Origin of the sequence: Sporomusa rhizae, assembly GCF_041428845.1 — a bacterium.
Classification (GTDB): Bacteria; Bacillota; Negativicutes; order Sporomusales; family Sporomusaceae; genus Sporomusa; species Sporomusa rhizae.
The window spans coordinates 845,032-902,702 of record NZ_CP156925.1 but is presented as its reverse complement, the minus strand read 5'-3'; the positions used below and the strand labels follow the sequence as shown (position 1 = coordinate 902,702).

49 protein-coding genes, 1 pseudogene and 1 riboswitch (2 of these 51 only partly in view) are annotated in these 57,671 nt (G+C 45.2%); of the genes and pseudogenes, 13 read left to right on the top strand and 37 right to left on the bottom strand.

All coding sequences use genetic code 11. The annotated features are described in order from the left end of the window. A protein-coding gene (locus SRRS_RS04100; RefSeq protein WP_371366474.1) for a hypothetical protein crosses the window boundary here: on the top strand, positions 1 to 470 show its 3' portion. Its footprint begins 37 nt before the window's first position; 470 of the gene's 507 nt are visible here — the last part of the coding sequence; the start codon falls outside the window, past its left edge; the stop codon is at positions 468 to 470. Between the two features lie 142 nt (positions 471 to 612). Here SRRS_RS04100 and SRRS_RS04095 read toward each other — a convergent pair whose 3' ends face one another. The 3 genes from SRRS_RS04095 to SRRS_RS04085 all read right to left on the bottom strand — a co-directional run bounded on the left by SRRS_RS04095 (position 613) and on the right by SRRS_RS04085 (position 2,458). After that, positions 613 to 960: an ASCH domain-containing protein gene (locus SRRS_RS04095; protein WP_371366473.1), complete on the bottom strand. Its 348-nt coding sequence runs from the start codon at positions 958 to 960 to the stop codon at positions 613 to 615. A 342-nt stretch (positions 961 to 1,302) separates the two neighbouring features. After that, complete coding sequence (locus SRRS_RS04090) at positions 1,303 to 1,833, bottom strand: ferredoxin domain-containing protein (RefSeq protein WP_371366471.1); 531 nt, start codon at positions 1,831 to 1,833, stop codon at positions 1,303 to 1,305. Between the two features lie 46 nt (positions 1,834 to 1,879). Further along, positions 1,880 to 2,458, bottom strand: a complete 579-nt coding sequence (locus SRRS_RS04085) for a flavodoxin family protein (RefSeq protein ID WP_371366469.1) — start codon at positions 2,456 to 2,458, stop codon at positions 1,880 to 1,882. 204 nt (positions 2,459 to 2,662) lie between these two features. Between SRRS_RS04085 and SRRS_RS04080 the strand changes: the two genes are divergently transcribed. Next, positions 2,663 to 3,016: a winged helix-turn-helix transcriptional regulator gene (locus SRRS_RS04080; RefSeq protein ID WP_371366467.1), complete on the top strand. Its 354-nt coding sequence runs from the start codon at positions 2,663 to 2,665 to the stop codon at positions 3,014 to 3,016. Between the two features lie 89 nt (positions 3,017 to 3,105). On the opposite strand, the gene SRRS_RS04075 is transcribed toward SRRS_RS04080, so the two are convergent. From SRRS_RS04075 to SRRS_RS04015, 13 genes are all read right to left on the bottom strand, one after another. Further along, complete coding sequence (locus SRRS_RS04075) at positions 3,106 to 4,176, bottom strand: ABC transporter ATP-binding protein (RefSeq protein WP_371366466.1); 1,071 nt, start codon at positions 4,174 to 4,176, stop codon at positions 3,106 to 3,108. Between the two features lie 7 nt (positions 4,177 to 4,183). After that, complete coding sequence (locus tag SRRS_RS04070; RefSeq protein WP_371366464.1) at positions 4,184 to 5,875, bottom strand: ABC transporter permease; 1,692 nt, start codon at positions 5,873 to 5,875, stop codon at positions 4,184 to 4,186. Next, the gene (locus tag SRRS_RS04065; protein WP_371366462.1) at positions 5,872 to 6,963 is read right to left on the bottom strand and encodes an ABC transporter ATP-binding protein; all 1,092 of its coding nucleotides are present in this window, start codon (positions 6,961 to 6,963) and stop codon (positions 5,872 to 5,874) included. Before SRRS_RS04065 ends, SRRS_RS04070 begins: the two co-directional genes overlap by 4 nt. Positions 6,964 to 7,037: 74 nt before the next feature. Further along, complete coding sequence (locus tag SRRS_RS04060) at positions 7,038 to 8,063, bottom strand: ABC transporter substrate-binding protein (protein ID WP_371366461.1); 1,026 nt, start codon at positions 8,061 to 8,063, stop codon at positions 7,038 to 7,040. Positions 8,064 to 8,244: 181 nt separating this feature from the next. Then, the gene (locus SRRS_RS04055) at positions 8,245 to 8,907 is read right to left on the bottom strand and encodes a response regulator (protein WP_371366459.1); all 663 of its coding nucleotides are present in this window, start codon (positions 8,905 to 8,907) and stop codon (positions 8,245 to 8,247) included. Further along, the gene (locus SRRS_RS04050) at positions 8,904 to 10,331 is read right to left on the bottom strand and encodes an ATP-binding protein (RefSeq protein WP_371366457.1); all 1,428 of its coding nucleotides are present in this window, start codon (positions 10,329 to 10,331) and stop codon (positions 8,904 to 8,906) included. The genes SRRS_RS04055 and SRRS_RS04050 overlap by 4 nt, the downstream gene beginning before the upstream one ends. Beyond that, positions 10,328 to 11,260, bottom strand: coding sequence for a phosphate/phosphite/phosphonate ABC transporter substrate-binding protein (phnD, locus tag SRRS_RS04045; RefSeq protein WP_371366456.1), 933 nt, complete (start codon positions 11,258 to 11,260; stop codon positions 10,328 to 10,330). Before phnD ends, SRRS_RS04050 begins: the two co-directional genes overlap by 4 nt. Before the next feature lie 198 nt (positions 11,261 to 11,458). Then, on the bottom strand, positions 11,459 to 13,009 hold the full coding sequence (hutH, locus tag SRRS_RS04040) for a histidine ammonia-lyase (protein WP_371366455.1): 1,551 nt from the start codon (positions 13,007 to 13,009) through the stop codon (positions 11,459 to 11,461). Positions 13,010 to 13,156: 147 nt separating this feature from the next. Then, positions 13,157 to 13,699 (bottom strand): hypothetical protein, encoded by a 543-nt coding sequence (locus SRRS_RS04035; protein ID WP_371366454.1) that lies wholly within the window; start codon positions 13,697 to 13,699, stop codon positions 13,157 to 13,159. Positions 13,700 to 13,702: 3 nt separating this feature from the next. Continuing rightward, the gene (locus SRRS_RS04030) at positions 13,703 to 13,960 is read right to left on the bottom strand and encodes a hypothetical protein (RefSeq protein ID WP_371366452.1); all 258 of its coding nucleotides are present in this window, start codon (positions 13,958 to 13,960) and stop codon (positions 13,703 to 13,705) included. Then, positions 13,961 to 15,355 carry a sodium:solute symporter family protein gene (locus tag SRRS_RS04025; RefSeq protein WP_371366451.1) on the bottom strand — a complete coding sequence of 465 codons (1,395 nt, stop codon included), beginning with the start codon at positions 15,353 to 15,355 and terminating at the stop codon, positions 13,961 to 13,963. It lies immediately after the preceding gene. 295 nt (positions 15,356 to 15,650) lie between these two features. After that, the gene (locus SRRS_RS04020; RefSeq protein ID WP_371366450.1) at positions 15,651 to 17,318 is read right to left on the bottom strand and encodes a sigma-54 interaction domain-containing protein; all 1,668 of its coding nucleotides are present in this window, start codon (positions 17,316 to 17,318) and stop codon (positions 15,651 to 15,653) included. 291 nt (positions 17,319 to 17,609) lie between these two features. After that, complete coding sequence (locus tag SRRS_RS04015) at positions 17,610 to 17,789, bottom strand: hypothetical protein (protein WP_371366448.1); 180 nt, start codon at positions 17,787 to 17,789, stop codon at positions 17,610 to 17,612. Positions 17,790 to 17,971: 182 nt separating this feature from the next. On the opposite strand from SRRS_RS04015, the gene SRRS_RS04010 reads away from it, so the two are divergent. The 3 genes from SRRS_RS04010 to SRRS_RS04000 all read left to right on the top strand — a co-directional run bounded on the left by SRRS_RS04010 (position 17,972) and on the right by SRRS_RS04000 (position 20,156). Beyond that, complete coding sequence (locus SRRS_RS04010; protein WP_371366447.1) at positions 17,972 to 18,145, top strand: hypothetical protein; 174 nt, start codon at positions 17,972 to 17,974, stop codon at positions 18,143 to 18,145. A 227-nt stretch (positions 18,146 to 18,372) separates the two neighbouring features. After that, positions 18,373 to 19,236, top strand: a complete 864-nt coding sequence (locus SRRS_RS04005; RefSeq protein ID WP_371366445.1) for an AraC family transcriptional regulator — start codon at positions 18,373 to 18,375, stop codon at positions 19,234 to 19,236. A gap of 242 nt (positions 19,237 to 19,478) precedes the next feature. Then, a complete protein-coding gene (locus SRRS_RS04000; RefSeq protein WP_371366444.1) occupies positions 19,479 to 20,156 on the top strand; it encodes a flavodoxin family protein in 678 nt (225 codons plus the stop codon). Between the two features lie 69 nt (positions 20,157 to 20,225). Here the strand turns inward: SRRS_RS04000 and SRRS_RS03995 are convergent, their stop codons facing one another. The 6 genes and pseudogenes from SRRS_RS03995 to SRRS_RS03970 all read right to left on the bottom strand — a co-directional run bounded on the left by SRRS_RS03995 (position 20,226) and on the right by SRRS_RS03970 (position 26,932). Further along, the gene (locus tag SRRS_RS03995) at positions 20,226 to 22,343 is read right to left on the bottom strand and encodes a histidine kinase dimerization/phospho-acceptor domain-containing protein (RefSeq protein WP_371366442.1); all 2,118 of its coding nucleotides are present in this window, start codon (positions 22,341 to 22,343) and stop codon (positions 20,226 to 20,228) included. Then, positions 22,318 to 23,016: a response regulator transcription factor gene (locus SRRS_RS03990; RefSeq protein WP_371366441.1), complete on the bottom strand. Its 699-nt coding sequence runs from the start codon at positions 23,014 to 23,016 to the stop codon at positions 22,318 to 22,320. Before SRRS_RS03990 ends, SRRS_RS03995 begins: the two co-directional genes overlap by 26 nt. A 366-nt stretch (positions 23,017 to 23,382) precedes the next feature. Next, a complete protein-coding gene (locus tag SRRS_RS03985) occupies positions 23,383 to 24,630 on the bottom strand; it encodes an agmatine/peptidylarginine deiminase (RefSeq protein WP_371366439.1) in 1,248 nt (415 codons plus the stop codon). Positions 24,631 to 24,959: 329 nt separating this feature from the next. Continuing rightward, positions 24,960 to 25,799 carry a pirin family protein gene (locus SRRS_RS03980; protein ID WP_371366438.1) on the bottom strand — a complete coding sequence of 280 codons (840 nt, stop codon included), beginning with the start codon at positions 25,797 to 25,799 and terminating at the stop codon, positions 24,960 to 24,962. 95 nt (positions 25,800 to 25,894) lie between these two features. Beyond that, positions 25,895 to 26,086, bottom strand: a pseudogene (locus tag SRRS_RS03975) (cupin domain-containing protein); the annotation flags it as partial. A gap of 27 nt (positions 26,087 to 26,113) precedes the next feature. After that, entirely contained in the window at positions 26,114 to 26,932 is an 819-nt protein-coding gene (locus SRRS_RS03970) for a ZIP family metal transporter (protein WP_371366436.1), read from the bottom strand. Positions 26,933 to 27,247: 315 nt separating this feature from the next. Here SRRS_RS03970 and SRRS_RS03965 point away from each other — a divergent pair, with 315 nt between their 5' ends. Both SRRS_RS03965 and SRRS_RS03960 read left to right on the top strand, forming a co-directional pair. After that, the gene (locus SRRS_RS03965; RefSeq protein ID WP_371366434.1) at positions 27,248 to 30,280 is read left to right on the top strand and encodes an insulinase family protein; all 3,033 of its coding nucleotides are present in this window, start codon (positions 27,248 to 27,250) and stop codon (positions 30,278 to 30,280) included. 298 nt (positions 30,281 to 30,578) lie between these two features. Continuing rightward, the gene (locus SRRS_RS03960) at positions 30,579 to 31,052 is read left to right on the top strand and encodes a peroxiredoxin (RefSeq protein ID WP_371366432.1); all 474 of its coding nucleotides are present in this window, start codon (positions 30,579 to 30,581) and stop codon (positions 31,050 to 31,052) included. A gap of 276 nt (positions 31,053 to 31,328) precedes the next feature. On the opposite strand, the gene SRRS_RS03955 is transcribed toward SRRS_RS03960, so the two are convergent. Then, entirely contained in the window at positions 31,329 to 33,713 is a 2,385-nt protein-coding gene (locus SRRS_RS03955) for an EAL domain-containing protein (protein ID WP_371366430.1), read from the bottom strand. A gap of 323 nt (positions 33,714 to 34,036) precedes the next feature. Next, entirely contained in the window at positions 34,037 to 35,092 is a 1,056-nt protein-coding gene (locus SRRS_RS03950; protein WP_371366429.1) for an NAD(P)-dependent alcohol dehydrogenase, read from the bottom strand. Positions 35,093 to 35,851: 759 nt separating this feature from the next. Between SRRS_RS03950 and SRRS_RS03945 the strand changes: the two genes are divergently transcribed. Further along, positions 35,852 to 36,730 carry a class I SAM-dependent methyltransferase gene (locus tag SRRS_RS03945; protein ID WP_371366427.1) on the top strand — a complete coding sequence of 293 codons (879 nt, stop codon included), beginning with the start codon at positions 35,852 to 35,854 and terminating at the stop codon, positions 36,728 to 36,730. Between the two features lie 129 nt (positions 36,731 to 36,859). On the opposite strand, the gene SRRS_RS03940 is transcribed toward SRRS_RS03945, so the two are convergent. From SRRS_RS03940 to SRRS_RS03910, 7 genes are all read right to left on the bottom strand, one after another. Next, on the bottom strand, positions 36,860 to 37,786 hold the full coding sequence (locus SRRS_RS03940; protein WP_371366425.1) for a phosphotransferase: 927 nt from the start codon (positions 37,784 to 37,786) through the stop codon (positions 36,860 to 36,862). A 418-nt stretch (positions 37,787 to 38,204) separates the two neighbouring features. Further along, on the bottom strand, positions 38,205 to 38,387 hold the full coding sequence (locus tag SRRS_RS03935) for a hypothetical protein (RefSeq protein ID WP_371366423.1): 183 nt from the start codon (positions 38,385 to 38,387) through the stop codon (positions 38,205 to 38,207). Between the two features lie 53 nt (positions 38,388 to 38,440). Further along, positions 38,441 to 39,784, bottom strand: a complete 1,344-nt coding sequence (locus SRRS_RS03930; protein WP_371366421.1) for a gluconate:H+ symporter — start codon at positions 39,782 to 39,784, stop codon at positions 38,441 to 38,443. 39 nt (positions 39,785 to 39,823) lie between these two features. Then, entirely contained in the window at positions 39,824 to 41,104 is a 1,281-nt protein-coding gene (larA, locus tag SRRS_RS03925) for a nickel-dependent lactate racemase (protein WP_371366419.1), read from the bottom strand. A 48-nt stretch (positions 41,105 to 41,152) separates the two neighbouring features. Then, positions 41,153 to 42,172, bottom strand: coding sequence for a 4-hydroxythreonine-4-phosphate dehydrogenase PdxA (gene pdxA, locus SRRS_RS03920; RefSeq protein ID WP_371366417.1), 1,020 nt, complete (start codon positions 42,170 to 42,172; stop codon positions 41,153 to 41,155). Positions 42,173 to 42,189: 17 nt separating this feature from the next. Beyond that, positions 42,190 to 43,476 carry a four-carbon acid sugar kinase family protein gene (locus SRRS_RS03915; protein ID WP_371366415.1) on the bottom strand — a complete coding sequence of 429 codons (1,287 nt, stop codon included), beginning with the start codon at positions 43,474 to 43,476 and terminating at the stop codon, positions 42,190 to 42,192. 16 nt (positions 43,477 to 43,492) lie between these two features. Then, the gene (locus SRRS_RS03910; protein ID WP_371366413.1) at positions 43,493 to 44,344 is read right to left on the bottom strand and encodes a MurR/RpiR family transcriptional regulator; all 852 of its coding nucleotides are present in this window, start codon (positions 44,342 to 44,344) and stop codon (positions 43,493 to 43,495) included. Between the two features lie 478 nt (positions 44,345 to 44,822). Between SRRS_RS03910 and SRRS_RS03905 the strand changes: the two genes are divergently transcribed. Then, positions 44,823 to 45,458, top strand: coding sequence for a class I SAM-dependent methyltransferase (locus SRRS_RS03905; RefSeq protein WP_371366411.1), 636 nt, complete (start codon positions 44,823 to 44,825; stop codon positions 45,456 to 45,458). A gap of 34 nt (positions 45,459 to 45,492) precedes the next feature. Here the strand turns inward: SRRS_RS03905 and SRRS_RS03900 are convergent, their stop codons facing one another. The 6 genes from SRRS_RS03900 to SRRS_RS03875 form a co-directional block, all read right to left on the bottom strand. After that, positions 45,493 to 46,992 (bottom strand): methyl-accepting chemotaxis protein, encoded by a 1,500-nt coding sequence (locus SRRS_RS03900; RefSeq protein WP_371366409.1) that lies wholly within the window; start codon positions 46,990 to 46,992, stop codon positions 45,493 to 45,495. A gap of 152 nt (positions 46,993 to 47,144) precedes the next feature. Next, on the bottom strand, positions 47,145 to 47,321 hold the full coding sequence (locus SRRS_RS03895) for a hypothetical protein (RefSeq protein ID WP_371366407.1): 177 nt from the start codon (positions 47,319 to 47,321) through the stop codon (positions 47,145 to 47,147). Positions 47,322 to 47,342: 21 nt separating this feature from the next. Further along, a complete protein-coding gene (locus tag SRRS_RS03890; RefSeq protein ID WP_371366405.1) occupies positions 47,343 to 47,480 on the bottom strand; it encodes a hypothetical protein in 138 nt (45 codons plus the stop codon). A gap of 485 nt (positions 47,481 to 47,965) precedes the next feature. Next, the gene (locus tag SRRS_RS03885) at positions 47,966 to 49,369 is read right to left on the bottom strand and encodes a hypothetical protein (protein WP_371366403.1); all 1,404 of its coding nucleotides are present in this window, start codon (positions 49,367 to 49,369) and stop codon (positions 47,966 to 47,968) included. 186 nt (positions 49,370 to 49,555) lie between these two features. Next, complete coding sequence (locus SRRS_RS03880) at positions 49,556 to 53,929, bottom strand: TonB-dependent receptor domain-containing protein (RefSeq protein WP_371366401.1); 4,374 nt, start codon at positions 53,927 to 53,929, stop codon at positions 49,556 to 49,558. A 177-nt stretch (positions 53,930 to 54,106) separates the two neighbouring features. Continuing rightward, positions 54,107 to 54,291: riboswitch (cobalamin riboswitch) on the bottom strand. 394 nt (positions 54,292 to 54,685) lie between these two features. Next, positions 54,686 to 54,919, bottom strand: a complete 234-nt coding sequence (locus SRRS_RS03875) for a hypothetical protein (protein ID WP_371366400.1) — start codon at positions 54,917 to 54,919, stop codon at positions 54,686 to 54,688. A 126-nt stretch (positions 54,920 to 55,045) separates the two neighbouring features. Between SRRS_RS03875 and SRRS_RS03870 the strand changes: the two genes are divergently transcribed. The 4 genes from SRRS_RS03870 to SRRS_RS03855 form a co-directional block, all read left to right on the top strand. After that, the gene (locus SRRS_RS03870; protein ID WP_371366398.1) at positions 55,046 to 55,228 is read left to right on the top strand and encodes a TraY domain-containing protein; all 183 of its coding nucleotides are present in this window, start codon (positions 55,046 to 55,048) and stop codon (positions 55,226 to 55,228) included. Positions 55,229 to 55,399: 171 nt separating this feature from the next. Then, positions 55,400 to 55,855, top strand: coding sequence for a GNAT family N-acetyltransferase (locus SRRS_RS03865; RefSeq protein WP_371366396.1), 456 nt, complete (start codon positions 55,400 to 55,402; stop codon positions 55,853 to 55,855). A gap of 598 nt (positions 55,856 to 56,453) precedes the next feature. Beyond that, positions 56,454 to 56,678 (top strand): helix-turn-helix domain-containing protein, encoded by a 225-nt coding sequence (locus SRRS_RS03860; RefSeq protein ID WP_371366394.1) that lies wholly within the window; start codon positions 56,454 to 56,456, stop codon positions 56,676 to 56,678. A 323-nt stretch (positions 56,679 to 57,001) separates the two neighbouring features. Then, positions 57,002 to 57,671: the 5' portion of a hypothetical protein gene (locus SRRS_RS03855; RefSeq protein ID WP_371366393.1), read on the top strand. The gene runs 401 nt beyond the window's last position; 670 of the gene's 1,071 nt are visible here — the first part of the coding sequence; it begins with the start codon at positions 57,002 to 57,004; its stop codon lies beyond the right edge, outside the window.

Genomic DNA, 57,671 nt, shown 5'->3' with positions numbered 1-57,671 from the left:
ACTTTAAAAAAACTTCTAACGCACAGATAACTGCAAAACCGGTCAGTCAAAAAACTGATTTCGATAGTTATATTAAATCAGAAACAACGAAGTCAACAGCTCCAGATGTGTACTCCAATCAATCAAAGGAATCCATTGACTCTGATGATAAGAAAGAAGACACAAAGCAGAAAAAACAATTTGTTTTACAAGTCGAAGGAAATTATTACTGTACTTATCTCGTTGACTCAAAAGGAAATAAAATATTAATTAATAGAGTTCCTATAAGCCAATTAGATGCATCAGCGACTGATTTTGAAAAAGCAAAACAGAAAGCTTGCCTAGCCGGGGAAAATAATAATCTGAACCTTAAGCAGCAATTAAACTCGGAAGCTGCTCATAAAGTTAATGTACAAAGTATGATGGAAATATTAAAATCTTGTGTTGGTATTCCTAATCAAATCGATTGCAAACAACAGTTAAAAAAATAATCGGGAAAAAAGACAAAAGCAAAGTTCAATTGCAGCGGAATAAACAAAAAACGAGGGCGACATTGCAGAGCGAAGATACCTCATTTGCTGAGATACTATCCCTCTCGTCACACCCTCGTTTATATTTTATTAGTCCCTATTTCTATTCTTCTATTTCGGAAAAGTGAATTACCGTTACCGTATCATCAATATGAATTTGTTTTTCATAGATATCTTCAAAGATTTTAATGAGCTCTTCGACATTTTTAATCTCCGGATTTTGGTGCTCCAATTCTTTTGTCGTCAAATCTCTGTATTTTTTTGTGAGTACTCGGTCAATGATGGCTGTGAATAGTCTTTTTTTCTGACCATATCGTTTGCCAACAGTTACCCAAACGATCGAGTTTTCAGGATAAACATCCCTCAAATCTCCCGGACGAATAGTAGCGCTTTTCTGGCGTGACAGTAATAACTTTTCATTGTGCTCTGAAATAAAGTTAAGTGCAAACATGGCAATCCCTCCATAACTATATTAACCTCTAATCACATTGGACGTTTGTACATAATTTTGCGACATAGGATAAACCATTGTTACTAATTGTTATTTAATTCTGCATTTACGTATAAAATCCTGTAAAGTTTTTTTAAAAATCTCTGTTGATTTACCAATGAATTCTAATATTATCAATCTATGAACTCTTTATAGAAAATAGAAGGCGCTTGGCCAAAAATCGCATAGTAATCGCAAAATAAATAAACTTACTATAATTAAAATAACCGTCTAAAGCACCATTAACACCAGATGCTTTAGACGGTTATTTTTAATTGAGATTACTTCGGCGTAAACAAAAATTTATCCCCGATCAAAGAAGGGGCTCTTGCCGGATATACTCAGCGGTATTCCATACGCGATTTTGACATCTTTGTCAAAAAGGCCAATGTTGATAGCTGCTTTGCCCACGCTAAACATTACTCTATTGTCGGCATGATGCAAAGCAGCAGCGTTAACGGCGGATCCCAGGGCTATCCCAAGATCACCGGTGCTGACGGCACAGATTCCTGTACCTTGTGCACACTCAGCACAATCAGCATAACCACAAAAGCCACATGGCGTTACTCCGAGAGGCTTCACTTTTTGGCCTAACAGCACAACTAAGGCTGCCTTATCAATACAATCGCCATCCCGTCCGAAAAATTGTGTACCTGACTCTTGAGCAATGCGTCGCATTTCTGCTGAAAGTTGACCTTTTTCCTGCCCATCGACAATTAAAGTCACCAGATTATCAATGCCCTTAGCTTTGGGAGCTGTTCTCGCCGCCGCACACATCAGGTCGGCGATTTGCGCTACCGCTCGTTGCTCCGCTTCCTTGCTGCTAATAATCATCAGAATTCCTCCATTCTCAACGTTCCAACATGGATTTACAATAAAATTAACCTTTCATCTGCTTTAATAGCTGCGCCATATTTTTGCCCAGAGTTTGGAATGTCTGTATCCCTTCCGCATCCTTTTGCACATCGCCCGGATCAAGAGATAAGGTCATATTCCAGTAACTGGAGGAAGGTATAACCATCTCGGCAATGCCAAAAAAGAAATTAATTGCCGAATAAGTAAAAGTTGCTCCTGCCCTGCGCACAGAAACTACTGCCGCTCCCACTTTTCCCCGCAGCATATTGCCACCGTTAGCCTTAGCGACAAAGCCACAGCGATCAATAAGCGCCTTTACTTCTGTAGATACGTTACTAAAATAAGTGGGAGAACCGATAATAATTCCATCCGCCTCAATCATCTTCTGGATAAAGGTATTCATTTCATCATCCTGGCGAATACACCGGTTATCTTTTGTTTCCCAACATTTGCCACAGGCAAGACACCCGTATACTTTACGCCCTCCCAGTTGGATCAGTTCCGTCTCGATGCCTTCCTTTTCCAGTTCATCCAAAACAAATTTCAGGCTTTGCGCTGTATTTCCATTAACTCTTGGACTTCCGTTAAATGCGATCACTTTCATACCAATCACTCTCTTCCTCTCAAAATTTCATGCCTCCCACGTAACGAGCAGCCGGCATATTTTAATAAATGTCTTACCAACTATCCAACTACAACGATAAATGATATAATATATTTTAGCAAGTACGCACTTTATTGTGCTATAGTATCCATTTATATACCTAAAACATCAATTTTATTTTTAAAGCTATTGGAGTGAACACCTATGATTACATTCAAAAATATCCAATATAATTGCTCAATGGAATTAACGCTGGATCTTATTGGCGGCAAGTGGAAATCCCTGATTCTCTGGCATTTAGGCGACAATGCCCTGCGCTTTAGTGAATTAAAAAAATCATTACCAAAGATAACCCAGAAGATGTTGACACAACAACTGCGGGAACTGGAAGCCAGCGGATTGGTGAATCGACATATATATACACAAATTCCACCAAAAGTAGAATACTCTCTTACACCGGACGGCAAAAGTCTTTTACCTGTTTTAGAAACTTTATGTCAATGGGGACTTAATTATGCCAATACCATGGAACCAATGGATGAAAAAAATGTTAAGTGACGGGGTTCATTGAACCAACACGTAAAATTGCAAAAGGCTCAACAAGCAGTAACCTACTGCTGTTGAGCCTTTTTTTGCTATGCAAAACTCTATTGCTCTCCGTTATACCAGAAGGGGCGCAATAAACGCAGACAACAGGCTTCACCGACTTCAGGTCCTGGGGCGCGGCGTCCTTTTTGGACGCGAATCTCCTGACCGCCGATTTTCACCTGATAGTCAATAATTTCGCCCAGGAAGGCTTTGCGACTGACAATACCGCGCAGTCCACCCTCGTCACTGTCACTCACAAAATCTATCTCCGAGGGACGGCTTGCCAAGGAAAGCATACCTTTGCCATGCATGTTTTCCGGTGGAGTCAGGCTCTCCGGCAGCGCTGTATTCTCGCCGCGCACGAACGCCTGGCCATCCTCCCAGACAATATCCAGGAAGTTAGAGAGACCAATAAAACTGAAGACGAACTTATTGGCCGGCTGGTTGTAGACATTGAGTGGCGTATCGATCTGCTGCACAACACCTGATTTCATGACCAGTATGCGGTCGGAAAGGGCCATGGCCTCGGACTGGTCGTGGGTTACATAGATGATGGAAAAGCCGTACTTTCTCTGTAAGTCCTTTATTTCAAAGCGCATCTCCTCGCGCAAATGCGGGTCCAAACTTGACAGCGGCTCATCCAGGAGCATGACATCAGGATTGATAGCCAGCGCCCGTGCCAGCGCCACCCGTTGCTTGCCGCCGCCCGAGAGGTCTGCCGGACTGCCATCTGCCACCTTCAACAGATTGGTGGAGCGCAGCGCATCTTTCGTACGTTTCTCGATCTCAGCGGCAGAAACTTTGCGGATACGCAGCGGAAAAGCGACATTTTCATACACCGACAGATGTGGCCAGACGGCAAACGCCTGAAAAACCATGCCGAAGTTACGCTTTTCCGGCGGCAGGTAATAATTTTTCTTAGGGGAGGAGATCAGACGATCCCCGACATATATCTCCCCTTCGCTCAAATCCTCGAAACCGGCTACCATACGGAGGGTCGTGGTCTTGCCGCAGCCGGACGGCCCCAGCATCGAGAAGCACTCTCCCTTGCCAATCTCCAGGTTTAGTGAATTAACGGCAGTAACGTCGCCGAACTTCTTTGTAACATTCAATAAGCGCACATGAGACATGATCCTCTTACGCACCTGCCTTTCTTGTGAAACGGTTGATCAGCGTCTGCCCCACAATAATTATGATCAGGGCAATGCCGGCCAAGGCCGCCGAAGCTACAGTTTCTCCATCCTCATTCAGGGTGTATATCGCAACCCCGATGGTACGGGTGGTAGGCGAGTACAGCATGATGGACACAGTCAGTTCCCGCAGCGAGGGGAGAAAAATCAGGAAGAAAGCCGCCAGCATTCCGGGGCGTACAAGCGGCAATACGATATCCTTGAGGGATTGCCACATGGTCGCCCCACAAGCCCGGGATGCCTCTACCAGGGAATCATGCACCTGCTCCAAAGCCGCCGAGTTGGCTTTGAGGGAGAAGGCCATATAACGCGCAATATAGGCGACCAAGATGATCCAGACCGTGTTATAGAGGTTTATGCCAAATTGACCGCTCCAGGCAAGTATCACGCCAAGGGCGATTACCGAACCGGGAACCGAGAAGGGCAGCATCCCCAGAAACTCTAAGATGCGTTTGCCCCGTACCCTCATCTTGACAATGACGTAGGAGATCATAACGCCGGCGAACATGGTAATAAGCGCCGCGCTCAAGCCCAGCGTAACGCTGTTCCAGATGGCATCTTTGGTTACCTTGTAGTCAAAGAGGATGAATTTATAGTTACTAATCGAGAGATTCTCCCAAGTGAAGGGCAATCCGTAAGTCTTCAGTCCGCCGACCAGGAAAATAACCACCGTAGGCAGGACAATGGTAACAGCAATATATACAAGGCAAAGGATCAGAAGCGGCATACGCAAAGCACGCAGTTTCAATTCCATCGGCCGGAAGCTTTTTCCACCGATAATCTGATAATGCCCCTTACTCAGGATCTTACCTTGCAGCCAAATGATTAAGGCCGCTGTTATAACCAGCACAGTGGCCAGCACTGTACCTGTCCGTATCGCGTCAAAACTGCCGCCGCTCTGGTGTATGCGCTGATAAATGAGGGTTGGGATATTGAATATCCCATTTTCAATACCAAGCACAGCCACCGTGCCGAAGTGCGCCATCGAGTAAAGCATGATAAGCAGCGAACCGGAAAGGATACTTGGCATTACCAACGGAATGGTAATTTTTCTGGTAATGGTGAACAGTCCCGCCCCTGATATACGGGCTGACTCCTCCAGGGTCGGGTCCATACGTTCCAGCGCACCGCACACCTGGATGAAGACAAAGGGAAACAAATACATGATCTCTACCAGACAAATGCCGAGATAACTGTAGATATTAAATATCGGGCCATCAAAACCAAAATTATTCATAAAAAATTTATTAATGAACCCGGCATTGGGGGATAGCAGCATCTTCCAGGCCAGAGCACCGATAAAGGACGGGAGCATGAACGGTACTAAGAACATGGCCTTCATAAACCCCTTGTAAGGAAGGTCGGTACGTGTCACTAACCAAGCAAAAAAAGTACCGACGATAGTGCTGCCAATCGTCGTGCCGGCGGCGATAATAAGCGAGTTTTTCAGGGCCTGATAGGTCTCCGGTTGCGCAAGGATCTTGGCGACATCACTGATATTGAACTTGCCGTCCACCCAGAATGCGTTGAAGAAAATCAACAGAACCGGAACAGCCACCACAATAACTAAAATGGCAATGGCGAGAAATAAGATAACCTGCGCTACGCCAAAACTGTTCTTTTGGTTGATTGCACTCATTGTTTCACTACCTCCTTCAGGCTTTCCGCGTTGAACCACAGGAGGTCCCGGAAACTAATCACGCAATCCTCTCCTTCTTTGAACATAAGCCCCTTGGCGATAGCCTCGTGCGTCTCCAGGCTGGTACGCAGCTGCGCACCGTCTACCTCAATGAGATAATCCATCATAGCACCAAGGAAGTTAGCGCGCTTTACCGTGCCCCTAAGACCGGTTCCCTGGCGGGCAATCTGTACGTCGGAGGGGCGGAAGCCTGCGGCCCAGTTAGGTGCGTCCCCTTGGGGGGCCTCCCACGGAATGGGTTGCTTACCGTTGCCCACCAGATAAGCCTCCCCGTCTCGCCGCACCGGAATGAAGTTCGCTATGCCCATGAAATTGAAGACAAACGAATCGGCCGGCCGTTCAAAAATCTCCCACGGATTGCCGGTCTGACGTATCCTGCCCTCCTCGTCCATAATGGCCATCCGGTCCGAGATAGCAAGAGCAATCTCCTGATCATGCGTAACATAGAGAACGGTAATATTCAGCTTGCGCTGCAGCTCTTTGATCTCAAACCGCATTTCCTCACGCAGATTGGCGTCCAGGTTGGTCAGCGGCTCATCCAACAGCATCACGGACGGATTGGCAACAAGAGCACGGGCCAACGCCACGCGCTGCTGCTGACCACCGGAAAGCTCCGACGGCAGACGACGCTCAAGGCCGTTCATCCCGACCATCTTGATAGCTGCCATAACCCTTTCCCTTAGTTCATTTTTCGACACTTTGGCGATTTTCAAAGGATACCCGACATTGTCAAATACTGTCATGTGCGGCCAAACCGCATAATCCTGAAATACTACACCAAGTCCTCTACGGTCGGGGGAAACAGTTATGCCTCCCGCCGGGTCGGAAACTACCGTATTATCTATGAATATCTTCCCGGTGTCGGGAGTCTCAAAACCGGCGATAAGCCTGAGCAGCACAGTCTTGCCACAACCTGATGGCCCCAACAAGGTAAAACACTCACCCCGCTTAATGGAGAGTGTGAGATCTTTGTGTACCTGATGTTTGCCGTAACTCTTCGCGATACCTTCTACCCGAATTATTTCCATACTCTACCTCCCCTAAAAAAAACGGCGGAACGGAACTATCCGCCCCGCTGAAATAAGCAGGTTGCTTTGTTAAATTACTTCTTAACCTGTAGCGTTTCCGTAAACTTCTTGATCGTCGCTTCCTTAGTAGTCAGACTGGCTGCGTAGTCGATTTTGATAGAGCGCTTCAAAGCGTCTTCCGAATCAGGCAGCTTGAACTTTTCCGGGCTCTTCACGTCTTTGCGCACGGAAAGCGTACCCTCTTTGGCAATCAACGTCTGCGCTTCCTGGCTCAGAAGATAGTCTACAAATTTCTTCGCCACATCCATGTTGGAACTTCCCTTGAATATTGCCACAGGACTGGGAACAACTAACAGTTCCGGCGGATAATAAAGTGCAATATGGGCACCTTTATTCACTTTGTCGTTGGTGATGTAGTCAACGGCAAGGCTGGCAGCCAGTTCGCCTGAGGCAGTATCGTCAATAACCTGACCGGAGCCTTTACCGATTCTGGCCTGATTGCCGTGCAGTTTTTCAAAGAACTCCCAGCCGAATTGCTTTTCTAATAACGCCACACTCATGTACGATGTTCCGGAGAGAGCAGGATCCGCTATGGCGAAGGCTCCTTTGTATTCCGGTTTCAACAGGTCGGACCACTGAGCAGGCGGAGTCTTAATTTTATCCGTATTGATAGCTATACCGAGTGTTCCCAGTCGAGCTGCGGTAAAGGATCCATCATAATCGGCAAAAGGATTTAAGATTTCGTTAATCAGCGGTGTCTTGTATTGCTCTAAGATGCCCTCTTTCTTCATGCTGTAGAAATCAGGAACCTCACTTGTCCAGATAACATCTGCCAGGATATGGCCGCTTTGCCGCTCTGCCGCGATTTTGGCCATAAGCTTGCCGGCGCCGGCGGACTGGTAATCGACCTCAATACCGGGGTTTTTCTTCTTGAATCCCTCAACAATCTGACTAATAAGAGATTCCTTCATAGACGTATAAATGACAAGTTTTTTGCCTGCGGCAGGTGCTTCTGTCTTCTTATCGCCGCCACCGCAGCCTGCGAGCAGGGTACTGCACAACATGACAATTACTAACAGAAGAATGCTTTTTTTACTCATTTCCCGGGAAATCCTCCTTGTTTTAAATTATTCTATGGGTTCTTACACTTAAAAAAAGCAGCCTTTTATTGTGCTTTTCTAAATTATCACACAATAAAAGGCTGCTATGTATCGTAAAAATAACGTAACTTACTGTCGGAAAAATCACCTATCTTGCTGTCGTAAAAATCACGGACAAAGACTATTCCACCGACAATAGACCGTACTTGAGGGCATAACTAACCAATTCACTCTTTTTGGTAGCTTTCAGTTTCTCCATTAGCCGTACTTTATACGTATCCACAGTTCTAATACTCAGCGATAGTCTCTCTGCTACCTCGGCCAGCGAATAACCGTGGGCGACCAGGCGTAAGACCTCCCGTTCCCGGGGACTGAGCAGAACATAAGGAGCTTTTTTATCCACCGCTTCCTGTTCCCGGTTTAGTAAAACGTGCAGCAACAAGCTGGAAGCCTGTTGGCTGAGATAAATCCCCCCGGCCTGCACAGCCTCAATCGCTTTAAACAAATCCGTGTCGGCTGCGCTTTTGGGTACGTACGCAGAGGCACCTGCTTCCATGGCCCGCTTGATATAACTCTCATCCTCGTGCATCGTTAATACAATCACCTTAGCCTCGGGGTCACGGCTTTTGATCTCCTTGAGGCATTCAATTCCATCCATCTGAGGCATAGACAGGTCAAGCAACAACATATCCGGTTGCAGCTGTTCAAAGAGTTGTATCGCCTGCTCACCATCCGCCGCCTCGCCAACTACCTGCATATTAGGATTCCGCTGCAATAACAGTTTCAATCCGGAACGAAGCAGTTTATGGTCATCCGCCAATAACACCTTTAGCTTTTGTTTCACGATGATTCTCCTTTCCGCGGGTGGAATTGAGGAATGGCAATGAAGAGCTCTGTACCGCCCTCAGGGGACTGTCTAATATCCAACCTGCCTTGCAGAAGTTCTACCCGTTCACACATTCCATACAGGCCAAGCCGATGTTCTTTCTTGGCCCGAATTAGATCAGCATCGGAGATTCCCCGGCCATTGTCAGCGATAGTGACCATAATCTGATCAGGCTGAAAGGTTATATCGATTGCCACAGTGGTGGCGCCGGAGTGCTGAACGACATTATTAAGGCTCTCCTGGACAATCCGGTACAGAGCCACAGCAATTTGGTCATCCACTGAAGTTTGCTGGCCTGATGTACAGAGGTCAATGTCTAAGCCATGGCGGCTGGCAAATTTCTCACTATATCGTTCTATCGCAGCAACTAACCCGAGATCATCCAAAGCCGGCGGTCTCAGCTCGATCGCAAGATCGCGAACCTCCCGCAAAATATTGGCGGCGACGTCACGAGCCAGCAGCAAAGCCTCTCGTTGTTCCTCATTCGGCGCATCCTCCGCCAAAACCCGCATGGTCAACATCAGTGAGGTTAGAGCCTGGCTGGTTTCATCATGCAACTCGCGGGAAATCCGCTTGCGTTCATCTTCCTGCGCAGTCATCAGCTTGGTAATCAGCGTATCCCGCAATTGTTCCTTGGCACGCAGCTCACCGAGCAGAACTTCCTTATCGTCACTCGCCTTAATTAGACTGGCAGCCATCTCGTTAAACGCGGCGGCCAGCTTGCCAACCTCGCCTGTATCACGAATATCGGCGCGAATCTTAAGATTTCCCCGGGTTATCGATTCGGCAACTTCCGCCAGCTTGCGGATCGGATTGGTAATTCGCACCGATATCTTGCTGGATAAGAATACTGCCAGCGCGCAAATAACGAAAATAGTAAGCACTACGTCTTTTATATGCTGATTAATTGATTTTCGCGTATACTCCTCGGTCATACCAACCCGAACATAACCAACTGCTCCATTTTCGATGGGAACAACAATATCATGGATAGGCCCTTCATTAGAGTTAAATACCGATATTCTTTGCTGAGTAACCTCAGGCATATCTTCCAACAGCCCCTTGGGTATACCGCCATGAAAGGTATGCGCCAGCAGCCGCTTGTTATTGTCGATGATTAGAATATATCGCACATCTTCGCTGCTTGCGGCTGTCTGCTCCGCTAACTCATTGAGATTGTAGGGATCATCCATCAAAACATAATTTCCGCCGGCCAGGGCTACGTGGGTTGCCATCTCGACCCCACGCTTCTGCAGCTGCTTAGAAACAATATCCTCAAGGGAATTCCAAACAATTAAGCCGGTGGCAAGACTAAGTAACGCAATGATCAATAGCGCCATTGCCAATATCCGATAATAAATTGAGAGGCGTGACATCTTCATATCTGTTCTCTCTTTTCCCGCAGCATCCGCCGAATGGGTTCATACAGCTCCGGCTGAGGCGGTACGAACCGGTCAATCGACAAGCCCTGCAGTGCCGGTCTCATATCCGGGTTTTCATGCATGGTGAGCAGTACTTTTCGCAAAATTTCCCGCTGACCCTGACTTACACTTTTGCCTACTACTACCGGTCCTATCCCGGCAGGCGGCGAAACGGCAATAATTTTGACCGCTTCCGCCAGCTCCGGCTGCCTTTGTTTGGCCCGGTCATATACGATGCTGGTCACCGGGGCAGCATCTACCACCTTGTTGGCAACCGCGCGAAAAGATTTATCATGACTATATGTGTAAATATAGCGTCCAAAGAACGTTTCCGGGGTCTCGTTGTTTTGCCGAAGCAACTGTTCTAAAAATGTGTAGCCGGAATAGCTTAATGGGTCGGTAAAGGCGACCGTCTTGCCTTTTAGATCAGATATATCGTTTATATCGCTGTCCTTCGCCACAACAATATACCCCTGATAATAGGGGACACCCAGCCGCTGTTGCGAGGCCAGCATCTCAATCTCGTTAAAGCCACTGTAATTTGCATATTCTCCGGAGGAGAAGAACGCGACGTCCGCGCCGCCATTTAAGAGCAATAAAGCAATCTCTGCATAACTTTTTCGTTGAATCAAAATCACCGGCCTGTTGACATGCTGACCGAGAAAAGTAGCAATAGAGCGGTAATGCATAACGGTTTCCTGCGGCAATAGCACCGAGGAAATCGCTACCCGCAGAGCATGAGAATCTGCGTCGACGGCAGAAATGTCCGGCGGCGCTTCCATCTTTTTAAAATCGATGTATTTACCATTATTCACGAAAGAGCCGCAGCCTGTGCAAAAGGCCAGCACAATCGTACATAAACAAACAAACCGAAAAACGTTTCGATTCATAATCCGCCCGCCCAAATCAGAAAGTGTGTGTTACCTACAATAATATTATGTCATTCTATTTCGGAAAGGGTAAATCCTCCCCCGAAATTTACAGATTGCCCGTATATAACTAAAAAGCAACCCGGCCCTCATATCATAACGCACGAAAGGGATAGTGTGCAGAACTATCCCTTTCGTGCGTTTCGTTTTATCTGTTTTTTATAATAATCGGCCTACCTTTGCTTCCACCAACTCAACTATTTTTTGTTGATGAATCAAATTTTTGATGCCATTAATATAAGGGTACAAGAAAATATCTTCACTCATAACCGGTACAGTTACGGCAATTTCCGCCAGCACTGCCTGAACAGCAGTTGCCGGCGCCTTATCCAACTCCAAAAATTGTTGCGCCTGATATACCGATAACAACTCAATTGCTAAGATAAATTCCAGTTTTTCGGCAATTTGCCTGGCCTTTTTTACGGCATTATAACCCATAGCCACATAGTCTTCCTGATTGCCACAAGTGGGTATACCATCAACTGTTGCCGGATGTGACAATATCTTCATATCATTAAGCAAACCGGCCTGTGTATATTGTGGGACCATTAACCCTGAATTGAGCCCCGGTTTTTTTATTAAAAAGGGAGGATATTCCGAAACATTGCCATCTACCAGCCGGTTATTCCTGCGTTCTGACATTTTTGCCAGCATAGTGGCAGCGATACACGCGGAATCCATCTCAATTCCTACATAGGAGGAATCGGCGTTACAGCCGGAGATTGCTTCGCCGTCCTCTCCTTCCGGCCAGATAATCGGGTTGTCACAGCAGGAATTTATTTCGGTTTCAATGGTTTTTAACGCATCTTTCAGCGTTTTCTTGGCGGCACCATGAAGCTGCGGTATGCAGCGGATTGACATTGCATCCTGCAAGCGATAATTTTGAAAATGCGCCGCAATCTCTGAGTCTTTTAATATATTTCGTATATTCGCAGCTGTGTCTCGTTGCTCTGCATGGGGTCGAACACTCATCAGCCGCTCATCAAATGCCCGTGTAGTCCCTTTTAATATTTCCAGCGTCATGGAACCAATAATATCGGCGCACTTTGCCGCATTCAACATATCGTACAGAGCAAGAGCACCCAGCGCAGTCACACTGGTCGTCCCGGAAACCAGAACTAATCCTTCCTTAGCGGACAGTTCGGTTGGTGCAAGGTCAACCCGCCGCAGCGCTTCCTTGGCAGGTAAAAGCTCTTGGCCCACATAGGCCTGGCCTTCGCCGATTAACACTAATGCCATATGGGCCTCAGGACTAAGATACCCTACCGATCCTTCCCGGGGGGCGAATGGTGTAAGACCTCGGTTAAGAAACTGTCGATACAATTCAACCGTCTCCATCCGTGCGCCACAAAATCCCTGCCCTACATTCTGCAATACCATAAACATGGTTGCCCGCACTTCTTCAGTTGATAACGGTTCCCCTACCGAAGTAGCATGTGACAACACAATATTTCTTTGCAGCTGAGTCGTTTCCTCCGGTGATATTGCCTGAGTACACATGGCACCAAAGCCAGTGGTAATGCCATACATTACACGCTCTTCACTAACCCATTTTTCCACCAAACTGCGAGATTTTCTTACGCGTTGACAATATTCATCAGAAAACTCGACCTTAGCACCAAAACGGGCAACTGCCACTAATTCTTCAATGCTCATTTTTCCGCCAAGAACTATGACTGATGTATTATCAACATTCTCCTGTTCCCCCATAATTCTGCCTCCTGATTAAGGAGAAACGTGAGTTCACTGCTTCCCCTTTAATACAATCCTTTTTGCCAGTCTAATCGAAAATCAACTTCGTCAGTCTTCACATTCTATAGCTGCATCTTCCTTGAAAAATAATCATATCTTTCACTGTCAAATAGTTTTTTGAATCATATACCCGTCGGCTGCAATGGGAGAGTAATGAGCTTTTTGCCCTTCGATGACTTCGCCAAAAAATGCGATCCAATAAGGTCTGAATATGCTTTCGACCTTGATCTCCCTAATCTCGGGAATTCCTCCTACATGCCGGTGTATAACTTTTAAAGCTGCCGAACGACCCTTGTTAATCAAAAATTTATCGTCTTTATCGGCATATTGAATTTGATCCTCATGCACATTTTCCAATATTACAATACCAGGCACAGTATCAACCCAGGCTACAGAACTGCAGCTGCCGTCCGCCAGCATAGTAATTTCCTGTTTGCGGGCTTTTTCCTTCCGGGCAAACAACCTGTCTAATAGGTTGGGCTGATGGGTAACTTCATAAGTAATCAACTTACATTCAATAAAATGCAGCCTGACTTCTGATAAAGATTTGCCAGGACAAAATATTTTCCTCAGCCAATACCCCTGTGCTTCAGCCATTTTACCTGCTTCTTCTTTTGCTATGCAAATGGGAAATGCCCTGATATTCATAGGTTACTCTCCAACACAATCCGATTTTGGGCCTCCATCACTACCTTTGCCTTTAGCTTTACTAAACTTGAACACAATTGACAAGTAATTAAGAAAAATAAGGGTTACGGTAATCATAAGGCCATAAGGTATGGCGACCCCAACAATGAAATCATTTCGCGCTGTGATAGCATAGTAGATTATCGCAACAAAAACAAAGTATAAAACAACTAAAAAACCATCAAGACCAAACCAGCTTATTTCCAAATCTTTTTTCGTCATTTACACTGCCTCCTTAGTAGCAACTGTTTTGCCGAACTTGTTGCCAATAAGCCAAGCGATCAGCGATACCGGCAAAGCGGCAACAAGGGGTTCCATTTCGAATGCTTCCAAAGGAAATACTTTAAAGTATGAGAAAACAATAATGCCGGCAAGCAGTCCCATGTAACCGCCCAGCACCGTCTTTTTCCCTGACCAGATTAAAGCTCCGACTATCGGCACAAAGCCAGCTGCCATCCACAGGCTGCTTATAAAAATAAAGGCATCCTGCGCAGTCGTAAATTGAAAGGCCGCTAACGAAGCCATCACAGCAACAATAATAATACCGATTCGGGTGGCAGTCACCAGTTGTTTTTGCGTAAGATTGCCTTTTACTCTGGCATAAATGTCATTGGCAAGCGTGGCTCCTCCCGACAAATAATAGCCATCCAGAGCAGATATCGTTCCTCCTAACAGACCAATAATAAACAGTGCCCTAACGCCTTCGGGCAGACTTTCCAAAACTACCTTGATATAACCTTCACCTGGCGCCATCTCAGGGTATTTGGCTTTAACGATCAGTCCGGTCAGCGTCAGCACAATATCAAAGCAAACCCAAATAGTAAAACAGGAGAGTAAGGCCCGCCGGCCTACTTTCGGCGAATTAGCCGCAGAAAACCGCTGATAAAAAGTAGGATCGGCATAAACCCCGAAAGACAACACGATCAGCATTAGCGCCTTCATAGGTGTAAAACCGCCTATAGGATCCAACATTTCCGGCGTACCCGCCAATGCTTGCTGCAGGCCGGCCCAGCCGCCAATATCCGCCCATTGCCCGGGCAGCACCATTGTCAGACCAAAGCACATGCACCAAAACAATACCATATCGGTTACAGCAACCCCCATAAGCCCCCCCAGCACAGTCAGCACTATGACAACCCCTACACAGGTAACACCGGAGATTACATTATCAATTCCCCATGCTGCCTTGCCAATAAAGCCCATCGCAGTCACGTTCCCCACCTGAGTGCAATAAACCAGCATAAGAATGGCGCCAAGTATGGCCACGCCTTTGCCATAGACACTCTCCAGCAAATCGGGTACCGTTATATCGGTTCTGACATGAATTTTGGGGCCGACCCACAAAGCCAGTGGTATCCGGCCGGCATGAGCGGTAACGCACCAGATAAGCCAAACAGAAAGGCCATACAAGGCAGCATATTCTACCGTTCCCACCGTACCTACCCCGCCATACCAGGTAGCTACCAGAGCACCTACAATTAAGGACCAGGGCAGATTGCGATTACCCAGATAAAAACTTTCCATGTCTTTTACGGCTTTGGAAAAATGGTAACCGACAAATACAATAAATAGCAAAAATACAGCAATAACCACATTGTCTAAAGATGATAAAAACATTTAATTACACCTACCTTTAATATTATCTTTTCCTGTAGCTGGGTTGTATGTAACTCACTACTTTCATTTAGAGCAATTATCATGCCAAAAAAGTATCAATTAAAAATGTTTTTTATTTTTAAACATTTCACATATTTTGTCCATTAATCATGCATATTCTTCGGCAAAAATTCAAAAATTTAATTGCACCACTGTATTTGTTCAAAATCCCAAACGACATAAAGACAAAAATACTGCAAAATGATTTTTCATGCAAAATCATTTTGCAGTATTGATTTCAATCTCTGGTAATTAATTATTTTGTTAGTTTGACATTATATTTTTTCAGCCTATATTGCAGGCTTTGGCGCTTAATCCCTAAAACTTTGGCTGTTTTACTGACATTATAATTGAAATCTTTTAGCACCTGGGTTACGACTTTTTGTTCATATTCAGCCATCAATTCTTCCAGTGTTCTGTGCTGCAAAATGGGATTGCACGCAGCCGGCGTACTCATAGCCGTTTTTTGCGATTGTTGAGCTTTAAAATATTTCGGCAAACAATGAAGATCAATGCACTGGCCCTCCATAATATTAAAGGCATATTCCAATACATGCAAAAGTTCGCGCACGTTGCCGGGCCAAGCATACTCCTTAAATTTATCTATAACACTATCTGCTACCGATGTAACCTTTTTCGAGTAGCGGTAAGATAGGTTTTTAATAAAATAATTAGTCAGCAATTCAATATCATCAGGGCGTTGCCGTAAAGGAGGAATGTTCACTGTCACAGTATTGATCCGATAGTACAGATCCCTGCGCAACTGGTTATTTTCAATACAGGATAGAGGTTCTTCATTCGTAGACGACAAAATCCGGACATTGCATTCAATGTCTTTTAAGCCGCCAACCCTTCGGAATCTCTTCTCCTGAAGCACCCGCAGCAATTTTGATTGTACATGCAAAGCCATCGAATTAATTTCATCCAGAAATAAAGTACCTCCCTCAGCCTGTTCAAATAATCCCATGCGATCAGAGCTGCCGGTAAAAGTCCCCTTCTCCGTGCCGAATAAGATTCCCTCAATAAGACTTTCTGGAATGGCGGCACAGTTAATTGCGACAAATTCTTTATATTTCCGCTTACTTGCCGAATGAATACTCTGAGCAAACAATTCCTTGCCTGTTCCGGTTTCGCCATAAATTAACACAGCGCAATCTTGCAAGGCAATATTACGCGCTAAATTAACGGCTTCAACAAAATTAGCATTATCACCAATCAGATCAGTAAAGGTATAATACTTAAATGTATAATAATTTTTCCGTTTAGCACGATTCCCTCCGGGTTCACGTTCTGACAAATATTTTTCAAAAACGTTGGCTCTCGTCCAATAGGTTTCCAGTGTGGAATTATCCTGCACCAGCCCAAGAGCGCCGATCAGCTGGTCATCAATAAACAAGGGATAACCTGAATTCATCGTGGTAATTACTTTACCGTACTTATTTTTAAAGTTGTCACAGCGGTTAACTACCGGTGCCTTGTTCTTAATCGCTGTAAGAACCGTACTGTAGTCGGGATCCAGTCCGTAGATATCAAGCAAGTGTTTGCCAATAATCTTAGTCCTATCCATTTTTTCAATGCTTTCAGTGCCTTTATTGCAAAACAACAGGTAACCATTCCTGTCATAAATCTGGATGCCTTCGGCAATGTTATCCATAGCTTTTTCATAGATAGCACTGTGATCAGAACAAGCCGTGATAAATAAGATTGTCCCATTCCCCATCAAATTTTTGCTTTGGACAAACTTCAGTACTTTTCCCTGCCACCCGGCATACCCACTGGCTAACGTTAAGTCAATATCCAGAAAATCAGTAATGTGTTTGCCTGTATATTCACTCCATATTCCAGGAATTCCGTCGTTACTGTTCTCGCAATACTGTACAAAATTTTTGTCATCCAAAAAACAAATTATATTGCTAAAAGCCACTGTTTTTTCCTCCCCGACGACCATCCTTTTGCTCAAGCAGAAGCCCTCTGCAGTACGAATAAAATATCTAGTAGTCCATTGCTCACGCTAGCCAAAGTATCCTAACTTCCTCATTTTTTCGTCAACACTGGCTCCATTTCCTGCATTACATAGGAATGCAGAGAACGTGGTGTTAAGACACTAGGAGAACTGAACTTGAACCTGTCGATGTATCCGGCTCCAATTTCATGGCGCTAAACAGGGATAGTGTTTTAAACACTATCCCTGTTTAGCGTTTTATGTTATGTTCGTTTAACGAAAACGGCGACGCCAATACCGGCAACGCTCCTTAATCCTGCAATAATGACAAAGACATCCCCCATATCCAGAAAAAACATAGCGCTCGGGATAATTGAAACGCTCATTAAAGCCAAAACCATCATAACAGCCGCAGTAGCCTCCGGCCTCTAAAAATCTGTTATATGCACTCATGATATCATCTCCTCCTATATTGCTTTTGTATATTATGAAATATCTTTATGTTTTGCTCACACAATTTAGTAAAAATGTGCTGTACCTGCACGTCGCCGCCTATTCCAACGTTATGACAGGTTCGACAGCTGCTACATAGTATATAACAGCATACATGTTATAGGAGGATTACTCATGATAGATTGCATACAGCCACTGCCGCTGCGTTTCGCGGCTATCGAGTGATGGTTCCCGTAGATGGAGTATCCGCCACCAGCCCTTATGCCGAACAATACACAGCCTGGCATATGCTCAACAGCCCCGGAACTAAGGACCGGGCGACGCTGACTAAAGTAAGTCTGATAAGAATTGAGTAATGGCTTGCTCCGCCGATAAGTGCGGCGTACGCCGGATGCGCTCCCATTTCACGGCAAAAAAACAGGGATAGTGATCCAAACACGATCCCTGAAGTTCACTGACTATTACCTAAAACACCCGTGCTGTCAATAACTCCATCCCTTGGCATCTGTCAACAAATGTCGGATTAATTGACTATGCGAGCTCAATAACTATATAATCTTATCAAATGGAAAGGAGGGATGGCATGAACAACAAAGTTATCAAAGTACCTCATGAATTAGAAGTAAATCCTTATGGTCAAGATATCCTCAAATTAGGTGGCTTCTCAGTTGTTGAAACTTGCAGCTTTATTAATAGGAACAATACCGGTTCAATGTTTTTGGAAGACCATCTTTTACTGTTTGTTCTCCATGGCTCATGCACTCTCCGTTACGGAGATACAGAATACGCAATCGGCAAAAACGAAATGGCCTTGCTGCAAAAATCCATAGTCGTAGAATATCAGCTATCCAGTGATCTTACTAATGCTCGCCCGGACTATATGATGTTTTTCTTTAAAAACGAATTGTTATCCGATTTTATAAGAATGGCCGATATGAGCATTACAAGACCGGCCATTTCAGTTCCCATCTCTGTAGCAACGGTTGGAGATTGCCTGCTTCGATATATAGAATCACTTCGCCCTTCTTTCACTTCACCCGAAAAAGTGAATGACAACTGGGTTAAGTTAAAACTTTTGGAACTGTTATTTGATATTGCCAATGAAGATCAACAAATGATGCGGCAACTATTGCAGTTAAACCAGCCAGTTCGCTCCAATATAGTAACAACCATGGAAGCGAACCTGTTCAATCCTGTCTCACTGAGTGATCTGGCCTATCTATCGGGAAGAAGCTTAGCAAGCTTCAAGCGCGATTTTTACGCCATATATAATACCCCTCCTGCACGGTGGCTTCGAGAAAAGCGGTTACACAAAGCCAAAGAAATGCTGGCCAATTCATCAATGTCTGTGACATCGGTTTGCTTTGCTACTGGCTTTGAAAGCGTAGCGCATTTTTCAAGGAGTTTCAAAGAATATTTCGGAACTCCGCCATCATTGTATAAATAAACCCCATCTACTATGTAAAACTATCTATATGAATCCTATCAGCCTGAACCCGGATTTTTTTCGGTCAGGCTGCTTTTTATTTTTGAGCTAAATTATCAAATAACATGAGCTGTCTGGATAAGCAGATAATGGCTAAATATTGTATTCTTACAGTAATCCAACTTCTTAACCGCGAAGAGACTAAAGGCAACAAAAATCCGGGTTAAGAAAAAATGAACTTACATGAACAAGGAGGATTTAAAATGAAAGTAGTCGCCATCAACGGCAGTCCGCGAAAAAACTGGAATACCGCAACCTTACTAAATAAGACACTGGACGGAGCAGCCTCACAAGGCGCTGAAACCGAGCTTATTCATCTTTATGATCTTAATTATAAAGGATGTATTAGTTGTTTTTCCTGTAAACTCAAAGATGGAAAAAGCTATGGAAAATGTGCGTTTAAGGATGGCCTTACTCCGGTTCTGGAAAAAATCGAAAACTCGGATGCACTTATCCTGGGATCGCCGATCTATTTTCATAATATTACTGCGGCAATGCGAGCGCTCATTGAACGAATGGGCTTCCAGTATCTACAATATGATGCGGGCTACTCTTCCTGCTTCCAGAGAAAGATCCCGGTTGGCTTCATTTATACAATGAACGTAACCGAGGCTGCTATGAAAGAGATGGGATACGACCAAACTCTTAAATCGGCAGAAATGGCAATAGGAAGGGCTCTAGGGAGCTCAGAGTCATTATTTGTTACAGATACCTATCAGTTCAGTGATTATTCCAAGTATGTCGTGACGATGTTCAATGGTGACGATAAGGCCAAAAGACGACAGGAGGAATTCCCAAATGACTGTAAAAGAGCTTTTGAAATGGGCGTGAGGTTTGCAACTCCTGGGGCTGTTGATTTTAAAACGAATGCTTATAAATAAGCGGGGATAAAAAGAAAGAAGCACCTCTTATACCGTATAGCAAGACTATACATAAGAGGTGCATTTTCCTTATCGCTTTAGAGTTAATGTTACTTTGAATAAGTCGCCATCAACGGCCACATCGCTGCTTCCATTCTGCAACGCCATGAAGCTTTTAACAATAGCCAATCCCAGCCCAGATCCTTCTCCAGTACGTGATTCCTCACCACGTTTAAATCTCTCAAATATTTCTTCGGATTTAAAATTCATAATATAATTAGCTATGTTTTTTACGGTGATATTCACGTTGTCATTGACCACTTCAGCATCAACAAATACCCGGGTGCCTGGCATGCTGTATTTGATCGCATTGTTGTACAGATTAGACAGCACTCGCCACATCTTAGCGCCATCCGCTAATACCATAATCTTATCCTGGGGAAGAGTAAGAATTACAGCAAGACGCGCGTTCTTAAAATCTTCCTCATACTCGGCCAAGGATTGTGCTATTAGGTCATTTAGGCACAGTTCTTCCAGATTTATCAATATTGCCCCACTTTGAGCCTTGGAAACTTCAAAGAGATCATCCACCAACTGCTTTAAGCGTACCGATTTTCTTTTCAATATTTCTCCATATTCCTTTACCTGCTCGGGATTGATGTTCTCCTGTGATAACAAATCCGAATAGGTAATAATGGACGTAAGCGGAGTTTTTAAATCATGCGAAACATTAGTGATAAGCTCTACCTTCATATGTTCCGCTTTCATTTCCCTGTCTACCGCCGCCTTCACTCCATCGGCAATATTATTTATATCTTCCGCCATGGTATCAAGGGTAGAAAAACCACGAGCAGAAATTTTGTGATTAAAATCACCGTTCTTTATCTTTTTAATTCCCTCTGCCAAAGCCATAAAGGCGGCTACCCGTTTTTGAAGTATGCTGACAATACTAATAATTAGCAGTGCAAATAAAGCAAGGGCGGCAAGTAAACCAATAATACCATGCAGACCGGCCGCTAAGATAAGAAATACCAAGCCAATCATGCCAAGTAACACTGTGTAGAGTAGTAAGAAGCAGATTGCTTTTTTGGTAAACGCTTGGCGATTTGTCGGCAAATCCAGTGTTATGTCTATCATCTTATTGATTGTGGTTTTTATCGATTTATAAACCTGGTACACTAACGTATGCGTAATGACTCCGCCGCTCTTTACCCGTTTGGCGAACATCATCGCATAGACTGCTATACTAAGATAGGCGATAACCAGCAGCAATAAAGAGAAAAGATTAACTACCTGGAGATTCCTCATTTTTACTTCCATAATGGTGGCTATAAAACAAGAAGACATGGCAATCATTCCCGCTATCAGTAAACCAATGTCTAAATACACTTTGTCAAAAAAGTTAAATTGCAATTCTTCACTGTTTGGAGTTCTTCCTGCGGAATACATAAGCCAGGCAAGAGAAAGGAATATTCCGCCCAAGCCGCTAAGCAGCATATAGATCCCAGTCAGCCCATTTTGGTGCCGTACGTCATATTGTTCCGTTTGCTTAGTAAACGCCGCTTCAGAAAAGCCAATATATAAGATACCTTCGTTAAAATCACTGCTTTTAGTGAAATAGGGCAGCGTGTTGTAAAATTCTGCTTCTGTCCCGGCTGCAGTACCGTTAGGCACCACTGTATAATAAAGGCCTTCATAAATTTCAATATCACGCTTTGCCTTATTGTATTCCACTACTTGTTCGGCAATCAGTTCATCTTTGGCACTGGCTATTTTCTTATCATAATCCTGTTTCGATTCGGCAATTCTTTCATCACGTTCTGCTGTTAGCCGCTGAAATTCATTAGGATTATCCTGGTCATAAAACGCAATCAAATCTTTATATTCTTCATTGATATGAACAATCGAATCATTTTTTTCGCTTTTAATAGTATCTATTTTTCTCTTTAGTTCATTGTCAGAAATTGCAACCCCTATTTTAACGTATTCCTCGCTTTTCAATTGAGTCAGTCTTGCAACATTTGTGCTAATATCCGTTATTTCGTCTTTAAGAATTTGGCTATTTTTATAATCACTGTGCAATCCATAGGAAAAATCCGGATATCTTATTGCCCCATAAAAACTCAGCATAACTCCGCTAATACCGATTACGATGGCCAGCAGGGTAAACCAATTGGAAAACCTAATATTTTTCAATCTTGTAGCCAATTCCCCACACCACCTTTAAATATTTTGGTTCTTTAGGATTAATCTCAATTTTTTCGCGAATTCGCCGGATATGAACGGCAACCGTGTTTTGACCGTTAATATTAAGTTCATCCCACACGCGCTCGTAAATTTCATCAATCGAAAAGATCCTGCCTACATTTTGCATCAACAGCCGCAGAATTTTAAACTCTATAGGCGTTAGCTTGATTTCTTCCCCATCCACCGTAACCAACTTTAATTCCGTATCCAAAGACAGAGAGCCTGTTGTAATCGTAGTACTGTTCGGTACCGCCGCGCCAAAAGCTGTATATCTTCTCAGTTGGGATTTTACTCGGGCAATGAGTTCAAGCGGATTAAACGGCTTGGTCACATAATCATCCGCCCCCATGGTAAGCCCCAATATTTTATCCGTATCTTCGCTTTTGGCTGACAACAGAATAATGGGGATATTTCTTTCCTCTCTTATCTTTAGCATGGCTTGAATGCCATCTAGTTTTGGCATCATGATATCCATGATAATCAGGTGAAACTCTGCGTTTTCAAGGGCGTCTAACGCTTCCTCCCCATCATAGGCAAGAGTGACCGCCAAATCCGCCTGCTTCAAATATATCGCAACAGCACTGGCAATTTCCCGGTCATCATCTACGACAAGAACATTATGTTTCTGTTCCATTCCATCTTCCCCCTATATTAAGCACAATGGCATCCCGTGTTCCGCTCACAAGCTAATTGTAGCAAATAAATCTTACAAAGAAGTACCGCTAATTCTTACGAAATTCTTAAGATTTTTGGGACAGGCAGGCCCTATTTCTTTTGTTGCTTGGCCGCTTATTTACTCTAGGCGATCTGTTCCTAAATTATTCTTGTTTTAGCCTTGCTGCCAGCGCCTTCCTGCTAAGCCCCATAAAAAGAACAAACCAGCCTGGACCTCACCTAATCGCAGCCCATAGGCTGAGACAAAAAAGAAGCACCACTTATGGCGTATAGTAAAAACTATATTCCATAAGTGGTGCATTTCCATAAACAAAGCGAGTTTTTCCTAGCCACGCTTCTGCCGGACAAAGGGGATATTGCGCGTATGACAATGGATTCCTCCGCCGTACAAGTTCAGTGCCAATGGGTTAATCTGGAGAATGCGGCGGGTAGGAAATGCGGTTTGCAAAACCAGTAATGCCTGTTCATCTTTTTCCCTGACTCGTTCCGGCATTCCTTCCTCATAATACTTCTGCGCCACTATTACGTTATTCGCAATCAGAAAATTGCAGTAGCTGAGCGCCGGCAACACATTAATCGTATTGTCAGGGAAAGGAGTTCCATCTAACAGTACTCCACCCATCTCTTCCTTAACTTCCTCCCCCCAAAGATCATAAGCGTCATCTTCCGGATAGAGGTCCACATAGATGGGCTCAGGCACAGGCATTTTCAAGATACGAAAAGGCTGTCCATCCTGATTACGCGCGTTCTTTACCACCTCATAGGCTTGGTCCAATCGTTCTTTGTTCAGAGCGTGCAACTTGCTTTCATGGGCTTCTTCCTCGGAAACGTGGGCAATTACTATCGTATCCGTATCGGCAAAACGGCAGATCTCATCAATATGTCCGTTGGCAGAAGCAGAACGGAAGGACCCTAATCTGCCGTCGGCTGAGGGGATTGGCCCGGAATAAGCATATTCATCGTCATAGGAACCTTTCGGGAGCCAAATAATCTGCCGAAGATTCAATACCCGTTTCAGCTCCTGTTCCACTTCCGGCACGGCCTTACCAGGATTACGTTTGGCTACCTCCGTTTCCTGTACGGCCATCATTACGCCACAGCCGTTGAATTCCCGGTCGCCGCCCTCGCTGATCAGTTCCGAATGCCGTGTATTTTCTACTCCGATGCATTTGGCATGAAATTCACCAAAGCTCCGTAGCAGGAGGGAAAGCTCATCCTCCTCCGGATAGTACCCATACATGTCAAAACGGAAGTCAACCCGTGCCCGACTGCCAAGATCACCAACCAACACTTCAGCGCCAAAATCGCGCGGATAGACAAGCGGAGAGGGAAATAGTACAAAGCGGATTCCCACAGTATCCACCCCTAGTCTCGCCAATTCCTGTTTGGCACGTATTTGCACAGCCTCATCATAGCAGCAAATGATGACTTCGACTTCTCCCAGCAGAGCTTGTACCACTTGTACGCTAACGATATCCATATTTAACTTGCTGGTTGCCTGGGCACGCGGTGGCCAAATAATCAGTACAGATTCTTGTTTTTCAAATTCTCCTACCGTTCTAAAATTCTCCATTTATTTATCTCCTTGTTTTTTCAGCCAAGCCATCCCTTACTGGCCCTGGCTGCCTTTCCTTAATCAGCATAGGAACATGATTGCTCATGTTAGAATGGGGTCTGCATTGTATAGCCCATAGTATGAGAAAATTAGCTGCCGCCAACGCATAGGTGGTAGCCATTTTTTATTTTGGCCTGAGTTCAGTCCGAAGTTCTGCTGACAAAAGTCTCAAAAACACTTAAGGGACCGTGCTGGAACTTTTACGTTTCAACACGGCCCTTTATCTTTGGGACTACGATTTTTATAGTGTCTATTACGAACATGCCACAACGGCAGCCATTTTATTTTCAGGATTTGATGAATTTATCTTCTTCTAATTCCCGGAAGGCAAGCTGCAATTCTTCCCGGGTATTCATAACAATTGGACCACCCCAGGCAATGGGTTCCCGCAGCGGTTCCCCGGCCATCAGGAAAAACCGTATTCCCTCATCGGAGGCTCTTACCAGGAATGTACCTGTTTCATCAAATAATACGGCATGCTTGGCCGGGATTAACCTATCGCTGCCAAAAGTTCCTGCTCCCTTAAAAATATAAATAAACAAAGTTGTATTTTCTGCAATATCCAGTGACCACTCAGCCCCGGCACGCACTTCTACATCCAGCAGCAGAGGCTTACAATAGTCGCCTTGCACGGCTCCGGTTTTTCCGTCATATACTCCGGACAGGATGTGTACCCGCCGGTCTCCTTCATCAACCACCGGGATGTCCTCATTACGTATTCCGTGATATTTGGGGGAGACCATTTTATCTTTCGCCGGTAGATTGAGCCAGAGCTGGATTCCAAGCATCCGCTCACTGGCCTTTGGCATTTCCTGATGAAGAATTCCAGAGCCGGCCGTCATCCACTGGCATTCGCCAGTTAAAATCCTGCCCGTATTTCCCAGGCTGTCTCCGTGCTCAATTTCACCTTGAATGAGATAGGTAATCGTCTCAATGCCGCGGTGCGGATGCCAGGGGAAACCTTTGATATAGTCATCGGGGTCCATCGAATCAAAGGCATCCAGCATGAGAAAAGGATCAAACTCCTTTGTGTCGTCACGGCCAATTACTCTCACCAGTTTGACCCCGGCACCGTCCACAGTATGTGCTCCTGTCACAACTTTACGGATAGTTCTGAGTTTGTTCATCGCTAAACCTCCTTGTCCGTTAAAAGGCAGTGATCGTCTTTGCCGACAGCTCCGCCTGCTAGTATTGAAATTCATATTCTGATAGACGAAACATTTCAAGTATGGAAAATCTTGAATAAGTAATGACTTCTATAAGAACTATTTTTCTCCTCCAATTCGCGAATTGCCGCAGGAACTAGGAGAGAGTTCAGTATGAATTGCCAGCACAACGTTTCATGACCGGTATTTTGAACATAATGTACATAGCCAACAGGCACATAACCAACGTCACCAGCCCGATAATTAAATGTACGGGCTCTGCCACCGCTATCCGATCAGCCTAGGGCAACATCTAAAATCATCATAACAGTGAACCCTACCATACACCCTATCGTGGCCACATTGGTGGAACTCCCGCCGACTTTACTTTGTGCTTCGGGAATTAATTCTTCTACAACAACATAAATCATCGCACCGGCGGCAAAAGCCAGGGCATACGGCAAAATTGGCTGCATGGAAGTAACCGCATATGCACCAAATAAGGCCGCAATCGGCTCGACAATACCTGACGCCTGTCCGTAGAAGAAAGCTTTTGTCCGGCTGAAGCCCTCTCGTCGCAGGGGAATCGAGACGGCAGCCCCTTCCGGGAAATTCTGCAGGCCAATGCCCAGCGCCAGTGCGCTTGCACCGGCCAGGGAAGCAGAGGGTAAATCAAAGGCGGCGGCCCCAAAAGCAACACCGACGGCCAAACCTTCCGGTATATTATGAAGCGTAATTGCCAGCACTAAGAGGACGCTTCTCTGCCATCCTGTCTTTATCCCTTCGGCCTGATCCTGCTCAAGCCCCATGTGCAAATGCGGCAAAACCACATCCACACCCCATAAAAAAGCACCACCGGCTAAAAACCCGATTGCCGCAGTAAGCCAGGCCTGTTGTCCCAAATCCCCGGCCATTTCAATCGCAGGCGCCAGCAACGACCAAAAGCTTGCGGCAATCATAACGCCGGCCGCAAACCCAAGCATGCCATTTAGTACTGTTTTGTTAACTGATTTAAAAAAGAAAACCAACCCGGCTCCTAAAGCCGTTACACCCCACGTAAATAAGGTTGCGAACAGCGCTTGCACCACAGGTGAAAAAGAAGCTAACCATTCCATCAGTTCGTTAACACCCCGTAATAAATATATTTTCTGCCGCCATGCCCACTCATGCTAGAATAGAGTCCCATCCTGTCCTACTTCTTTCAGCAAAGAGGCCTGAAAATGAATGGACAGTCCAAAGGACTATAAAATAGTAGGGCAATATAGGCTCTTTATATAATATTACAGAAAAAAACTGTAAATCCTTCCATAACAGCACCGAGCCCAAAAGTACAAAACTTTGAGTAAAGTTGAAGGGTATTGCCAGTCAAGGTAGAATTTGGAATATACGCAATTAACTACATGTCACGATTATTAAAGGAGGAGTTTTACATGAAATTTCATGTAAAAAGGCAGTTAGTAACAAGCAGCATTCTGCTTCTGTGTTTTATGATTTCACTGTTTACGGCAGTTCCTGCCAAGGGTTTGGCAGCGCCGCCCGGGTTTAACCTTCATGCTACATATTATGGTTTTGAACTAGTAGAGGAACGGTCTGTACCGGAGATTCAGTCTGTTGCCCGGGTATTTAAACATACGAAGAGCGGCGCTCAGTTGTTGTATCTCCAGAACGACGACGACAACAAAACGTTTTCTATCACCTTTCGTACGCCGCCGTCCGACAGCACCGGTATTGCCCACATCATCGAACATTCGGTCCTGTGCGGCTCACGCAAATATCCTGCCAAAGATCCCTTTCTGCAAATGATGAAATCTTCACTGAACACCTTTTTAAATGCGTTTACTGCCCCGGATAAAACCACCTATCCGGTTGCCAGCCGCAACGATCAGGATTTTCGCAATCTGATGGATGTTTACCTGGACGCAGTATTTTATCCCAATATCTATGACAAACCGGAGATATTTCAGCAGGAAGGCTGGCATTACGAGCTCAATGATAAAAACGGTCCCTTAACCTACAAAGGCGTGGTATACAACGAGATGAGAGGCGTCTATTCTTCACCGGATGGGGTCCTGGAGCGCCAGATTTCCGGTTCTGTTCTTCCCGATACAATCTACAACCATGAATCCGGCGGTGACCCGGACCGGATTCCCGATTTAACCCGGGAGCAGTTTTTGGCCTTTCACCATAAATATTATCATCCTTCCAATGCATATATTTACCTGTACGGCAATCTGAATATCCAGGATACGCTGAAATTCCTGGATGAAAACTATTTAAGCGCCTTTGACAAGCAGGAAGTTGACTCATCCATTGCGCTTCAGCCGCCGTTTGACCACAAACGGGATGTAGTGAAGGAATATTCGGTTTTGCCCACCGATGACACCACTGATAAGACCTATCTGGCTATGAATTTCGTGCTTGAACCAATTACCAACTGGGAGACTTTCCTGGCTTTCAATGAAGTGGAAAAATTGCTTTTAGGCTCGCCTGACGCTCCGTTGAAAAAGGCACTTACCGACGCCGGGATCGGTAAAAACGTTTACGGCTATATTGACAACAATCTGCAGCCGGTATTCAGCATCATTGTAACCAATGCCAACCCGGAAGATAAGGAACGCTTCGAAAAAACCGTGCGGCAGACCTTGAAAGATATGATCGCCAAGGGAATTGACAAATCATTATTAACAGCGACATTCAACAGGTCTGAATTTCACAGGAAAGAATCCATTATCGGTTCTACCAACAAAGGTCTGCTTTACAACCAAGTAAGTCTTGCGCTATGGCCGTATGGCGGGGATCCGGTTTTACCTTTGGAAAACAAGCCGGACATCAGAAAAAAAGCCTTTGCCGGCCCCTATTTGGAAAAAATGATTCAGAAATATCTGCTTGACAACCCCCACTCGGCTACGCTGGTTCTCAAACCGAATCCCGGCCTGGAACAACAAAACGCCGAAGCTACAGCAGACAAACTTGCCAAATATAAAGCCAGCCTTTCGCCAACTGAAATCGAAAACCTTCTGGAACAAACCAAAAAGCTGAAAGAGTTGCAGGCGACGCCCGATTCACCCGAAACACTGGCGAAGCTGCCGGCTTTGTCGCTAACCGATATCGAACCCCGGACGGAAAAACTGCCCTTGGAAGAAAAAAACGAGGCCGGTGTTAAAATACTGTCCCATCCTCAGTTTACCGGCAAGATTGCTTATGTGGACCTGTACTTTGATTCTTCCGTTGTACCACAGCAGCAATTACCCTATCTGTTTTTGCTTGCGGAAGTACTAGGCAAGGTCAGCACCGACAAACACAATTATTTGCAGCTATCAACCGAACTGCAGGCCAAAACCGGCGGCATCCAGTTTTATGCAAACGCTTATGCGCAAAAAGGCAATAATGAAGTTTACTACCCTAAGTTCCGGGTAAATACCAAAGCACTGGTGGGCAACCTGCCTGATCTCATGGAACTAACAGGTGAAATAATTGCCACGAGCAACTTTAATGATCAACAACGCTTGAAAGAATTAATCGGCAAAATAAAAGCCGAGCGCCAGGCCGCCCTTTTGGATGACCAAGCAACGCTTGCCGCCAGCCGTGTGTTGGGATATATATCCCCGATTGCCAAGTACAATGAAATGAACGAGTATTCTTTCTACCGGTTCGTTGACGACCTGGAAAAAAACTTCCCGGACAAGTGGCCGGAAATCAGCCGAAATTTAGCCACTGTGGCCAAACAGGTATTTACTAAAGAGGGACTTCTTGTTAGCGTCGTAGCCGGCAAAGAAGACTATCCCCAATTTCAGCGGAGCTTTAATAAATTAGTGGACCGCATCGGCAATCAGTACCGCCTGCAAAATACGTATGCTTTCCAACTGGGACCGGACAATGAGGGCATGACTACCGCCGGCAAGGTGCAGTTTGTCGCCAAGGCTTACAACTTCCGGCAGCTGGGATATGAATACAGCGGTAAAATGAAAGTTTTGCAGACTATCCTTAATACTGACTATTTATGGAACCGGGTCAGAGTACTGGGCGGAGCGTACGGCTCCAGGGTAAGTATGGATCGTAACGGGGATATCCTGTTTTTATCCTGGCGTGACCCTAACTTAAAAGAAACACTGGATGTGTATCAGGAGGTTGCCGGGTATTTGCGTAACTTTAATCCTACCGACCGGGAAATGACCAATTATATTATCGCAACAATTGGCAAAATCGACGCCCCCCGTACCCCTTACAGCAAAGGTCAGATCGCGGCTAGGGGATATCTGACCGGCCTCTCCTATACCGATCTTCAAAAGGAACGGACCGAAGTTTTGTCCACCACGCCGGCAGATATCAGGCAATTTGCTGAGATGTTTGCGGCACTAAATAGCCAGAATTATTTATGTGTGGTGGGCAATGAGAAAAAATTGCGGGACAACAAAGACTTATTTGGAAAATTGGTTAACGTCACCAGTAGCCTCCCCGAGTAGGAGCGCCTTTGGCAACGTGCCACAAACCATGCTTTGCTACCGTTATTTAAGGTGAAATATAAAAGACCCGTGAAAATTCACGGGTCTTTTGTTTTCCGCCTCCAGGCGTCAAGAGAGCTTCAATTGTACCACCCGTGCCTGCTTCACCACGCCGGGAAACTTGTCCGCTACCTCACGAAATTGAAGTCTATCTCCCGAAATAAACCGCAAATCGTAATACCTTGGAAGGATTTCGCCAATAATATGGAGAATAATAATTATCTAATAAAAGATAATTATTATAAAAGGAAGTGTTACCATGAATATAACGATTGGACAAACTGCTCCTGATTTTTCACTGCCGGATGAAAATGGACAACTCCATAGCCTGCGTGATTATAAGGGAAAGTACGTTGTTTTATACTTTTATCCGCGAGACAACACCCCCGGCTGCAGCAAAGAAGCCCAGCAATTCGCCGAATTTCATGATACCATTGTGGCCGCCGGTGGAATCGTCCTGGGTGTCAGCCGTGACAGCCAAGCCTCGCATACCAAATTCAAAACTAAATTTTCTCTGCCTTTTACGCTGTTAAGTGACGCCGACAGCACAGTATGCAATCTATATGACGTAATTAAAGAAAAAAACATGTACGGCAAAAAAGTACTGGGTATTGAGCGTTCCACGTTTGTCATCGACCGTGACGGAATCATTCGCGATATATACCGCAAAGTAAAAGTAGAAGGACACGCGGGACAAGTTGCCGAATCACTGAAAAAACTATCATCTGATTAAACCCTAATTTCTCCGATCAGTTGCATATTTTACAATCTATGGGTATAATATAAGAAAAGAACTGACGTGTTGTAGCACGCCAGTTCTCCAGACTGCCTAACCGGAAAACGGTTAGCCCAAGTCTACGGGATTAAATAACCGCCGCGTTGAGCAGGGGCGGTTATTTTTTTATGACTAAGACTATGAGCGTGGCAAATGCGACTGCAAATGTCAAAGCCTCATATGTAGTCATAGGCACCACCCCCTTCCTGAAAAGGGTGTGGACTAACCGAATGGTTACCGATGCGCCAAAAACTGTAGAGCCTCTTTTTCCGGTACCGGTCGGCTGATAAGATATCCTTGAGCAAAGTCGCAGTGGCTTTTCGCCAAATATTCCAACTGTACTTCCGTCTCCACACCCTCAGCAACTACAGTCATTTCCATTAGGTGCGCCATATCCACAATAGTACTGATAATTGTCTTCTTTGAACCAGCGACTAGGATCATGTCGATAAAGGATTTGTCTATTTTTAAAGTCTGTACCGGTAATTGCTGAAGGTATGTCAGCGACGAATACCCCGCACCAAAATCGTCTAGCGCCAACCGTATGCCCATCGACTGCAGTTCTTCAAGCTTAGAAATGCTTTCTTTCAACGAAGCAATCATCACATTCTCGGTAATTTCGATTTCAAGCTGATTTGGCAAAATACCCGCATTATGCACGGCATCGCGTACACTGTCGATAAAGCAATCCGCACATAACTGTTTGGGCGATACGTTAACCGCAACCCCAATATTTCCCCACCCATTATCGGCTAATCGCCGTGCAAACCAGCAGGCCTCCTGGAGTACCCATGTTCCAATAGCCCTGATAAGCCCGTTTTGCTCGGCCAAAGGAATAAACCGTGCGGGCGAAACAATTCCATGTTCCGGGCTATTCCAGCGAAGTAACGCTTCGAATCCCACAATAACACCGTCAGCAATATTTACTTGCGGTTGATAAACCAGTTCAAACTCGTTGTTTTCAACAGCACGACGCAAGCTATTAGTCAGCAGCATTTTTTCATAAGCTGCCGCCTGCATGTCCGCATCGTAGAATTTCCAGCAGTTCTTACCGGAGTTTTTGGCAAAATACATTGCATTATCTGCATTTTTGAGAATATCCTCAGCCGTTTCACCATCATCCGGATACATAGTAATACCAATGCTGGCCGACAAATGAAAGCTTTCTCCGCACACCTCGATATCCTGGCAGAACGCGTTAATCATTTTGTCGGCAACAACGGCAACGTATTGTCTATCTCTTTTTCCAGGCAAAATTACCACAAATTCATCTCCGCCGATGCGCCCAACGAAAGCAGCTTTATTAACTTCTTTTTCGATGCGTTTCCCAGCTTCAACGATAATAGCGTCACCATAAGTATGTCCCAGTGTGTCATTCACTGTTTTAAGATCATCTAAATCGATGAATAGGACACCCCCTGCCGACTTACCACAACAAGCTTGCTCCAGCTCCCCCTCCAGCCATTCATTCAAATGCGCACGATTTGACAAGCCAGTTAGTACGTCCGTGTAGGCGATGCGACGAATCTTTTCTGTTTGCCGACACAAAGCAGCCTCGGCCTGCTTCTGTTCGGTGATATCCTGAATCGCCCCATACCACTTTATGATCTTGCCGTCGGCATCCTTGATGATATTCCCTTGCACGGCGACAGTACGCACCTCACCATCCCGCCGGATAATACGATGCTCAAATTGATAAGAATAGTTTCTTTTCTGGACTGAACGCAGCTTTTCCACCTCGGACTTATCAAAAATCCAAACGTCATCAGGATGCACAAAATTCCTGCGGTACACGTCCGAAGTCATAAAGAAGCCTTCCCTCGCGGCATCAGTACCAAGGATAGCATAAAACTCATTATCGAATTCAAAAAGTCCCACCTGTTGATGATACTTCCAAGGTCCTATATGAGCAAGTTCCGCCGCCAGCGAAAGCATTTCCCTGCTATTGTGCAGAGCCGCCTCCATAATCTCACGTTCGGTAATATCCTGATTGACTCCATACCACGTTTGTATCTTACCATCGTTATCTTTTATGACATCTACCCGGACAAAAACAGTGCGAACCTCGCCATCCCGCCTGATTATGCGGTGCTTCAACTCAGTTATATAGCGGCGTTCTGTAGTCATAAGCATCTTCTCCACTTCCGCCGCTACCATGTCTGCGTCATCAGGATGCACAAAATTCCTGGTGTATTCTTCCCGAGTCATAAAGGAACCTTCCCTCGCCACATCTGTGCCATAGATAATATAAAACTGGTCATCAAATTCGAAAAGATTCTTCTCATGATGATATTTCCATGGCCCTAAATGAGCAAGTTCCGCCGCCAGCGAGATAAGTTCCTTACTATTGCACAAAGCCGCCTCCACTTTGTGATCAATCATATCATTGAATACCGCTAATATAGATTCTTCGCCCAGCAATTTTTCATCATTACAAATAATATGGTTGGCTTTATTACAAGAACGGAGCTTCTTGATAAGCGTTCTAATTCGTGCTTCGTTTTGCCTAGACTGCTCCTCCATCCTGCTTTTTATGTAATACTTAACCACCAGCCAAACAATGATTAGACCCAGTACGCCTATAGCAGACGTCCCGGCATAGCCAAAATTAGATTCCACCTTTCCGTCTCCCCCGTTTGAACCATTGGTACTATACAAAAAAATCTTATGCAATAGTTACCCAGCCAATATTTTTTAATGCAACAATCTATCCCACATTTACCTTTTTTTAGCTTATTAGGGATATTTCGACATTAATATTGTAAATCCTTTGACTTTTTTGGCACAATTTGGTCGAATTATTAGCGGTTAAAATTAAACATCCTCTCAGTCGCAGGACAGCTTTTCCCGTCAAAAAATCAATATTGTTCAGCAGACATAACAAAAGAGCCTTAGTCCCATGAATTTTTCGGACTAAGGCTCTTTTGGCTTCGCTCAGATCATCAAATTAAAACCACCGGTTTAATTAAATCTTTCGGTTTATCTTTCATAAGCATAAGAGCTTTTTCAATATGTTCAAAGCCCTTAAACACATGGGTAGGTAATTTGCTTAAGTCCACGCGATTGTAAATCACAAGATTAATTAACATTTCCATTCTGAGACGTCCACCCGGGCAGAGTCCGCCTCTTATCTGCTTATGCGCCATGCCGCAGCCCCAGGCTAAACGGGGCAGCGCCAGCGAATCCCCTTCGCCGTGGTAATTAACATTGGAAACAATGCCGCCTGGCTTAACCATAGTTACGGCTTGACCCAGAGTTTCCGTGCCGCCGCCGGCCATGATCACCCGATCGACGCCTTTGCCCTGGGTTAACTCCATAATCTGCTTAACGATATCGCCATTTCTGTAGTTGACGATATCTGTAGCACCATAGAATTTGGCGGCATCAACACAAACCGGTCTGCTGCCGATACCAAAAATTCTCCCGGCACCATGTAATTTAGCACCCGCTATGGCCATTAAGCCAACTGCGCCAATGCCAATAACAGCTACACTGGAACCAAACTGAATATCCGCCATTTCCGCGCCATGAAAACCTGTAGTCATCATATCGGTAATCATTACGGCACTTTCTAAAGCGATATCGTCCGGCAGCAAGGCCAGATTCATATCGGCATCATTGACGTGAAAATACTCGCCAAATACGCCATCCTTAAAATTGGAAAATTTCCAGCCTGCCAGCATGCCGTTGGAATGCTGATGAAAACCAGCTTGAACCTCGAGCGAACGCCAATCAGGAGTTATCGCGGGAATCACGACTTTGTCGCCGGGTTTAAAGTCTTTAACTTCACAGCCAACTTCGACAATTTCACCTACAGCTTCATGTCCTAAAATCATATTATGCCGGTCGCCGATAGCCCCTTCAAAAACAGTATGGATATCAGAGGTACACGGAGATACAGCTAACGGGCGGACAATCGCATCATAAGGACCGGCTGACGGTTTCTCCTTATTAATCCATCCCACTTCGTTGATACTGAGCATTGCAAAACCTTTCATTATAAAACCCTCCTGTTAATAAAATATTTTGCCTGTTACATCACTGGTTCGGCAATTTTAAAAGCATATTTCATGCCTATAAATGGAGACTTTGTAGCTCGCTTTCCATACCCTCGGACCTGCCATATCGTACGTAAATTACCAACTACGAGGAGAGTATGGGGCAACTAATGGTGAAAAATTTCACTAATCGGCTATATTAATTGGCTTCTTTTCCAATGTAATAAGGTAATACCGTATTTAGTTGCTGCACTAGGTTACAGATTGTAGACAAAACCAATAGCGCTTCCCAAGCGGTCACTTTTATGCGCATGCGATGTTTTTATACCCTACACATGTGCTTTGCTTCGTCGTATGCTGGGAGTGCTCCAACACTTCCGGGTCACAGCGACTTTTAATCTCCACCTAATAGTAATTATAGCTCATTTCAAAGGAATTGCAAGTAAACTAAGCCACACAGGCAGGACTTTTCCTGACCGGTTGCATATCCCTCGCTGACTATTTCAATGTATCTCTCGATTACTTAGTCGGACGATCCAATAACCTAAAAGCCACTAAATAGACAAAATTACTATAATTAAGATAACCGTCTAAAGCATCATTGGCAGGGATGCTTTAGATGGTTATTTTTTGAGTAATCAATTGTTGAATATTGCTATATTCTTTGCTTGTTTTTCTGCCTATGAATTAAAGGATTACTTTTACATATGTCGAACTACTTTTATTGCCAATAACTGGGATTTGGAGGAACTATTACTAATGAGCAATAAAATTAATGCGAAGATTTCCCAAACTGCACAAATGACTTGCGGGGGGCGCGCTTTATCTTATTATACGAAAGACAAGTATTACAAGAGTGATGATTATTTAGCTCCCATCTTCATGTCTCCATTTTTTGTTTTTATAGTAAAGCGTTTTCCAAGCTTTGCAAGCAGATTTGCTGCAAAGGGAGGCGGTTACGAATATCTTGTTTCGCGGACAAAGTTGATTGATGAATTTATTAAGAATAATTCCAAAAGATTCCAGCAAGTATTAATATTGGGTGCTGGATTTGATTCTCGTGCAATTCGGTTTAATAGTAAATTGAGTCATGCTACTATATTTGAATTTGATGCTCCAATAACACAAAATATTAAAATAAATAAACTCAAGGGAAAAAATATTAAATTGCCTTCTAACTTGAAGTTTATTCCTATTAATTTTACAGAAGAATCCTTAGCGCAAAAATTAGACGAGGCTGGGTTGAAAAAAGAAATACCTTCTCTTTATATTCTAGAAGGTTTAACATACTATCTTACTCCAGAAACTATTAACACTATCTTCAATCAGATAAGTAAGTATTCCGGGAAAGATAGCATAATTGTGTTTGATTATATGTACTCTTCAGTAATCAGGCAAAAAAATGTTTCTAAGGTCGAGGAAAGAATCTATCAAAATGCTGAAAAAATAGGTGAAAAATTAATTTTTGGAATTGAAAATGGAAAAATAGAACAATTTTTATCACAATACAAATTTGAATTAATTGAAGAATTCGACTCCAATAAATTAGAGAAAAAATATTTTTGCAATGAAAAACAGGAAATAATTGCTTCAGTAATCGGCATACACAGTATTGTCATAGCGAGGAAAAGTGTTTGATATGTATATACATATGTGGCTCCGGTTATCCCAAGTATCGGAATAATTGGATATAGTGGTACTTGATATGTATAAAATGGTTATTGGCTTAAAACCGATATTTTCTAATTCCTTAAAAAGGATATCCCATTAATAACCCCAATAAGCTAATGTTCTTTTAATTATGTTTATTAAATCTGAATTCCGAAAGGGTGCTTCTTGATTTGATGAAAGTATTTGCAATGGATTAACTAAATCCCTAAATAGGGATAACTCGAACCAATTACCAGGAAGTTTTCGATTTGCGATTGTATTATAGACTTGCTCAAATAATCCAATATGCGTGTCCTTAAAAAACGAACGGTATCTTAAAAATTGACCTATATCAGCTAGAGAATGTCCCGTACATGCAGCTTCCCAATCAACAAAAAACACTTTTTTATGTTCATCAACAACCATATTTGCAGGTCGGAAATCAGAATGAATAAATGACTTAAAGCTATCAATTTCTGATATTAGTTTTTGTTTTTCTAAAACCAATCGGTTTATCCTTCCGTGTATTTCTTCGCCTATTCGCATTTTTACCGTTGGATTATCTAAAAAATACTGATACCACATTGCAAAGGGTGGCACATCAAATTCTGCAAGTCCTATGGTTTTTTCTTTTGGAGTATTGTGTATGATAGCGGCGGCTCTAGCTACTTGTTCCAGCAAAGAATGGTCACATTGATTGCTTTTTATAATAAGCTTTTGCAAAGAGACACCGTTAATATACTGGTATATAAAAATATTCGCTTTATGTTTCGTGGTGTGAAACAATAGGTTTGGAACATTTATTTTATCTTTTACTAATTCATAAGCAATATTTTCGTTATTAAGGTCATTAATATTAGCTGTCCTTAATAAGAATTTGCCTTTATTTGTAGCAACAACAAAGTTGCTATTTCGACATCCAATCTGTATCGCATTAAAATCTGTGATAGTTAATGTATTGTCATATTCAGTAAATATACTTTTCAATTCTTCAGTCTTTACATCAATAATTGGTGTTGAGCGTTCCCAGTCTAAATCCAGCACTCTATCAACTCCAGTCTGCATATTACATAAATTATCATTACTTCACAACATTATACAAATGCGTCATATATGTAATTGTAATTCCAACAATAGTTTACCAAAACTATCCTCAGGAGCGCCACGCTCAAATTCTATGAAATTCGGGACATGCTCAAGCTATAAGAATAGATATACTCAATACAAGTTTGTTTTCTATTTTATAATTGCTAATCCTGCTAAAATTTTACTGATGCCTCAATACAGCCGATTCACCGAGACACTAGCAAACCTTTTCCTTTTGTCGTAAATTTCAGAAAACGGTGATTTATACATATAAAAAAAACTACCCACATGCCTGCATTTCCGGCATGTGGGTAGTTTTTTTTTACATCAATATTACGGAAAAAAATCGCAAGTCCTCTTTCTTGCTGCACTGGTGTTATGTCTGGCTACATCTAAATAGCTCAAACTCGGCTAACACCGCCTCCAGCCGCCGGAGAGCTTCGGTTGTATCCGTGCCTGCTTTATTACGCCGGGCAAACTCGTCCGATGCCTCGCGAATCTTATCATATATCTCGCATTCTCTTTTGCGATACTCTGCTGTTATTCGCTGGATTAACATGGAACATCAACCACCGCCATGACTAAGTTTTTCTGTGCCATATAAGTTAACTTTTATTGTCCCAGTACTTTAGCTAAAGTAAGAACTGCGGCCAGACCGACAACCGAAGCAATGGTGGTGGCGCCGGTATATATGCTGAACATTTTATTCATGGGGATACCCATGGACTCTTTTACAAACCAGAAGCCAGGGTCGGTTACATGGGATAAACCGATGGCTCCGGCACCGATAGCTACAGCTACTAAAGCAGGGTCAAGACCGGGGTAGGCGGCAAGAACCGGAGTGATAAAACCGGCTGATGTCATCATTGCCACAGTGGCGCTGCCGATAGCGAACCGCATGACGATTGCAATGAACCAAGCCATGATGAGCGGGCTGATCTGGATGGCAGTAAGCACGCTTTTTAAGACCTCACCAATACCACTGTCAAGAATAATGCGGTTGAAAGCACCGGCGGCACCAATAACAAGGATAATGGTTGCCATTGGGCCCATAGCGGATTCGGTTTGCTTAGCCAGGTCGGCAAGCGAATGGCCACGTCGATAACCCATAACATAATAAGAAATAATAGCTGCTAAGAACAGTGCGGTAATTGGGCTGCCCAGGAAGCTTACCCAAGGCATATAAGGGGCATTCTTATCGGCAACCAGTTCAATAATGGTTTTGCCAATCATGAGGAGCAGCGGCAAAAGGATTGTGAACAAAGTAATACCGAAAGGTGGCAGCTTTTCCTCTGGAGTCGGCTCTAATTTACAGTAAGCTTCCGGGGGAGAAAAATCATTCTTTTTGGCAATTAGGCCGCCAAAGATTGGACCGGCAATAACAGAAGCGGGGATACCAACCAGTAAACCATAGAAGATAACTTTACCGACATCTGCTTTTAAGGCCAGTGTGATTGCCATAGCTGCAGGATGAGGAGGTACAACGCAGTGAACGACAGTGAGGGCAGTAAGCATGCCTAACGCCACTTTCACCAGCGGCTGCTTGGATTCCAAAACTACGCAAAACAGGATTGGAGTGAGCAGCACGATACCAACTTGCAGGAAAACGGGAATGCCGCAGATATAGGCGACAATCATCATGGCCCAGGCGGCATTATTTTTGCCCATAATGTTAATCAGGGTGCGGGCTAGCTTTTCGGCTCCGCCGGAGATTTCCATCATCTTACCGATAATAGCACCAAGGGCCAGGATAGGGGCAAGAAAACCTAACGTCCCCCCCATCCCTGCTTCAATCGATCCGCCGATTTTGCTTAAAGGCATTCCGGTGGAAAATGCAATCAGGAAACAGGCCGCCATTAGCGAAATAAAGGCATGAATTCTAAATTTGATACTGAGGACTATGATAAAAAGAATGGCCACGCCTAATATGCTCAGCATCGCTGTGGAGTAATCCATAAATATCCCCCTCGATATTTTTAGTTTTCGTAACGGTATTTAACGGTTGGCTGGAACGATAGGCAACATATCAGGCGCATGTGTGAGTACGGTAACTCTGGCAGCATCGCCATATTTGGCTAACGCGGCGTCAAAAGCTTGTTGGACGGTTTTAAAGGGCACAAACCCCAGCTTGCGGACGTCCTCATCGGATATACCGTTTGAGACGAAATATACTGTCTCGCGCTCTTTTACCTGAGCCCAGGCAATAGCCAAAGCGGCAGCAACTTCATCGTGTACTTCTCCCTTAGCCACCTGTTGGCGCAGGGAGTCAGAGGAATGACAGGTCATATCAGACATCTCGCCATGAGTTACAGCGATACCTTCATAACAGGGGGTTGCAATAATGATGGTACCGCCTGCTTTAACTGCCAAATCGGATGGATAAAGGGTTTTGTGCGCTTGCCAGAACTCAATATCGCAAGGGTGTGAACTGGAGATAACAATGTCGGCAGCCTCAGGAATATTGACCGAATATACATCACGTGACAAGGTTACTCCTTCTTTAAAGGCCTCTTTTACATCGCCGAAAAATGTACCAACTACCTCACCGTGGCGGTTAAGTACCGTATTGAAGATCGTGTGCAAACCAATTTTATCGGCAATCATGTTAAGTTCCTGGCGGACAGGGTTGTCTTCAATACCCAGATACGAGCGCGGGGCTCTAACGCTTAATAAGTGTGTTTCGGCCGTGGTTTTTTCGCCGGAGATACCAGGCTGAACTATCTTGGCACCGCCGGAGAATCCCGGGATATGATGGGGAACAATAGTACCAACGCCAATCTTGAAATCAGCTTCATAAGCTTCTTTGTTCACCAAAATTTTGGTACCGTTGGACGTGATGCCGAGATCTACCAATGCTTCCGGGTTTTTGAAGTCGTGATTTTTGATTTTTACACGTTTTACGACTTCTTTCCCGAATTTCACCTCGATCTCTTCCTCTGTCATAAACCGGTGAGTTCCCAGGGCTATGATGATAGTGATTTGTTCATCCTTGATGCCGGCTGCATTCATTTCATTTAAAAGTACGGGGATTATTTTTTCGGTAGGTGTCAAACGAGTATTGTCGTCCGCGACGATGACGACGTTTTTTGCTCCTTTTACCAGCTCACGAAGCGGTTTGGTACCAATGGGGTTTTCCAGGCAGCGGATAATTTCTTGCGGCAGGTCGGCCACGGGGGCTACATCTTTGGGTGAGTACACCCCGATCAGGTTTTGTTCCGGTACACGAACATCGACTTCCTCTTGTCCGTAAGGGAGTTTAACATTGATAGCAGACATTAGCGATACTTCCTTTCTTGTCTTATCAGTGGATTTTTAAATTTAAAATTACCTGGCTGTGCGTGCGCCGTTAGCGGCGCGCGCTGCAAATTCGATAGCGGCTTTCATGCTGCCGTCTTCAGCCAGGCCTTGACCGGCAATGTCAAAGGCGGTTCCATGGTCAACTGAAGAACGGAGAAACGGTAGCCCGACAGTTACGTTAATACCACTGTCGAAGCCAAGTAATTTAATTGGTATATGGCCCTGGTCATGATACATGACAACAACGATATCAAATTCCTTGCGACAGGCGGCACGATAAAAGACGGTATCCGGTGAAATGGGACCTGTAACATTCATGCCTTCCTTGCAGGCTTCCTCCACTGCGGGCACAATCTCATCAATATCCTCACGGCCAAACAAACCATTTTCACCGGCGTGGGCATTGAAGCCGGCGACAGCAATCCGCGGCTGGTCTATGCCCAGTAAACGCAGGGTCCGGTCGGCAAGGCGGATGATGCGAAGGACGCGCTCTTTGGTAATCATGCTGGCCGCTTGTACCATGGATACATGGGTAGTAACATGGATCACCCTGAGGGCCTCACTAGCCAGAAGCATAGCATAGTCATGGCTATTGCTGAGCTCACCCAGGATTTCCGTGTGTCCAGGGAAATCATGCCCGCCGAGATGAAGAGCCTCTTTATTGATGGGAGCGGTTACTACTCCCGTAACCTCACCAGCCATTGCGGCCTGTACCGCTGCTTCAATATATTGATAAGCCGCATGACCGGCCTGAGGATTAACCTGCCCAAACGGGAGGTCAGCCGGGATATTACTAAAATCAAGCACGTCAATTGTACCGTGCTTAAAAGAGCCCTTAGCAACTTTCGCAAGTCCGGCGATGTGTAACGGGCTATTAAGAATAGTGGCGGCAAGCGCTAGCCGTTTTGCGTCGCCGAAGACCAGCGGGCGGCAAATCTCATAGATACTTCTGTCAGAGAGGGCTTTCACGATAATTTCCGGGCCGCAGCCGGCGGGATCACCCATAGTTATGGCTAGAATAGGACGTTCTTGTTGCTGTTGATTCATTGATTTCACCTCGAACTTTAATTGCTGCAATTCAATTTATATGTTGCTTTGACTAAAACATCCGGTTCACCAAAGGCTCCTGCTTTGGTGACAACCCGCAGCGTTTTGCCTGCCGCGGTTTTCATTTCCCCCAGGGGAATTGCCGGTGCGACTTCTTCCAGTACGCGGATACCTGTTACCCCAAGCGCCCGGCAAACGGCAACCGCCGTATCCCCGCCAGTGAGAATAACACCGGCAACCTCTTGCTGATTAAGTATTGTTGATCCCAGCCAGCCGAGTATTTCCGCAGTCATATTACTAACTTCCATACCTGACATGCCAAGTTTTGCGCCTATAGCCTGGGCTTTGTCGATAGATTCCGTCTGATAGCCTGACGTGATTACCAGGTTTTTTCCCTGCGCCAGATGGTCCAGGGCTTTATCGAGACAGGACCTTAGCTTCCGGGGGTGCCAGGGAAGGCAGTCGGCGACTTCGACTTCCAGCCATTCGAACCCCTCGTTCAGTAATTGCGTCACTTGTACTCTTGTGACACTACTTACGCTGCCGGCAATGACGACGACAGGAGGTTTAGGATTCGTTGCCTGGTTATTCCAGCCGAATAGCTCCGGCAGGAACCCGGCTAAACCGGCAGAACCAGACCAAAGAACATTCGCCGACACGGTACTTACAGCCCGGGCAGCAAGCATAAAATGTTCGTCTAACCAACCATCACAACTGATGATTTTACAACCGACGGCAATAAGCTTGCGGAGAGTACCAACAATGGCCGCTTCCCCTTGAAGCAGTTCGGTAAAACCTATATGGCCTACTAAGACGGAAGTTTGCTGTCTTAACAGCTCCGGCAGCACCGTTTCGGCAACAGGGCACTTTGGATCTTTAGCTAATTCTGTTGCGGAAACAGGAATGCCATGCAGCAGGTGATGACCGCCAATCGTTGTTCTGCCGTTCATGGGTAATGCCGGCATGACAAACGCAAAATCGTGTATACCGAGATCAAGGATGGCTTGTAACTCTGCGCCAATATTGCCGCGCAAAGTGGAGTCCAGTTTTTTGTAGAAATAGTGGAACCCAGCTTGCTGTGCTTGTTTAGCAACCGCTTGTACTTTTTGATAAGCGTCACTGGTAGTACAGGCCCGGCTATTCGTATCGATTACGATGACGGCTGCATCGCTAGTGTCAGCTAAAACTGCGCCTTCCAGCAGGACGTTGGTTGGTAATCCCTGACGGGCAAATTGCACGCCGGTATCGTTAGCACCTGTTAGATCGTCGGCGATAACAATAAGTGTTTCGGTTCTTGCGTTCAATATGGCACCTCCTCTGCTATCTATTCACATTACGACACTGTTTAAGTGCCTGGCGGGACTGAGTGACCCGTTCCGAAGCCGGCTCTCCAATTTGTAAGGCAAGCATAACGTACAGGATGTCTACTACAACTAGTTGTACTATCCGTGAAATCATGGCATCGGAGCGCATCTTAGTATCCCGCGTGGACGTCAAAAGATAAGCGGGGACCAGGCGGGTGATACTTGATTCTAAGTAACTGGTGATTGCGCAGGTATAACAACCACGCTCCTTGGCTAGCTTTAAAGTGCGTACGATATCTGTAGTCTCGCCGGAATGCGAGATAGCCAGGAAAACCTCATCAGGCTTAGCGATGGATGCCGCTATTGTCATAAGATGAGAATCTGTGTAGGCATTGATCCTGAGGCCGAGCCGCATCAGTTTATGCATAACATCCTGGGCTACGACACCTGATGCGCCAAGCCCGATAACGTGTATTACGGAGGCTGCTCTAAGATGGGCGGTGATGTCCTGTATAGCCACCGGATTAATTTGACCGTCCAGATCAGAGATCCCCTGGATTGTCGATGCAGTTACCTTGCGCAGCACATCAGGAAAAAGATCGCTATTTTCTACTTCTTCATAAATTGGTGGTACATTATCTTCCATTAATTCTTTGGCCATTGCGATGCGGAACGTATGATAATTTTCATAGCCTAACAGCCTGTAAAAACGAATAATGGTAGCGTCGCCTACCTGACAACGTTCAGCCAATTCATTGATAGGGAGAGTAACAACTTCGTGTACATGATCTTTTATATACGTAACTATGCGCTCTTGCGAGTGTGTAAATCGGTTGCTATGCTGACGAATACGGGAAAACAGCGACATTGTCCCTACCTCCAAATCTCGGAGAAAATCTCCGTGATAAAATAAACCAACGAATATTTTCTTCGAGTAGACTTAGACACGTGAAGTAGTTTTTCCTGCCTAGTTTAGAAAATATTTTGAGTACCTGGAAAAGCAGCAGGCAGATCAAAGACTGTACGCTGATTAGCAAAAAAAACCGGACAACCTTAACTCAAAAGGATTGTCCGGTCAGATCGTCGACAAAAAGGCACTGAGGATAGTGTTCAAGACACTATCCCTCAGCGTGCGTTTTGTTTATATGTTAGGCTCTCTGTTCGTAAGAAGAGTAGCTACCTATTTTCTTGGTCATACTTATGGTATAAAATAGGATTTGACAGAACGCTTGTTTGCAAAAATAGGAGCATAACGAATGCCATAAGTATAATAGTCATTATTCCTTTGAAAATTAGCAATAATTATTACGGACAGAGCCAAAATAAAATGGTAAGGAGATAGAGTTATGACAGAATTCTGGGAGTCAAGTTTTATAGAAAAACAAACGATGTGGGGATTTGAACCTTCCGACTCGGCAATCTTGACAAAAGACTTTTTTCTGGAAAAGAAAATCAAGGACATATTAATACCGGGTATTGGCTATGGCAGAAATGCCAAGGTTTTTATTGACAACGACATTACTGTAACAGGTATAGAAATTTCTAAAACAGCAATTAATTTGGCAAGACAAAATGGTATTGATAGTAATATCTATCAGGGTTCAGTAACTGACATGCCCTTCGATAACAAATTGTATGACGGCATATTTTGCTACGCACTTCTTCACTTATTGAATAATAACGAGAGAGAGAAATTTATTAACGATTGCTATCGGCAGTTAAAACCAAACGGATACATGATTTTTACTACTATTTCAAAAGAAAACCCAATGTTTGGCAAGGGCAAACAACTGGGTACAGACTATTTCGAGGTAATGGACGGGGTAAAAATGTTTTTTTATGATTCTGACTCGATAAAACAAGAGTTTGGAAAATATGGGCTAATCGAGTTTCCGGAAATTGTTGAGCCGCATAAGGATGCGGAAAATAAACCTCCATTTAAATTTATAATGGTGAAGTGTCAAAAAGCAGCAGATAAATAAAACGGCTGAGAGTTCGTCTCTCAGCCGTTTTACGCTACCTGTTCCTTGTTCCCTGTATCTTTACATCTACTCCCAGCACACCAATAATTTTATTTTCTTTATTGCGGATAGGCAGCGCAATAGTAATACATGGTTGGTGCGAAATAGCAGATACATATATATCTGAAATATAATCGTATCCACTGGCAGCTTGCTTAAACCATTTTCGTGAGGAAGCGTTGGCAATGCCTGCCGGCGGCAGTGAAATAATAAATTGGCCATCAATAGTATTAGTCCAAGCTGCCTCCAGTTGCTGATTATTCTTTAGAAATTCACGTAAAATCAGTTTATGTTTTTCTGCATCCAAAGTTACTACACCGTCGTCTTTTACTAGTTGTTCAAGCTGTGCCTGCAGGGATTTAACAGTTAACTCCAGATCCTGCTTATTTAGATCATCAAGATCGACTAATTTAACGGTCTTGATTACGGTAACTAAATCGCTAGCGATGTCAGATAATAAATTGCCCATATTTTGAGTTTCTTGAAGATTGCGTTCTTGTATTTGCACCGCACTTGCTACTTTTGTCATTCGGCCAACCGACTCTTTACACATATCTGCAACTTCTCTTAATACATCAGCAGTTTGTCTCGTAGCTTCAAGCTGAGTCTGTCTGGCAGCACTGGCCTGTGCTAATTGCGTTTCAATATTGGTACTGGCAGCTAAAATCACCTTTAAATGCGCCTCTGCTTCAGCCACTGCCCTTGTGCCGTGCTTTACCGCAACAGCACCTGCCTCCACAGCACCGGCAGCTTCCACTATACCGGTATCAATTTGAGCTAGTAAACCGTTAGCAGAATTTGCTGCCATATTGCTAGCATCAGACAACTTTTGAATCTCATGAGCAACCACTGCAAACCCGCGTCCGTGCTCACCTGCCCGTGCTGCTTCAATACTTGCATTTAGAGCCAACAAATTAGTCTGGGATGATATCCCCTGGATCGTATCTAAAAATGTATCTATCTCACGCGCCATTTGCGTCAGAGAATGAATTCGTTTTTCAATTTCACCTGAGGCATTCTGTATCTCCGCTATTGCTTTAGTTACCTCGTTTACTGCATCACAGCCTGCTTGGGCAGTATCTTTAGTTTTCATACTATCTAGATAAATAGTTTGAGCTACAGTGGCAATCGTCTGAGAAGCAGCCATTACTTCCTCGACTTGATCTGTGGCATGAGCAGCCGCATTAGCGATTACTTCCGTTAATTGCTGGGTAGTTGCAGCATCATCACGAATGCTGCCCGCTAGGTCATTGGAGCTCATTATTACCCCATTGACCTGACTAACCGCCGCCGATACCTTGCCAGCCGAAACCTGAGTTTCCTGAGTAAAGTCCCGAAGCATTTTTACTAATGATACTATATGTGCTGCTAACTCTTGTAATTCAGGCTGATAATTATCTACTTTGATATCTTGCGCAATATTACCTGATGCATAAACTGCTGTTTGTTCCGTCAATTGGCGAAGCTCTTTTTTTAACTTAAACCACAACAACATATTTATTCCACCCTTTATTTAGTTGCCATATAAAAACAAAAAAGGCCCCTTCATAATTTATGAAGCGACCTCATTGTCACAAAACTTATATTATTTTCAGTATACTATAACCAACGTAATTGTCAATACTAGGTAAATTTATTGTTTTATGTTCAGCTGCATCTAAATAACTTATACTCTGCCAGCGCTGCCTCCAGCCGCCGGAAAGCTTCGGTTGCATCCGTGCCTGCTTCACTATGCCGGGCAAACTCATCTGATGCCTCGCGAATGTTATCGTATAGTTCGTCTTCTCTTTTGCGGTACTCTGCTGCTATTTGCCGGATTGACATGGACATCAACCGCCGCAATGACTAGGTCCTGTCGAAGACAACAGGACTCTCATTATCCCCAGTCAATTCCCGGAGGATAGCAGGTAAATCCTGTAGTAATTCTTCTAATTCTTCCGGTGTTATTTCAATATCCAGCCTATCTACATCCGTCATTTTCATCCTTCTCGTTCCTCCTTAATGAAAGTTCTCCGCGAAGGCGGGCTAACTCGGCTTGGCTCTCCATATAATACCATCGTACAGACTTTCCAATAGCACATTGTACCGCGTGAAGCTTTCCTTCTGTAGCCATCTGTCGCATTTTTTCTAAAGAAAAGCCATTAATAGCAAAATAATATGCTGAGTTAAAGCCCCGTTGATTTAACCATTTCCTATGTCGGGTTGCTTCTCTTGTATCAAGTTTAACTCGCCAGATCATTACAGTTTCACAGCCTTTCTTTAGTACTTGTCCTTATTATATAAAGGCTTTGCATTTCATGTGTTAACAATATGTAAAAATACAGTAAAAATTCACTAACCAAAACAATGACAAAACCCGCTTCCTTGCCTATCATCGGCACTGAAAGCGGGTTTTCTCTACATTTGAGGGATAGTGTATAACACACTATTTTCAAAGTGCGCTTCTCTACCTCTTCCTGTATGGAAGCTTATTTATTGTTGACCGTATTTTTTTTACCGGCAACGATTCTAGCCCGTATTGCCTGGTGTTTTTGTTCTTCTTCGTGAATAAGTTTCTCCCGTTCGAACAAGGCCCGCACGGAAGTGGAGGCAAAGGCCGGGGCCTGATAGCCGCTCTTGGTCAGCGGCATAGCTGTGTCCGTCACCGGGTCTTCCCCGTACAGCGTGACCGAATTGAGATAGTAGGTATTGGCCGGGCCGTTGATTTCGTAGGCCGCTTTGGTCTGGATGTGGGTAAGCGCCTCGCCGCTAGTTACGTCCTGAGCGCACAGATCGATATACATGCCCCTGGCCAGCCAGATACGATTTCTGTCGTTGGCCAGGACGGCAAAGACCGACCCTTGATTGGGGAGGCTTGTTGGAAAGAAATAGCTGCCGGTCAGGTAGTCGGGCGCAACGTTGCCGGCCGGAAACTGGAGCACATAACCCTTAAAAGTAGTATAATTGGCAAAATAATAGCCGGCCAATACATAGGCATTGCCGTCATTGGTAAAGGTAATGTCCCGTAATTCCGGCCCTTCTCCCAAAATCGGGGTCAAATCAGCGGCCGTAAACGCCGTCGTAAACGCCAGGCCGGTGGGATCAGCGGTATTGGCCGGATCAATAATATCCAGCTTGGAATTCGGGTTGGGCGTACCGCCGCCCTGCTTGCCGCCAATACTGCAGACATACAGCTTGCTGCCGTGCCACTCCAGCGTAAAGGCATTGCGGCCCAGGTTAAGGTTGTAATCTACCGTTGATACCCGTTTAGTCCTGCGGGTCTCGGTAAAGGTCACCAGATCGAGCTCCACAACCGTGCTTTCCTTGTAGTTTGACGGACCCGTCCACAAATCATCGACGGTAATAAACAGCCCGTATAGCTTAGTGCCGGCTGCGTTGGTGCTCAACGCTACCCCGTAGCTTTTGTCGGCGGGGTAGGACGGATTAGTAAAAGTATAGGCTGCCGTCTCCACGTAGGGAGAGCTGCCGGTCATGGTGATTTTCGCGATTTTTGCATTATCAAAATCAATAGCATACAAGTACCCGCCAACGCCGACGGCATTGTTGACATTTTTGATACTTGGCCAGTCTGCCGGTTGGTTGACAGTATGGCTGACCGTCCAGGTTTTGGCGTCGTGGATTTTAATGACCGGGGATAAGGTAATAGTGCCAGAAATTTCACGGCGATACCTTGACTGAAACAGCAGTATCTTGTTGTCGGTGCTGCCGTCATTAAACCAGTAATTCCGGGTATCACCGCTCGTATCTATAACCTTGTTTCCCTCTACGCCGATAGCGGTAATTTCGTCCCTGAGGACACCAGCCCTACCAAGCCTTTCTTCATAATTATTTGCCTTAGTCCCCCAGCCGTAAGTCTGATCCACTGTAGTCACCGCAAGTCTTGTTCCTGCCATACAAAGAACCTCCTTTATTGTTTAACTCTAAGAAATCACTTGTTTGCCCAGCCAATCCCCTGCCTACCGGCACAAACTCTCACCTCCTTTCACCTAACCTATTGCAACAAATACCGTCCGGCCTGTAAGAACGTCCGGCAATATAAAAAACTGCATAGACAAGCGTTAAAAGAGATACTGCATTGTTAGATAATAGGTTCTACCCTGCAGAGGATAATAGATACTCATGCCCTTGCCAAGACTGTGACTATCGCTGGACGCCTGAATATAATCTTGCACAATTTCCGGTCCCCGGTTGAAAATGTCATTCACTCCGGCATTCAGTTTGATCCGCCTGTTGACCGTGTACTTAGCCCCCAGGTTGGTCAGTCCGTACGGTTCCTGCCAGGCACCACAGCCTCCACTGTATACCCCAATTGGTACCTTGCCGCAGTAGTGATATTCGGCAAACAACGACAGCCTGTCGCCGGGAATTCGGTAGGTCAGACGGGCGTTGCCCTCCCATTCCGGGATATAGTTATACGGTGCGCCGATTCGGGACGGCTTGGGCGTGGGCAAACCCGACCGCGCCAGCGCATCGCCATAGCCCAGGATTTCGGTCCGGGTCCAGGTGGCGGCCAGATTAAGATCCCAACGGTCCCATTTCAATTGACTCTCCAGTTCCACACCGTGGGCCTTGCCCTCACCGCCGTTGTTGTAGTAAGAGACACCGAGAGGAGTAACATTCAGCAGCATCAGGTCATGGGTCCGGTTGGCAAAATAGGTCAGCGAAACATCGGCTTTGGCCCCCAGCGTCCGGCCCTGCCAGGTAACGCCGGCGTCCCAGTTGAGGCCGTGCTCAAACTCCGGCGGCGGCAAGTCGTCCGGTGTCGGTCGCAACGAGGCTCCGTCGCCGAAAATCTCATAGAAATTGGGAAAATGGTGGAAGGTGCCCCAGCTGCCGCGCACGGTCCAGTGCTCGCCAATTGCTTTTTTCGCGCCAACGCCGAAGGAATATTTCCAGGCGTCCTTACTGTCCTCCTTATAGGCGGTCATGTCCAGCTTATCCATCTTAAACACCGGTGTCAGTTGGAAGGTGCCGGAGCGGTTGAGCTGCATGGTATCCTGCAGTTGGAGGTGCCAGCGCTCAATCTGATAATATTTCAGCCATTTGCCGGCACCGATGGAGCTGTCCCGGCCACTGCCGGTGCTATCGTCGTCCCCGTTTTTAAGGTACTTATCCAGGTCGGACAGCTCGGTATCCATCCGTTCGCGGGAATAACCGGCATACAGCTCTACGAGGTGGCTGCCGCCCAGCTTCCAGGCGGCGTCCAGAGACCCGCCGAACCGTTTGCTGCGAAGGTTGCTCCAGGCCAAGCCGGGATAATAAGCCGTGTGGGCAACCGTCTGGTGGCCGCTGCGCCAGTGTTTGTCCGAGTCCCGCCAGTCGATCTGCCAGCCCCAATCCAAATTGCCGGCCTGCTGCCGCCGGCCCACCGACAAGTCGGTCTGCCTGATCTCCTGATAAGGAGGGTGCAACCGCCCGATGAGAGGGTATTTCCGGTATTCCTCCGCAAGATCACAGTCTTCATCACCGACACTCTCGGCAAAATGCCGGAACTGGTCTTTCACTGCCAGCTTGACCTGCCAGTTCCCGTCCTGCCACTTGAGCAGCCCGTCGGTCAGGTGATAATCATTATTCCGCCGGTGCCGCCGGTCGGCTGTCAACGGCCCTAAATTCCCGTACTTATCCCTAGGGTGATAGTGGTTGGTATAGGGGAAATCGCCGTCGCTCTGGTCGCGGTTGACCGCCAGCAGCAGGCTGCCCTGACCGAGCGGGGCCGTCACCTCCAGGTTGCCCTTGTAGCCGCCGAAGGAGCTCAGGCCGGCTGACACCGAGCCGCCGCTCTTGCCGGGCTTCTTGGTGACAATGTTAATGACGCCACCCATCGGCGCGCCGGCAAAGCGGGCCGGAACATAGCCGCGGTAGACCTCGATGCGGGCGACATTGTCCATCGGGATGGCCGACAGGTCCACACCGGTTTCCGAGGTAAGGTTCAACTCCACGCCGTCCAGATAAATGCCGACCTGAGCGGCCGTACTGCCCCGGACGCGGGCTACGCTGTAGTTTCTCGATCCCCGGACTTTTTGGATGTGGACACCGGGCACGGTTTCCAGGTAATCAGGCAGCGTCTTCTGCTCCCCCTGGAAATCCTCCGGCCGGATGACCGACACGGTGCCGGGCGAAAGGTCCCGCTCCCATTTGGGGCGCGGGGCCTCGACGGTTACCGTTTCGAAGGTGTAGTCCGCCGGTTCGGTCAGGGTTGCCGCAGCAGTCTGGCGGTCCGGCTGCTCTTTATTGCCCGGTATGCTTTTGCCCTTAGGCGCGTCCGTGCGCTGCAGCCGTGTGCCATCCGCCATTGCCGTTGTTGCCTGGCCGGCTGAAAGCGGATCCTGCTTAAGTGGCGCCTCCGTTTGTGGTGATACCGGTTCGTCTTTCACTGCGGCCTGACTGTCAAGCGCTTGCGGCGTAGGGGCGGCGGCTGACACCCTAGCCGGAGCCGGTTGGCTGTGTCCGTCTCCGGCCACAGCTGCTGTAACTGCTGCCGCCGGCTCCTGTAACCGGCGATCGGCGTCTGCCTTGCCGGCCTTAGCCGGCAAGCCCCATTTCCAAGCCAGGCCGCCATTGATCTGCCAGTCTTTGCGGACATCGCCGCCGGTGGACTTGCTAAATTCCAAAAACGCCGAACTGTCGCGGGCCGTTTGCAACCTGGCGCCTAGATTAAACTCCACCCAGGTGTCCTGCCCCGCCCCGGTCAGTAAGGCCGCACGGTCACCGGAGAAACGGGCTTCCAACTTACTGCTGCCGAAATCATGCAGGGCCGTGACGGCAGCGTATGCGTGACCGCGGTGCTGCTCATCGCCGAACTCCCTGCCCACGGTCACGCCCAGCCGGCCGACCACCGGCCGGTCAGCGGTTTGCGCAACCGTTAGCTGGTTGGGCAGGGTGTAGCTTACCCGGTCGATGGTGCCGACCGATAAACCGGCCTGGGGTTCATAATACCAGCCGTCAGACAAGTCCCGGCGATAACCGTACTGCGCACTGATCCCGCTGGCCCAGCTGTCATACTGGGCTGTATTGCTGCTGTCGCTGTCATAAAACTGGTAGTCGTTTTTAATTTTCGTCATCCGGGCCGCCAAATCCAAATAGTGGCCGTTGTTGCCGGTCCAGGAGGCGTAGGCTCCCATGCTCGTGCCGGTCAGGTCCCCCTGGCCGGTGGCATAGCCGGCATCGGCACTGATCCGGCCCAGCATCAGGCCGTAGTACAACGTCCCGTTAAAGAAATCACCCTCCCGGGTCTTGTCAAACCCGACCTGCAGCCCGTCATAGCTTTGGTTGAAGCTGCGCCCGTACGCGCCGTGGCTGTTCAGCTTGCCCCGGAAGCTATGCGCCCAGACCTCTTCACTTACCGGCCTGTCCGCCGCCCCGGCAGGGAACGCCGAATCTTTTTTCGCAAAATGCCGGGCATGCAGCTCATTCATACGGTTAAAGAGATTGTCCTCTTCAATGCGCCAGACATTGCGGAAAGCCAGTTGGGCATCGCTGGCCATTTTGCCGGATTCGGAAATGACACCGGTATTGTGAGACTTCACCCCCAGCAGGATTGCTTTCCCTGCCTGTAGGTTGTTCCAGTCGATGATCGGTATTAGTTCGTAAATCCGCAGCGGACCGTCCACAAGGGAGACTTGCCCCAGTACATTAACCTGCTGGTAAGCAGCGCTGCCGGCGGCACTGAGATCAACCACAACATAATTGTACTTCATTGGATCAATAATCTTATCTATGGGCCGCAGGAATACCCCACCCGCGCCGCGTACTAGGCTCTTATAGCTGGGATCATAGGCAGACTGCACGTAGATCGTGCCGCTGCCGGTCAGTTGTTTAACGGTAAAGCCGCCTACCGCTGCTGTTCCTATGCTCGGAGTTTTTACATGGGTATTGATGCGAAGCACAACGTTACCGGTTAGGTTCAGTTTTTCCACCGTCAGGGCGATCGGTTTTATACTAGGCTCTTTACTAGGAGAAGGCTCCTGATAGCCCACACTGTTGCCCTTCCAGGCCAGATCCAGCATACTGCCGGCAGACAAGGTAAGCTCGGCAGCAGTTATATAAGCGGCCCTTGTTACCGCCGGCAAATCCATCGGACGCCATCTTTCTCCGGCCAGCAATATAATTGGCGCATTGTATTTTTTTGGGTTTGTTGGCACAGTTCCGGCACCACCCTTGGTGGCTGTCGATTCGTAGGTATCATAGCCATCGATCTCCCCTTTTGATGTCCAGGTACCATCTGCCGGAGTGGTAAACGCAGCCGCCGTATTGATAAACGCGGTTAAGCCCAACACCAGCAACAAGACCAGGCGGAGCACCACACATTTAGCGCCGCGCCCACCGCTGCTGCGACGGATCGATTTCATCCGGCCGGTGTTTTTCGCCAGCTCGGACACCACCTGCCAACAGGCGCGGGCCCGGTTCCAAATGACTTTGTAGATATGGTTCAAAGGTAATCATTCCTTTTTATCCTGTTTTTTCTTCGTTACTCTTTTGCCTATACCCCAATTAGGGCTTGGCTTAGTTTTGCAATAAAAAAAACTCCCTCAACGGAAGTTTTTTATATCCAATTACCCGGAAATTTTTCGGTAATTGTACATAATCTCCTCCCTGTCGCTCGCAGGTAAAATGGTGATTGTCGAACAGGCAGTTCTCCTGACTCCGGTTCATCGCTGTCCCGCGCCTTCCCAAAGCCTGATGCTTCAGTGGCAAAAATGCGAGACTACTCCCCGTTACAGTGGCGGGACCGTGCCGGTATTTCACCGGACTTCCCTATTAAGCCCTTGCGGGCACCTATCCCCGAAATATGCTGTTGTTCTTTCGGTTTCATCTTATGATGGATAATTCTGGATTATGACTGTTTATCCCTTCAAATGGATATAATTTTTCTGCGGACTCTTTCCATAAACTTCAACGCGGACAATGTTGGGCTGCCTTTTCCCCAAATTGAAGCCGGGTGTTTGCTGCACTGTACTGGAAACAATCGTATGTGGAACATACCCTTGTTTTCCATTCGGTTGTCTCCATCACAGAGTGTCGCGTTGTGACAGTAGGCAACAAGTGTCTATTAGACACATTTTAAAGCAGACTTTGCCCTTGTTTGTCGGCTTAACAAGGTAAGCCTGCCGTGGTTTAGTTTGCTCTTTTAGTTACTCCTTTCCGTAAGTTCAATTTTCATGAACCTTATTATGTAGTTTCGTGTCTGCTCAAAGTTCGTATCTAAATGACTCAAACTCTGCCAGCGCTGCCTCCAGCCGCCGGAGAGCTTCGGTGGTATCTGCACCTTTGCTCAGTCGGGAAAATTCATCAGATGCCTTGCGAATTCTATCATATATCTCGCTTTCCCGTTTCCGGTACTCTGCCGATGTTTGCCCTCTTACCAGGGAAAATCCGCCGACGCAATGATTCAATTTTCTTGACCCTTGTCCATGTAGTAGCAATACTGGCTTCCCTCCTTTCCATAGTACATTTTAATCATATCACGCCGTCATTTTGCCGTCAATACGCCATATTTAACTCTTTTAATATACAGTTATTGTAATCAGGCTCTATTGGAGGAGATTATCGTGTCACCTAATACGTCTAAGTTCACACTTCGTATCGACCAACAAACACTCGAAAAGTTTCGCTATATTGCTGACAATAATTTCAGAACAGTCAATAAAGAGCTAGAAATGATTATAAAAGCTCATATAGCCACATACGAGGCAAAAAACGGCGAGATTAAGATTGATTTAAACACAAAATAAAGTAGACTTAAAAGCGCCGGATCAAATAGAAGTCGTCAGTTAGCCTCTTTCCTGTTTCTCTGGATTACCTGGTAGGTAGAAAGGATAACGCAGAAACAAATAAATAAGCTCAACCGGTAAGGTAGGCAAAGCTGCGCTTAGTGTGAATATCTATGTGTGAGGATGATGGCTGTGAAATTTATATATACAGATGGCCGCAACCAAGATTTCATTAACCTCTGCAAATTACTTGATGAATATCTCAATGAAATTGCCGGCGGCGAAGAAAACCGAAAGCAGTATATTTCCTATAACGCACTTGATAATATTCACGATGTAATCTTAGCTCATGATGATGATAACGAGCCCATTGGCTGCGCCAGCTTTAAACGCTATGACGAAAAAACCGCTGAAGTAAAACGGGTTTTTGTAAAAAAAGAATACCGCAGGAAAGGCATTTCCAAAACGTTAATGATTCTATTAGAAAAACGAGCGAGAGAAAAAGGTTTTAGCACTCTACTATTAGAAACAGGTGCACCTCTTGTCGAAGCTATAGCCTTATATCATAGCCTGGGTTATCTTATAATCGCAAACTATGGCCAATACAAAGATTTGCGAGGATCTGTTTGTATGCAAAAGAATTTATGATGAGCCGTACTTCAAAGCCCCGTATGTAAGACCCTCAAAAATTTAATAGAAACTAACCAGTGTACAAAAACCAAGCGATCAAACGCGATACAATTGATTGCTTGGTTTTTAATTACAGGGAACATCTACCGCCGGAATGACTAATATTCCAAATAGAGCAAATAGTAATGGAGCATACTTGTAAAAGACCCGCATCTTATCCCCTCTTTACGACATTTGGAGCCATAGCTGATTCACTGTCCCCTGTTTCATTTTATTCATGGCACCGTTCACTCGGCACTCTAGATTTCCTAAAGTGCAGCACAAAATAAGGCAGTCCATTGAAGTTATAACGTCGCTGATTTATAATAAAATAGTATATTTGTAACCAAGTTTGGACGCGCTGCGCTACCTTTCATCGCGCACATCCCGCACTACTTCCATTCCTCGTCATGTGTGGAAGCTTATTTATTTGTTTGTTGGATTTACCTTCTTCCATTTTGTCTGAGACTTGCCATCTTGTATGACAATTATATTTTTTGTGCCAATGGCACGTTTTTATACTCATATTATAATGTGCAGTTAGCACAAAGTCAACTTATTTTTAAGGGATGATGGTATGATTTTACCAATATTAGCGGAAAGACTTAAATATTTACGCGAACAACGGAACTTTAAGCTGAAAGAAGTGGCTACGGCTGTTGGTATTACACCTAGTGCAGTCGGTTCACTAGAACATGGAAGAAGACCGATAAGTATCATAACACTTATTAAAATGGCTAAATTCTATGGTGTATCGACTGATTGGCTTCTGGGCCTAACAGGTAATCCTGAAAGAAATTAGTTCGAAGTAACTCGCTATTTTCTTTTTGTATGCCTTGTCTTAATATTGGCTGGTGCCTGCTACATTATAATAGATATATCTAATCCTGTGACTAAAATTTTATATTGTCTAAAAAATCCATCCATATACTGAATTGGTCCGCAAAAATTTATAAACTCGTACCTCCTCTAATTCCTACTACCTCATTCATGCAATCGCCTAATTATAAATTAGCTTATTAAAAAAAATCAAAAACAGAAAGAAATCTGCGATTATTAACAAATTAAATTACCCTTAATAATTCGAGATAATTTCGAAGTATAAATTTACAAAGGAGAGGCAAGATGGATAATCGTCCTTTATGGGAAAGACTATTTTACTATTTGATATCCTTTATTTTGCTAATATTTTTAGGGTGGATATTAATTTATAATCTCCAACATCAGCAATCTATAGATACGAATAATCTTTTAATTTTACTATTAATGGTCTTTATAACTTTAGGTTTTGTTTTTGATAAAATCTCACTTGGTAAAATATTATCGGTCGATCGTCAAGTAAAAGAGCTAGAAAAAAAACAGAAAACAATCAATGATGATAATCATAAATTTAAAGAAGATATAATGAAAACTCTTTTAACCTCTATAACACAAGTAAATCAATCAACAAGAACATCAAATAATATTCACATTGCTTCTGTTTTACCAGCTACTCCCGAGGATAAAAATACTTCAGAACAAAACGAAGAAAATAACACTAATCACGAATTATCCTGTAATGATAATTTAAATAACCAAAACTCTTGTATCTCTTCAATAACAAATAAGGGAAGTAATAATCCTTCCCATAAAGATTATTATATACCTGCCCAGTTAAGGCCATACATCTCAATGGAAATGCTTGATACTCTAAAGACTTCAAATTGGCGAGGAGTTCTAACTAATAACATAATCGCAATGATTGCAATCATTGCTTGTGCTAGAAAGAAAGGAATAAGCGCAGATTCTATATCAT

What these genes read in the sequence shown, in the direction of transcription:
- SRRS_RS04095 (WP_371366473.1), bottom strand. Translation starts at nt 960, where the DNA reads ATGTTTGCACTTAACTTTATTTCAGAGCACAATGAAAAGTTATTACTG.
- SRRS_RS04090 (WP_371366471.1), bottom strand. Translation starts at nt 1,833, where the DNA reads ATGATTATTAGCAGCAAGGAAGCGGAGCAACGAGCGGTAGCGCAAATC.
- SRRS_RS04085 (WP_371366469.1), bottom strand. Translation starts at nt 2,458, where the DNA reads ATGAAAGTGATCGCATTTAACGGAAGTCCAAGAGTTAATGGAAATACA.
- SRRS_RS04080 (WP_371366467.1), top strand. Translation starts at nt 2,663, where the DNA reads ATGATTACATTCAAAAATATCCAATATAATTGCTCAATGGAATTAACG.
- SRRS_RS04075 (WP_371366466.1), bottom strand. Translation starts at nt 4,176, where the DNA reads ATGTCTCATGTGCGCTTATTGAATGTTACAAAGAAGTTCGGCGACGTT.
- SRRS_RS04070 (WP_371366464.1), bottom strand. Translation starts at nt 5,875, where the DNA reads ATGAGTGCAATCAACCAAAAGAACAGTTTTGGCGTAGCGCAGGTTATC.
- SRRS_RS04065 (WP_371366462.1), bottom strand. Translation starts at nt 6,963, where the DNA reads ATGGAAATAATTCGGGTAGAAGGTATCGCGAAGAGTTACGGCAAACAT.
- SRRS_RS04060 (WP_371366461.1), bottom strand. Translation starts at nt 8,063, where the DNA reads ATGAGTAAAAAAAGCATTCTTCTGTTAGTAATTGTCATGTTGTGCAGT.
- SRRS_RS04050 (WP_371366457.1), bottom strand. Translation starts at nt 10,331, where the DNA reads ATGAAGATGTCACGCCTCTCAATTTATTATCGGATATTGGCAATGGCG.
- phnD (WP_371366456.1), bottom strand. Translation starts at nt 11,260, where the DNA reads ATGAATCGAAACGTTTTTCGGTTTGTTTGTTTATGTACGATTGTGCTG.
- hutH (WP_371366455.1), bottom strand. Translation starts at nt 13,009, where the DNA reads ATGGGGGAACAGGAGAATGTTGATAATACATCAGTCATAGTTCTTGGC.
- SRRS_RS04035 (WP_371366454.1), bottom strand. Translation starts at nt 13,699, where the DNA reads ATGAATATCAGGGCATTTCCCATTTGCATAGCAAAAGAAGAAGCAGGT.
- SRRS_RS04030 (WP_371366452.1), bottom strand. Translation starts at nt 13,960, where the DNA reads ATGACGAAAAAAGATTTGGAAATAAGCTGGTTTGGTCTTGATGGTTTT.
- SRRS_RS04025 (WP_371366451.1), bottom strand. Translation starts at nt 15,355, where the DNA reads ATGTTTTTATCATCTTTAGACAATGTGGTTATTGCTGTATTTTTGCTA.
- SRRS_RS04015 (WP_371366448.1), bottom strand. Translation starts at nt 17,789, where the DNA reads ATGAGTGCATATAACAGATTTTTAGAGGCCGGAGGCTACTGCGGCTGT.
- SRRS_RS04005 (WP_371366445.1), top strand. Translation starts at nt 18,373, where the DNA reads ATGAACAACAAAGTTATCAAAGTACCTCATGAATTAGAAGTAAATCCT.
- SRRS_RS04000 (WP_371366444.1), top strand. Translation starts at nt 19,479, where the DNA reads ATGAAAGTAGTCGCCATCAACGGCAGTCCGCGAAAAAACTGGAATACC.
- SRRS_RS03990 (WP_371366441.1), bottom strand. Translation starts at nt 23,016, where the DNA reads ATGGAACAGAAACATAATGTTCTTGTCGTAGATGATGACCGGGAAATT.
- SRRS_RS03985 (WP_371366439.1), bottom strand. Translation starts at nt 24,630, where the DNA reads ATGGAGAATTTTAGAACGGTAGGAGAATTTGAAAAACAAGAATCTGTA.
- SRRS_RS03980 (WP_371366438.1), bottom strand. Translation starts at nt 25,799, where the DNA reads ATGAACAAACTCAGAACTATCCGTAAAGTTGTGACAGGAGCACATACT.
- SRRS_RS03970 (WP_371366436.1), bottom strand. Translation starts at nt 26,932, where the DNA reads ATGGAATGGTTAGCTTCTTTTTCACCTGTGGTGCAAGCGCTGTTCGCA.
- SRRS_RS03965 (WP_371366434.1), top strand. Translation starts at nt 27,248, where the DNA reads ATGAAATTTCATGTAAAAAGGCAGTTAGTAACAAGCAGCATTCTGCTT.
- SRRS_RS03960 (WP_371366432.1), top strand. Translation starts at nt 30,579, where the DNA reads ATGAATATAACGATTGGACAAACTGCTCCTGATTTTTCACTGCCGGAT.
- SRRS_RS03950 (WP_371366429.1), bottom strand. Translation starts at nt 35,092, where the DNA reads ATGAAAGGTTTTGCAATGCTCAGTATCAACGAAGTGGGATGGATTAAT.
- SRRS_RS03945 (WP_371366427.1), top strand. Translation starts at nt 35,852, where the DNA reads ATGAGCAATAAAATTAATGCGAAGATTTCCCAAACTGCACAAATGACT.
- SRRS_RS03935 (WP_371366423.1), bottom strand. Translation starts at nt 38,387, where the DNA reads ATGTTAATCCAGCGAATAACAGCAGAGTATCGCAAAAGAGAATGCGAG.
- SRRS_RS03930 (WP_371366421.1), bottom strand. Translation starts at nt 39,784, where the DNA reads ATGGATTACTCCACAGCGATGCTGAGCATATTAGGCGTGGCCATTCTT.
- larA (WP_371366419.1), bottom strand. Translation starts at nt 41,104, where the DNA reads ATGTCTGCTATCAATGTTAAACTCCCTTACGGACAAGAGGAAGTCGAT.
- pdxA (WP_371366417.1), bottom strand. Translation starts at nt 42,172, where the DNA reads ATGAATCAACAGCAACAAGAACGTCCTATTCTAGCCATAACTATGGGT.
- SRRS_RS03910 (WP_371366413.1), bottom strand. Translation starts at nt 44,344, where the DNA reads ATGTCGCTGTTTTCCCGTATTCGTCAGCATAGCAACCGATTTACACAC.
- SRRS_RS03905 (WP_371366411.1), top strand. Translation starts at nt 44,823, where the DNA reads ATGACAGAATTCTGGGAGTCAAGTTTTATAGAAAAACAAACGATGTGG.
- SRRS_RS03900 (WP_371366409.1), bottom strand. Translation starts at nt 46,992, where the DNA reads ATGTTGTTGTGGTTTAAGTTAAAAAAAGAGCTTCGCCAATTGACGGAA.
- SRRS_RS03895 (WP_371366407.1), bottom strand. Translation starts at nt 47,321, where the DNA reads ATGTCAATCCGGCAAATAGCAGCAGAGTACCGCAAAAGAGAAGACGAA.
- SRRS_RS03890 (WP_371366405.1), bottom strand. Translation starts at nt 47,480, where the DNA reads ATGAAAATGACGGATGTAGATAGGCTGGATATTGAAATAACACCGGAA.
- SRRS_RS03860 (WP_371366394.1), top strand. Translation starts at nt 56,454, where the DNA reads ATGATTTTACCAATATTAGCGGAAAGACTTAAATATTTACGCGAACAA.